General features: G+C 40.2%; 48 protein-coding genes, 3 tRNA genes and 1 pseudogene (2 of these 52 running past the window's edge). 25 read left to right on the top strand and 27 right to left on the bottom strand.

Annotated elements, in window-relative coordinates; all coding sequences use genetic code 11:
* Both dptH and F944_RS14215 read left to right on the top strand, forming a co-directional pair.
* On the top strand, positions 1-718 hold the end of the coding sequence (gene dptH, locus F944_RS14220; RefSeq protein ID WP_004991916.1) for a DNA phosphorothioation-dependent restriction protein DptH. 4,580 nt of this gene lie to the left of the window's left edge; 718 of the gene's 5,298 nt are visible here — the last part of the coding sequence; its start codon lies beyond the left edge, outside the window; the stop codon is at positions 716-718.
* Positions 719-727: 9 nt separating this feature from the next.
* Complete coding sequence (locus tag F944_RS14215) at positions 728-1,054, top strand: hypothetical protein (RefSeq protein WP_004991912.1); 327 nt, start codon at positions 728-730, stop codon at positions 1,052-1,054.
* A gap of 1 nt (position 1,055) precedes the next feature.
* Here the strand turns inward: F944_RS14215 and F944_RS14210 are convergent, their stop codons facing one another.
* From F944_RS14210 to F944_RS14175, 8 genes are all read right to left on the bottom strand, one after another.
* A complete protein-coding gene (locus tag F944_RS14210; protein WP_004991911.1) occupies positions 1,056-2,291 on the bottom strand; it encodes a DGQHR domain-containing protein in 1,236 nt (411 codons plus the stop codon).
* Between the two features lie 17 nt (positions 2,292-2,308).
* The gene (locus F944_RS14205; RefSeq protein WP_004991910.1) at positions 2,309-2,836 is read right to left on the bottom strand and encodes a hypothetical protein; all 528 of its coding nucleotides are present in this window, start codon (positions 2,834-2,836) and stop codon (positions 2,309-2,311) included.
* Between the two features lie 174 nt (positions 2,837-3,010).
* Entirely contained in the window at positions 3,011-3,319 is a 309-nt protein-coding gene (dndE, locus tag F944_RS14200) for a DNA sulfur modification protein DndE (RefSeq protein ID WP_243308676.1), read from the bottom strand.
* A 31-nt stretch (positions 3,320-3,350) separates the two neighbouring features.
* Complete coding sequence (gene dndD, locus F944_RS14195; RefSeq protein WP_004991908.1) at positions 3,351-5,360, bottom strand: DNA sulfur modification protein DndD; 2,010 nt, start codon at positions 5,358-5,360, stop codon at positions 3,351-3,353.
* Positions 5,357-6,850 carry a DNA phosphorothioation system sulfurtransferase DndC gene (dndC, locus tag F944_RS14190; protein WP_004991907.1) on the bottom strand — a complete coding sequence of 498 codons (1,494 nt, stop codon included), beginning with the start codon at positions 6,848-6,850 and terminating at the stop codon, positions 5,357-5,359. Before dndC ends, dndD begins: the two co-directional genes overlap by 4 nt.
* Positions 6,850-7,959 carry a DNA sulfur modification protein DndB gene (gene dndB, locus F944_RS14185; RefSeq protein WP_004991905.1) on the bottom strand — a complete coding sequence of 370 codons (1,110 nt, stop codon included), beginning with the start codon at positions 7,957-7,959 and terminating at the stop codon, positions 6,850-6,852. Before dndB ends, dndC begins: the two co-directional genes overlap by 1 nt.
* A 448-nt stretch (positions 7,960-8,407) precedes the next feature.
* The gene (locus F944_RS14180; RefSeq protein WP_004991904.1) at positions 8,408-9,604 is read right to left on the bottom strand and encodes a tyrosine-type recombinase/integrase; all 1,197 of its coding nucleotides are present in this window, start codon (positions 9,602-9,604) and stop codon (positions 8,408-8,410) included.
* 183 nt (positions 9,605-9,787) lie between these two features.
* Positions 9,788-9,877, bottom strand: a tRNA-Ser gene (locus F944_RS14175).
* 123 nt (positions 9,878-10,000) lie between these two features.
* Here F944_RS14175 and F944_RS14170 point away from each other — a divergent pair.
* Positions 10,001-11,881 (top strand): potassium transporter Kup, encoded by a 1,881-nt coding sequence (locus tag F944_RS14170; protein ID WP_004991903.1) that lies wholly within the window; start codon positions 10,001-10,003, stop codon positions 11,879-11,881.
* 67 nt (positions 11,882-11,948) lie between these two features.
* On the opposite strand, the gene F944_RS14165 is transcribed toward F944_RS14170, so the two are convergent.
* Positions 11,949-12,386: a hypothetical protein gene (locus F944_RS14165; RefSeq protein WP_004991902.1), complete on the bottom strand. Its 438-nt coding sequence runs from the start codon at positions 12,384-12,386 to the stop codon at positions 11,949-11,951.
* Positions 12,387-12,645: 259 nt separating this feature from the next.
* On the opposite strand from F944_RS14165, the gene F944_RS14160 reads away from it, so the two are divergent.
* Positions 12,646-13,719 (top strand): DNA/RNA non-specific endonuclease, encoded by a 1,074-nt coding sequence (locus F944_RS14160; protein ID WP_201640256.1) that lies wholly within the window; start codon positions 12,646-12,648, stop codon positions 13,717-13,719.
* A gap of 69 nt (positions 13,720-13,788) precedes the next feature.
* Positions 13,789-14,031: a hypothetical protein gene (locus F944_RS14155; RefSeq protein ID WP_004991896.1), complete on the top strand. Its 243-nt coding sequence runs from the start codon at positions 13,789-13,791 to the stop codon at positions 14,029-14,031.
* A 49-nt stretch (positions 14,032-14,080) separates the two neighbouring features.
* Here F944_RS14155 and aqpZ read toward each other — a convergent pair whose 3' ends face one another.
* Together aqpZ and F944_RS14145 are read right to left on the bottom strand one after the other, a co-directional pair.
* On the bottom strand, positions 14,081-14,770 hold the full coding sequence (gene aqpZ, locus F944_RS14150; protein ID WP_004991895.1) for an aquaporin Z: 690 nt from the start codon (positions 14,768-14,770) through the stop codon (positions 14,081-14,083).
* Positions 14,771-14,912: 142 nt separating this feature from the next.
* Positions 14,913-15,914 carry an AraC family transcriptional regulator gene (locus F944_RS14145; protein WP_004991892.1) on the bottom strand — a complete coding sequence of 334 codons (1,002 nt, stop codon included), beginning with the start codon at positions 15,912-15,914 and terminating at the stop codon, positions 14,913-14,915.
* A gap of 105 nt (positions 15,915-16,019) precedes the next feature.
* On the opposite strand from F944_RS14145, the gene F944_RS14140 reads away from it, so the two are divergent.
* Positions 16,020-16,667 carry a sterol desaturase family protein gene (locus tag F944_RS14140; RefSeq protein ID WP_004991890.1) on the top strand — a complete coding sequence of 216 codons (648 nt, stop codon included), beginning with the start codon at positions 16,020-16,022 and terminating at the stop codon, positions 16,665-16,667.
* Positions 16,668-16,730: 63 nt separating this feature from the next.
* Here F944_RS14140 and hisF read toward each other — a convergent pair whose 3' ends face one another.
* Positions 16,731-17,489 (bottom strand): imidazole glycerol phosphate synthase subunit HisF, encoded by a 759-nt coding sequence (hisF, locus tag F944_RS14135; protein WP_004991883.1) that lies wholly within the window; start codon positions 17,487-17,489, stop codon positions 16,731-16,733.
* Between the two features lie 113 nt (positions 17,490-17,602).
* On the opposite strand from hisF, the gene F944_RS14130 reads away from it, so the two are divergent.
* From F944_RS14130 to F944_RS14120, 3 genes are read left to right on the top strand one after another with little or no spacing between them, the layout of a single operon-like run.
* Positions 17,603-18,553: a homoserine kinase gene (locus F944_RS14130; RefSeq protein ID WP_004991879.1), complete on the top strand. Its 951-nt coding sequence runs from the start codon at positions 17,603-17,605 to the stop codon at positions 18,551-18,553.
* A 12-nt stretch (positions 18,554-18,565) separates the two neighbouring features.
* On the top strand, positions 18,566-19,195 hold the full coding sequence (locus F944_RS14125) for a DUF1294 domain-containing protein (protein ID WP_010588595.1): 630 nt from the start codon (positions 18,566-18,568) through the stop codon (positions 19,193-19,195).
* A gap of 32 nt (positions 19,196-19,227) precedes the next feature.
* The gene (locus F944_RS14120; protein ID WP_004991871.1) at positions 19,228-19,623 is read left to right on the top strand and encodes a DUF4870 family protein; all 396 of its coding nucleotides are present in this window, start codon (positions 19,228-19,230) and stop codon (positions 19,621-19,623) included.
* A 322-nt stretch (positions 19,624-19,945) separates the two neighbouring features.
* On the opposite strand, the gene F944_RS14115 is transcribed toward F944_RS14120, so the two are convergent.
* Entirely contained in the window at positions 19,946-20,305 is a 360-nt protein-coding gene (locus tag F944_RS14115) for a COG3415 family protein (RefSeq protein ID WP_004991869.1), read from the bottom strand.
* Between the two features lie 99 nt (positions 20,306-20,404).
* Here F944_RS14115 and F944_RS14110 point away from each other — a divergent pair, with 99 nt between their 5' ends.
* The 4 genes and pseudogenes from F944_RS14110 (at position 20,405) to F944_RS14095 (ending at position 29,425) form a co-directional block, all read left to right on the top strand.
* Positions 20,405-21,733, top strand: a complete 1,329-nt coding sequence (locus tag F944_RS14110; RefSeq protein WP_004991866.1) for an APC family permease — start codon at positions 20,405-20,407, stop codon at positions 21,731-21,733.
* A gap of 30 nt (positions 21,734-21,763) precedes the next feature.
* The gene (locus F944_RS14105; RefSeq protein WP_004991864.1) at positions 21,764-23,182 is read left to right on the top strand and encodes an NAD(P)/FAD-dependent oxidoreductase; all 1,419 of its coding nucleotides are present in this window, start codon (positions 21,764-21,766) and stop codon (positions 23,180-23,182) included.
* Between the two features lie 147 nt (positions 23,183-23,329).
* A complete protein-coding gene (locus F944_RS14100; protein WP_004991860.1) occupies positions 23,330-25,027 on the top strand; it encodes an ATP-binding cassette domain-containing protein in 1,698 nt (565 codons plus the stop codon).
* A 409-nt stretch (positions 25,028-25,436) separates the two neighbouring features.
* Positions 25,437-29,425, top strand: a pseudogene (locus F944_RS14095) (Pls/PosA family non-ribosomal peptide synthetase).
* Positions 29,426-29,489: 64 nt separating this feature from the next.
* Here the strand turns inward: F944_RS14095 and hisA are convergent.
* The 4 genes from hisA to hisB all read right to left on the bottom strand — a co-directional run bounded on the left by hisA (position 29,490) and on the right by hisB (position 32,242).
* A complete protein-coding gene (hisA, locus tag F944_RS14090) occupies positions 29,490-30,221 on the bottom strand; it encodes a 1-(5-phosphoribosyl)-5-[(5-phosphoribosylamino)methylideneamino]imidazole-4-carboxamide isomerase (RefSeq protein WP_004991843.1) in 732 nt (243 codons plus the stop codon).
* Between the two features lie 132 nt (positions 30,222-30,353).
* Positions 30,354-30,869 (bottom strand): DUF805 domain-containing protein, encoded by a 516-nt coding sequence (locus F944_RS14085; protein ID WP_004991841.1) that lies wholly within the window; start codon positions 30,867-30,869, stop codon positions 30,354-30,356.
* Between the two features lie 162 nt (positions 30,870-31,031).
* On the bottom strand, positions 31,032-31,649 hold the full coding sequence (gene hisH, locus F944_RS14080; RefSeq protein ID WP_004991840.1) for an imidazole glycerol phosphate synthase subunit HisH: 618 nt from the start codon (positions 31,647-31,649) through the stop codon (positions 31,032-31,034).
* Positions 31,649-32,242, bottom strand: coding sequence for an imidazoleglycerol-phosphate dehydratase HisB (hisB, locus tag F944_RS14075; RefSeq protein ID WP_004991837.1), 594 nt, complete (start codon positions 32,240-32,242; stop codon positions 31,649-31,651). Before hisB ends, hisH begins: the two co-directional genes overlap by 1 nt.
* 97 nt (positions 32,243-32,339) lie before the next feature.
* Here hisB and F944_RS14070 point away from each other — a divergent pair, with 97 nt between their 5' ends.
* From F944_RS14070 to F944_RS14055, 4 genes are all read left to right on the top strand, one after another.
* Positions 32,340-32,729, top strand: coding sequence for a GNAT family N-acetyltransferase (locus F944_RS14070; RefSeq protein WP_004991836.1), 390 nt, complete (start codon positions 32,340-32,342; stop codon positions 32,727-32,729).
* 98 nt (positions 32,730-32,827) lie between these two features.
* Positions 32,828-32,903: transfer RNA gene (locus tag F944_RS14065), tRNA-Phe, on the top strand.
* 136 nt (positions 32,904-33,039) lie between these two features.
* Positions 33,040-33,115: transfer RNA gene (locus tag F944_RS14060), tRNA-Phe, on the top strand.
* Positions 33,116-33,232: 117 nt separating this feature from the next.
* The gene (locus tag F944_RS14055) at positions 33,233-33,961 is read left to right on the top strand and encodes a class I SAM-dependent methyltransferase (protein WP_004991833.1); all 729 of its coding nucleotides are present in this window, start codon (positions 33,233-33,235) and stop codon (positions 33,959-33,961) included.
* 143 nt (positions 33,962-34,104) lie between these two features.
* Here the strand turns inward: F944_RS14055 and F944_RS14050 are convergent, their stop codons facing one another.
* The 5 genes from F944_RS14050 to ompR all read right to left on the bottom strand — a co-directional run bounded on the left by F944_RS14050 (position 34,105) and on the right by ompR (position 39,203).
* On the bottom strand, positions 34,105-34,533 hold the full coding sequence (locus F944_RS14050) for a hypothetical protein (protein WP_004991828.1): 429 nt from the start codon (positions 34,531-34,533) through the stop codon (positions 34,105-34,107).
* Positions 34,534-34,668: 135 nt separating this feature from the next.
* Positions 34,669-35,088, bottom strand: coding sequence for a GNAT family acetyltransferase (locus F944_RS14045; protein ID WP_004991825.1), 420 nt, complete (start codon positions 35,086-35,088; stop codon positions 34,669-34,671).
* Positions 35,089-35,236: 148 nt separating this feature from the next.
* Positions 35,237-36,751, bottom strand: a complete 1,515-nt coding sequence (locus F944_RS14040) for an acetyl-CoA hydrolase/transferase family protein (protein ID WP_004991823.1) — start codon at positions 36,749-36,751, stop codon at positions 35,237-35,239.
* 207 nt (positions 36,752-36,958) lie between these two features.
* Positions 36,959-38,416 carry an ATP-binding protein gene (locus F944_RS14035; protein ID WP_004991819.1) on the bottom strand — a complete coding sequence of 486 codons (1,458 nt, stop codon included), beginning with the start codon at positions 38,414-38,416 and terminating at the stop codon, positions 36,959-36,961.
* A 22-nt stretch (positions 38,417-38,438) separates the two neighbouring features.
* Positions 38,439-39,203, bottom strand: coding sequence for an osmolarity response regulator transcription factor OmpR (gene ompR / locus F944_RS14030; RefSeq protein WP_004991813.1), 765 nt, complete (start codon positions 39,201-39,203; stop codon positions 38,439-38,441).
* A 580-nt stretch (positions 39,204-39,783) separates the two neighbouring features.
* On the opposite strand from ompR, the gene F944_RS14025 reads away from it, so the two are divergent.
* The gene (locus F944_RS14025; RefSeq protein WP_004991812.1) at positions 39,784-42,138 is read left to right on the top strand and encodes a Tex family protein; all 2,355 of its coding nucleotides are present in this window, start codon (positions 39,784-39,786) and stop codon (positions 42,136-42,138) included.
* A gap of 83 nt (positions 42,139-42,221) precedes the next feature.
* Here the strand turns inward: F944_RS14025 and F944_RS14020 are convergent, their stop codons facing one another.
* From F944_RS14020 to F944_RS14005, 4 genes are all read right to left on the bottom strand, one after another.
* Entirely contained in the window at positions 42,222-42,971 is a 750-nt protein-coding gene (locus tag F944_RS14020; RefSeq protein WP_004991811.1) for a hypothetical protein, read from the bottom strand.
* A complete protein-coding gene (locus tag F944_RS14015; protein WP_004991810.1) occupies positions 42,972-43,871 on the bottom strand; it encodes a DUF2167 domain-containing protein in 900 nt (299 codons plus the stop codon). It lies immediately after the preceding gene.
* Positions 43,872-44,035: 164 nt separating this feature from the next.
* Complete coding sequence (locus F944_RS14010) at positions 44,036-44,926, bottom strand: SDR family NAD(P)-dependent oxidoreductase (protein WP_004991809.1); 891 nt, start codon at positions 44,924-44,926, stop codon at positions 44,036-44,038.
* 282 nt (positions 44,927-45,208) lie between these two features.
* Positions 45,209-46,492 (bottom strand): O-acetylhomoserine aminocarboxypropyltransferase/cysteine synthase family protein, encoded by a 1,284-nt coding sequence (locus F944_RS14005; RefSeq protein WP_004991804.1) that lies wholly within the window; start codon positions 46,490-46,492, stop codon positions 45,209-45,211.
* Between the two features lie 305 nt (positions 46,493-46,797).
* Between F944_RS14005 and F944_RS14000 the strand changes: the two genes are divergently transcribed.
* The gene (locus F944_RS14000) at positions 46,798-48,519 is read left to right on the top strand and encodes a thiamine pyrophosphate-dependent enzyme (RefSeq protein WP_004991803.1); all 1,722 of its coding nucleotides are present in this window, start codon (positions 46,798-46,800) and stop codon (positions 48,517-48,519) included.
* Between the two features lie 210 nt (positions 48,520-48,729).
* Positions 48,730-50,391 carry an energy-dependent translational throttle protein EttA gene (ettA, locus tag F944_RS13995; RefSeq protein WP_004991802.1) on the top strand — a complete coding sequence of 554 codons (1,662 nt, stop codon included), beginning with the start codon at positions 48,730-48,732 and terminating at the stop codon, positions 50,389-50,391.
* A 64-nt stretch (positions 50,392-50,455) separates the two neighbouring features.
* Here the strand turns inward: ettA and F944_RS13990 are convergent, their stop codons facing one another.
* Positions 50,456-50,896, bottom strand: coding sequence for an SEL1-like repeat protein (locus tag F944_RS13990; RefSeq protein ID WP_004991800.1), 441 nt, complete (start codon positions 50,894-50,896; stop codon positions 50,456-50,458).
* Between the two features lie 250 nt (positions 50,897-51,146).
* On the opposite strand from F944_RS13990, the gene F944_RS13985 reads away from it, so the two are divergent.
* From F944_RS13985 to F944_RS13965, 5 genes are all read left to right on the top strand, one after another.
* Complete coding sequence (locus F944_RS13985) at positions 51,147-51,560, top strand: cation efflux protein, CzcI-like (protein ID WP_010588593.1); 414 nt, start codon at positions 51,147-51,149, stop codon at positions 51,558-51,560.
* A gap of 68 nt (positions 51,561-51,628) precedes the next feature.
* On the top strand, positions 51,629-53,032 hold the full coding sequence (locus F944_RS13980; protein WP_004991794.1) for a TolC family protein: 1,404 nt from the start codon (positions 51,629-51,631) through the stop codon (positions 53,030-53,032).
* Positions 53,032-54,261 (top strand): efflux RND transporter periplasmic adaptor subunit, encoded by a 1,230-nt coding sequence (locus tag F944_RS13975; protein ID WP_004991790.1) that lies wholly within the window; start codon positions 53,032-53,034, stop codon positions 54,259-54,261. Before F944_RS13980 ends, F944_RS13975 begins: the two co-directional genes overlap by 1 nt.
* A complete protein-coding gene (locus F944_RS13970) occupies positions 54,251-57,424 on the top strand; it encodes an efflux RND transporter permease subunit (RefSeq protein ID WP_004991789.1) in 3,174 nt (1,057 codons plus the stop codon). Before F944_RS13975 ends, F944_RS13970 begins: the two co-directional genes overlap by 11 nt.
* Positions 57,425-57,540: 116 nt before the next feature.
* A protein-coding gene (locus tag F944_RS13965) for a cation diffusion facilitator family transporter (RefSeq protein ID WP_004991787.1) crosses the window boundary here: on the top strand, positions 57,541-57,671 show its start. The gene runs 811 nt beyond the window's last position; the window shows 131 of its 942 coding nt (coding positions 1-131); its start codon is at positions 57,541-57,543; the stop codon falls past the right edge of the window.

The following is a 57,671-nucleotide window of genomic DNA, read 5'->3' as shown; positions in this document are numbered from 1 at the left end:
TTATGAAGATTGTGGGATTGATGCTGAAGAACCATCTACATGGTCACTTCCAGCACCGACAATTGATGATGTCTGGAATAAATTTTTAGCACAAGATAAAGTAGATGAAGATTCTTTATATGCGGCTCTTTCCAAATTAGCTAAATTAAAAATATTTGAAACCGATGCAACAAGAATGAAAAGTCTTTACGATTTGATGACGGGCGTTGTTGTTATTGAATTGGGTGACGGTTATGCTTCGGAATTAAAAAATTTGGTTGTTGCGCTTACATTGGATTTATTTTACGTTCAAATGCAAAAGCAGGGTAAACCGATTGTAGACGGGGATTTTAGGCAAATTACGAAGATGATCTGTGTTGATGAAGCGCAGAATATTCTTTCCCAGAACTTTTCAAGTTTACATAAGATTTTGAAAGAAGGGCGAGAGTATGGTGTTGGCCTAATTTTATCAACACAAAATATCTCACACTTTAAGACATCAGAGCATAATTATGCAGACTATATGATGACATGGGTCGTCCATCGTGTAGCGCATATTGTTAATGGTGACATTAAATCAATTTTTAATATCGATGATAAGTCTGAGCAAGAGCATTTGATGGAAACTATTCGCAAACTAGATAAACATTATAGTTTATATATAGATGGGTATAAGAAAATAGTAAAAATGAAAGATAAAGCTTTTTGGGAGTTATGCCAAGAGTTGGAAGTTTATTAAGGGGAAATAATGAGTAATCATGAATCTAATTTAAGTGAGATCCAATTACGAAAGCAACAAATCTCAATTGCTAAACAAGCAGCTGAGATTGTGACATTACGAGAATGGTATGATTCAACTAAGCATGGATATGAGTTAGAAGAATATTTTAAGTATTTTTCTAATTTAGGCAGATTAGGGAAAGAGCTTCATCAGCGTGGAGTGAAAAGGGTAACTGAACTTTATGATGCTGATAATAGCGTATTTGTAGAAGCAACTTTTATTCGAAGTAATCTTGATTTATTAGCACCATTATGTGCTTTAGCTTGTGTATTCCATAAACTAGCAAAAGCCTGAATTACTCAGGCTTTTTTAGTCCAATTTTAAGTTCAATAGCATCACGAATCTGCTTTCTACCAGATCCTGAAGCATTAATAAATTTAGGGTCATCAAAAGGAATATTTTTGGCAGGTAATAATTTATTTATAAAAAATTCCTGACTAATTTTTTTGACTTCTAGGCTTTCTGGAATAATTTTTCTAAGAATGTCAAATAGAGCTTGAATTCCAACTGTTTTGATAATAAAAGAGTTCTTGGTATGTGCTTTCCAGAATACTTCATCACAAGCATGAAGATAATTTAGTACTAATGTATAAATAAATTTATCATTATTACTTACATAATATTTTCGCAAAGGTGAAGTATCATTTCTTCCAGAATTTATTAATTCATTACGGTCTTTTAATTTGTTTTTAATAATATAATTAGAGTCTTTTGCTGGATTCGTTGAAATTAATCGCATAATGCCTTCTACGATCACAGCTGTAGAAACTTGCCACTCAGCACCTTGGCTTAATCGTGCTAATGCCTCATCAGCCTTAGCTGCAATTTTTATTTTTCCACACAAGGGTGATTCTGGTAAAGATGCTAATTTTCTGGTTAAAAAAATCGATAATCTATCTGGTGTCCAACTCTTCGAATCCTCTTCTGATATATTATAACCATATAATTCATAACTTAAACTTTTGTTTACAGGTTTTTGAGTTGTATTAATAATAGAAAATAAATCAGCTTGATATCCTTTAGGTAAGTCTAAATAAACTGAGCATAGTAAATCCATTTTAAGCTGCTCTGAGTTTTTAGAGTAATCTTTTGTAAATCCAAATAAACGATGTTGCCCATCAATAATAGCTGCAATTTTTGTAGGTGAAGGAATTGTTAGGTTGTAAAGCTTACAATTATCATCAAGCTTATTTGATTTTTCAACATACCAACCAATATTTTCATAATTATTATTTTCATCTTGGTATTCATCAATTGTATAGCCAGATTCGTGATAATTAGCAGCTAATATAATTGAATTTGGAAATGCTGAGTCTTCACGGTCAATATATTCAGCAATTTTTTGTAAACGTTCTTTTTCGATATTTCTTTGCGTTCCACCTTCAAGAATATAACCTGTTTCAGTTTTTTTTGCTTTCATAATATCACTAAAGCAAACATCTAAAAGTATGTGAGCAGGAAGAGAGATTGCATAAAAATCACTCATGGGTTGAGATATTTTTATAGCAGGAACGGTAATTGGAAATTTCATGATTCATTAACCTATAATTATAATTCGAAGTCTTCGGGCATTTCACCTGGAAGTTCTTTATTTAAATTCTTTCCACCTAATGCAGCTTTTTCCACAGGTTTATCATATAAATCTTCACATAAGGACAATTGAACCCATGTAATCCACAAACTTATTAAAGTCATAAGAGTTGTAAGAAAGTAAATATTCCAATTTTTTATTTCAAACGCTGAACCAATTAATTCATAAAAGATATATGCAGCTGTGAATACGAAAAAACCTAATAAGCCTTTGACAAAGGTTGGTGCATTTTTAGTTAGAATAATCTGTAAATAGGCTCCACTAATAAACGGAGGAGTCAGCAAAATAATAGAATTAAATAAAGACTGATATTCAGCATTCTTAAGATGCCTCCACTCATACCAAACTCCCATGCAGCCACAAAATACAATAGCAAGAAAGAAGAATAGTACAAATGTTGGATGCCTTATTGGTTTTTTAGTTTGGCTCCATATGAATTGAAAGCCTTCCAAAAAACCATTAAATGGTTTAGTTGGGATATTCATGTAATGTGTCTGATACTTTTATAAGACTAATTAGATCATATTCTAAACTGACCAATAATAAAATAATAGTGATTAGCTTCTACAGCATGTTCGCGTTTAAGATATTAATAAATTATTAAGGGAGGTTTTACTCGTATTGAAGAAAATAAGTCTATTAGACTTATTTTCTTCAATCTATATATTCGCAATTAAACTCTCCGAAGATTTGTAGCGCACAGACATTGCTCCAACCCCTCTATGAATATGCCCCCGCATCCGATCCAGCAGAACTTTATTCTCTAAAGGTTCATCTGCATTGTCTTCAACATATCTTAAAAGAGATAAGAATAAATCTGTATTTTCACCTGTAAGCGTATAGGCATTAAATTCAGAACCATCTTCATTAGGTAAAGGGATGTTACCTAAGGGCCCCTCTTCTAACGACATCATTAGGGCAATACGGCAGAGTAGGTTTGGTGTTAAAGCGGTACGTTGCTTTAGCATACGGAGGCGAGTTGTTGCCTCAGATGAAATCTTAAGCTTGCTGTAATGCAATTCTCTTCTCCATATTATTGGTGCGGTTTAAGTCAGTAAAGTAGCCTGATAATACCTGAGTTGAAGCTAACTCTTGATTGTATTCTAATAAGTAACTTTCAGAAATGTACTTATCTAACTGATTGACATATTGATCATCAATTTCCGTATCAGTTGATAGAATAATGACTTGATGGCTAACATGAGGAAAATATAGCTTCATTAAATTATCACGATGTTCCCGATCTAAACGACCTAATGGAGTATCTACAATCATTGGTAAATGGCGACCACTGGTTTTAGCTAATGCCCATAGCATTGCAATCGCATAAATCTGTTTTTCACCAGCAGATAACGCTGATTTTTCAATAGACTGCCCATTTTTTTTAATTAAGCGTGTACTGAAATTTTTCACATCAATATGAAGTTCGGTAATAAAGTTTTTTTTGCGTAGAAGAGAGTTAAAGATCTCTACAAAGTTTTTACGAACCTCAATAATCTTTTGTTCAAGTAGTGCAGTTTCAAAATCAATAAGTGCTTTAATACCTTTAGCTGCTAATGAGTTTTTATGATTTTGAAGCTCGAAATCAACAACAGCTTCGTTTGCTGATTTTAGGTTGCGCTCTACCGTTACAATCTCCCAGCTGAGTTTCCGATATTCTTCATCTTTTTGTTCTAGAATTATATCAAGTTCACCTAATTTACGTTCTTTTTGCATTAATTCATCTAAATAGGCGTTTGAATCTTCGGCATTCTCTGCACGTGCAATAGAGAATTCAGTTGCCTCTTTGTCCTGATTTAGCTGTACAAAACGACTATAAAGGGTTTGAACTTTTGTCTTGGTTTCTTGTTCTAAATCAATAAGCTTTGCCAAAGATTGTTTAGGTTTGGTTAGCTCGTTAAATGCAATATGTGAGCTTACTTCAGATTGTGTATTAAAATAATTTTTGAGGAAGTGATTCAAGTTTTCCCAATGATCTTTTGTCCATAATTCTTCCTTTTGAACTGAGCTGCTTTGGAATGATGCCAATGTTTGCTCAATAAGGTGCCTACTTGCAGATTGATCGGCAGAAGAGACTTCTAAATGTGTCATGAATTTAGAAATAAGTTTAGGTGCAAACATGAATGGAAGTAAGTTATTTGCTAAGTTAGTAAGCTCTTGCTTACATAAATTAATTTCTTTATTCAGTTGAGATAGTTTTGTTTTTAATTGATCGTATTTCAATGCGATTGCACCGCCTTCTGATACAAATCGTAGTCTTTTTTGCTCAATATTTTTTAGTAAAGCTTGGTGTTCAAATTTAAGTTGAGCACATTCATTTTTTAAATTTGCTTCTTGAGATTTAAGATGATCTAAACGTTGGGTAATAATCTCAATATCATTTTGATTAGCATCATTCAATTTATTGCGATTTAAATAAGAATGCAAATCTAGACGTAGTTTTTCAATTAGATCAATTCCGAGCAGATTTTTAATTGCATCTGATAACATAGCATTATTATCTTCAGCTATATCTTGAATTTTCTCACCATCAAAAAAGAAAAGTTGTGAAATACCAAATGGGATCAACTCTAATAGAAAGTTTTCCCATTCTTGCTCTGGGACAGAAGTAACAGTTTTCCCGTTCTTTTTTAAATCTAGACTTTCTCGAAATTGGTTATCTGAACCAATGGCCCATGAACGACATACCGTAAATTCAGCAGGAATACTTCCTTCCGTATAAATAAAATTGAGTTCAACTCTAGATGTACGTTCTGGATGGTTATGATTTATCTTACTTATAAGATATTGATAATATTCTTTTTGACTAATACCTAAACCAAGTGCACGTCTACCATAAAGAGCCAAACGGATCGAGTCCAAGAAAGTTGTCTTACCTGCACCATTTCGCCCTCCAATTAAGATAATAGGTTGATTAGTTGAGGTTGATGATTTCTTTGGCTCAAGTAAAAACTCTGTGCGCTGACCATATAAACCAATATTATCAAGTATTAATGATTTAATAATCATGGCTTAGCTCCAACATTATTTAATAAATCTAACTGTCCCGACGAAACTTCTTCAGTAAATGAGGATTCATCATCATCTACTTCAATAATTTCATTAATGTCTTGCTGGGAATTACGAGCAGCTAGAATACTTGCTAAATCACGCCATTCTTCATTGAGTACTTTGCTTAATTGGTTGTGAATATTGTGACGTCTTTTAAGACCATGAGATGCTTTTTCTACGCCTATTAATTTCACCATGAGTTCCGTTGGGATTTCATGTTCCTTACAAATAGTATCAAGTAGTGCAAAGTCTTGGGTATTGTATAAGACACTATCCTCTATCTGCCAAGCTAGTTCAATATCTAAAGTTTCTTTAACGATTTGTGGAACAGAGTCAGCCCAATCACCACTTTCTGAACGCCATATTCTACGAATTTCATGGAGTTCTTCAGGGTGAATGAGTATCGGAGCTTCGCCAATAGGAGCTTCTGCTCGAACTACTTTTTGAACTTCTAAAAGTTTTCTTAGAAGCACTTTTCTGAATTCAAGTTTATAGGGCCCAGGTACAAGTTTGCCATTTGCATGGTTAAAGGCAACTTGGCCATTACGGCGTTTAAACTCTCGATAATTGAACTTTTTCTCAGGATCCTGAGTTGATGACAGCAAATCACGGTATTCAAGTAAAGGTTCTAGCCATTCTTCACCAGATTCAACCATAGCTTCCATAGATTTGTCTTGTTGGACGACGGTACATACCCAACAGCCAAAACGTGAATTTCCACAGCTTGGTGTTGTTTTATCTACAACTAATGGACATTCACCAGCTTGGGCATTTCGATACATTGTCACCAATTCACGGTTATCGTTATTCCATGGTGATTTGTTCTGTAATAGATAGTTCCATACATCATCTGTAGTAAATGCTTCAATTGGGGCAAATACAAAAGCATTTAATAAAGATGAATGTCTAGCGAGTTTAGTGCCTTTAATCTTGTGCATTGCAATAACTTGTGCACGTGTTGCACTTTCTGACGAGCGTACACCTAATACCACAACAACTTCACCAAACTCTGCAACACGTTGTGTAATAAAATCATTAGCAGGTTCGATTTTAAGACGTTCAGTACACCATCTGAATTTATTACTCGGTGCAGGATAACCACGACCAATTAGGTTTACCCAAAATGAACGCTCGACACGAGGGCTGACTTTTTGAACAATAAAGGGCATACCTTGTTCATCAGACTTTTTCTGAATGTTCTCTAAATTTTTATCTATATAGCGAACGATAATTGGCGTTTCAACAAGTGTATCGGAGCTGATAACATACACTGATTTTTGTCTTTTCTCTGGCGGTAGTTTTGCTAAAGCATTCCAAACCAATTGCAAAGCGCAGGTTGAATCCTTACCACCTGAATAACCCACTACCCATGGTCGGTTATCAGAAAGATAAACTTCCTGAATCGACTCATATATGTCGTTGAGTGTGTTATTTTCAAAAAAACTCATTAAATCATTTCCTCAGCTGCTTTCTGACTAGCAAGTATTGACTCAAGAAATTGATTTTCAATTTCTTGTGCTTCAGGTGCTAGGGGAATCGCTAAAATATTTTGAAGGTAGTTGGTCACTAGTATAATCGTATTTTTAGACTTCGTGATTTTTCCTGCATTAAGCATTCGACCAGTCCAAGTTTTTTGGTTATGACGTGACCAATTAATTGATGTGAGTTTAGGTAATACATTTTTCCATTCATGACAGTATTGAGTTAATAAAATGTTTCCTAACCTTGCAAATGCTTGAATCGTAATGCCGTGTGAATGAACATATTCATTTCTAAGATGACATGCAGAAACTCTTTTATCTAAAAGGTCTAACCAACCAGGAATATATTGAATAATTTCGTTCCAATAGGATTGAGCAAGATAGATTTTTTCTTCAGGCGTTTTATGGGATTGATGGCTTAATAAATCTTTAGTGGCTTGATGTAATGAACTAAAGGTAAAGAGTTTAGTTGTACGATTTGAAAGGCTAGTTTTTTCAAAATCAGTAAATTCTTTAAATAAGGGAACTTGTTCAATAACAGCTTTTGTGATGTAAGATTGCTCATCCCTATGATTATATAGAAGTTTAATTGACTGTGCTGGTTTAACAGCATGCATGTTTAAGTCAGCAAACATTTGTTGCGAGCGCTGTAGACCTTGGTCTGCATATATGACCACAGAGATTGTTTCATTTCCCAAATATTTACTTTGTTTGACAGCTTGTTGTATAGCTGCCCTACGATGTTGCCCATCATTAATAAGAACAGTTGCATCCATGGAAATCTTAAGGCGACCGATACTTTGAGAAATTTCACTTGGTTCAAAGTTAACCTCGCCATCTACACATGCACACAAAGATGAAAGGAGATATTCGTTAGGATTATCTAAAATATATTTTGTAAGTTGAGGAATACGATTTTTATTTAAAGTACGTTGGGCTCTTAACTGAGGAGGAAGTGATTCATCATTAAATTTGAAAAATTTTGGTACGACTTGTAATGGAACCATAATGACATAAAAAGCTTGTCGAGCTTGAATGCCCTGCATAGCAACAAATTCGAACCAATTTCCATCCATGATCATATTACTCGTAGCAGTCTATGGAAGTCTATTTTAATACGAACAGTAAGGTAGATCCACTAGATGGAAGTGTATTATATAAATTTATTTTGCATTAACTACTTACTAAAAATGATGACTATTAATCAGTATTTGCTTAGAAATTATGGATTTGTATTGAATCAGGTAGTTTTCTCTTTTGAAACTATAAAAGCGAAATTGCTTACTCTCATGCTAGTTGTCATATCTAATTTTTATGTTTTTGCAGTGTGGTGTATATAATTTGAGCTATGGGTCAAGATGAATATGGCTTGGTGTCAATGGGGGGTAATTTTTAGGTTTATGTATCGAGCAATATTTCAAAAGGATTGCCTAAATCTTGTGATAGTGGCTCCAGATAGACCTATCACTTCGAAGCCAAGATATAAATTAGAATATTCAACTATTAGCCTAATCACTCATTAACTTAAGCTGTTTTATGTTTAGGAAACGGCACAATTTTATTACGTAAACTATCAATAAAATCAGACCACTCCTGCATCATCTTCGTTCGATACTCTAAATGCTGAGCATGGTTATATGCCTGTGATACGGCATTACCAACCCTATGTGCTAACTGAATTTCAATTGCATCATGCATATAGCCTTGCTCATGTAATGTTGTAGAAGCAAGCCCACGGAAACCATGTCCAGTCATTTTGCCGTTATAGCCCATCGTACGGATCGCGCACAAAATTGCATTACTACTCATGGGATTAGCTGTGCTGTGATTATAAAAAACATACTGCTTTCTGCCTGTAAGCGGTAATAAACTCTCTAGTAGTTCAATTGCTTGCCTAGATAGTGGAACGAGATGAGGCAAAGCCATTTTCATTCTTTCGGCTGGTATACGCCATATCCTGTTCTCAAAATCGATTTCACTCCATTCCATCATTCTGAGTTCAGCAGTCCGTACAAAAGTGAGAGTCATCAACTGAAGTGCAGTTTTGATCACTGGATTACCATGGTAACGATCCATGCGTTCAAGAAAAGGAGGAAACTCCGAAATATCCAATCGAGCCATATGCTTCACTTTACGAGGCTTTAAGGCTTCGTGAAGGTGAGGTGTTGGATCATTCTCAATCAATCCTTTACGAATCGCAAAACGGAAAATACGCCCAGCTAAAGGAATGGAGCGTTTAGCCATTTCTTGCGCACCACGTGCTTCAATTTTTTTAGCACATGCCAGTACATCTTTCCCTTTGATCTGATCAATGGGCATGTTACCCAATGCAGGGAATATATCTTTTTCGAAAACAGATAAATCACGTAGATAAGTTGCTTCTTTAATAACGGCTTTACGATCCTTCATCCACTCCATCGCAAGGACTTTGAATAGCTTACTTTCATCAGTTTGCTGAAGGCGGTCATTCTTTATGGCATTAGGGTCAATATTTTTATAAAGCTGAATACGAGCTTCATCACGGGTGCGACGAGCTTGAGCTAATGAGATTTCAGGATAGCTTCCAATAGTTAAAGTACTTTCACGACCATTGAAGCGATACTTTAATCGCCAGAACCTTCCACCTGAAGGCGTGACCTCAAGGTACAGCCCTTTTTCATCGGCATAACGCTTTTTCTTTTCAAGCGGTTTTATTTTTCTAACGTGAGCATCTGTCAGCATTTTTAGCTATTTCTTTGGAATTTGGGGGACGATTTATAGTATAACCAAATCATCCCCCACTTGTCCCCCATGATGTTTCAGGAGTACAAGGATAGCCAAGGATTTAAAAGAACATTAAAAAAGGCTTAAACCATTGTGATTTAAGCCTTTTAGGTATGCTTCGGTATTTTTAAAACAAAATCTTGGCGGTGAGAGAGGGATTCGAACCCTCGATACGCGTAAACGTATACACACTTTCCAGGCGTGCTCCTTCAGCCACTCGGACACCTCACCAAGGCGAGCGATAATAGCTAAAAAAAGACATGCTGCCAAGCTTAAAACAATTGATTTGCAGAAAAAAAAATAACTTAATGTTAATATGGCGCAAAAATACTGTTCAAATATTGAAGATTGAGTATGCAAAGTCCTGCAAAAAAAGCCGCATTGCCCGCGATTACGCTAGCAGCGTTAGGCGTGGTATTTGGTGATATTGGAACCAGTCCACTCTATGCATTTGCACAAACCTTTACCAGTGCGCATGTCACGATTTCCGAAGCGACAGTATTTGGTATTCTCTCCCTGATTTTTTGGTGTATCACCTTATCCATTAGTTTTAAATACGTCACCATTGTGATGCGTGCAGACAATAATGGCGAAGGCGGTATCATGTCGCTTTTGGCATTATTACTGAGAATAAAAGAACTCACTCCAAATCAGAAAATGTGTCTCATTGCTTTGGGTTTTGTCGGGGCTTCGCTATTTTTTGGAGATGGTATCATTACCCCCGCAATTTCAGTACTTTCTGCGATTGAAGGTTTGAGCATTGCCACGCCTGCATTTGATAAATGGCTGATGCCGATTGGTCTAGGAATTTTGACTGCACTCTTTGTGGTACAGCGACATGGTACGGCGACCATGGGGAAATTTTTTGGTCCAATCACACTCGTCTGGTTTATTTCTATTGGCTTATTGGGGCTATGGAGCATTATTCAGACACCGCATATTCTATTGTTCGTAAATCCTTTATGGGCCATTGAGTTTGCGATTCACCAACCTTTTATTGCCTTTATTGCGATGGGTTCTGTGGTTTTAACCATGACTGGTGGCGAAGCACTATATGCCGATATGGGGCATTTTGGTCGTCTGCCTATTCGGTTGGCATGGTTTATTATCGTTTGCCCGTGTTTATTACTTAATTATGCAGGTCAAGGTGCATTGTTACTGCGTGATCCAGCAGCGGTTTCAAATCCATTCTATTTATTGGTACCCGAATGGGCTTTATACCCGATGATTGGTTTGGCTACAGCTGCTGCGGTAATTGCATCGCAAGCGGTGATTACTGGCGTATTTTCAATGGTCAATCAGGCCATTCAATTGCGTTATTTACCGCGTTTAAGTGTGATTCACACCTCTGATGTCGAGCAGGGGCAAATCTATGTGCCTTTTATTAATTGGGTACTTTACATTTCAGTTTTTATTTTAATTATTTTATTTGAAAGCAGCAGTAATCTGGCCAGTGCTTATGGTGTGGCGGTTACTATGACCATGCTGTGTGTTACGATTTTGATTTCTGTATTGGCCTATGGTGCATGGAAATGGCCGTGGTGGAAAGTCGCGATGTTTGCGATTCCATTTCTAGCCTTGGACGGAATATTTGTGGCATCTACTTCGCTCAAGATTTTGGCTGGCGGTTGGGTGCCAATTGTCATTGGTATTGTGGTGTTTACGATTTTAATGACCTGGAAACGTGGTCGTGAAATTGTCTATCATCGTTTAGAAACAGATGCATTGCCAATGAGCTTGTTTATCCAGAGTATTGGTTCGAGTAATGAAACGCATTTTGTGCCAGGCGAAGCGATATTCCTGACAGGTAATCCGAATATTGTGCCACATGCGATGCTACATAATATCAAGCACAATAAAGTGTTACATGAGCGTAATGTCATGGTGACCGTATATACGCGGGATATTCCCTATGTGGCGCAGCAGGATCGAATTAAATTTGAAAAATTGAATGATCATTTTTATCGTATCTTTATGTATTACGGTTTCAAAGATCAGCCCAATATTCCTCAGGCACTCGAACAGGCTTATGATGAATGGGGCTTTGATTTCGATATGATGCAGATCAGCTTCTTCATTTCACGTGATCGATTGATTCATACGGTTGGAGATGGCATGTCGCCGTGGCGTGAAAAACTGTTTATTTCGATGCAACGAAATACCAGTCCTGTCAGCGATTTTTACCAGATTCCACCTAACCGTGTGGTAGAACTGGGTAGTCAGATTGAAATTTAAATCCAAATTGATGAAATAAAAAACCAGAGTCACAATGGCTCTGGTTTTTTTATTGGGTAGCAAGCAGTTATTGAGTCACTGGCGCTGAGATTTGCTCAGGAGCTGCATTGCTATTTTGATCCTGCACATCTGCTGGCGCTGCTTGCATTGCAGGTGCTTCTGGTTGAGCAGATTCAGGCATTGCTTGCGCTGGTGCATTTGGATCGATGGATGGGGCTGGTGTAGCAGCAGGGTCTGCCATTTCACTTTGATGCGGTGTGACAGCCTGAACGTCTTGTGAGTTCAGGGGCTGAGTTTGCACTGGATTAGATTGAGCAGAAATAAGCTGAACTTTGCCGCTATTGACTAACTCTTCAAGCGAACCAGGTTGCCCATTTACCGTTGTCGTGACTTTGGCTTTGGATAAACTTTCTAGAGTTTCGCCCGCCTGAACAGGTTGTTCTGCGAAAGCAGTCATACTCAATGAGGCTGTTACGAAAGCTACAGCAATGAATTGAGTGCGCATAAGAGACTCCTAAATTTAATCATTTTTCATGTTCATCGTGAGCCTACCTTCGCATAGCCATTCTTGTTGTTTCAATTAAATATACGAAACATGACCAATCACATGGTCAAAGATAAAAATAAAACGACAAACTGTTACGCGCATAGATGATTTATTGATCAAATTGTGCTGTTGCTTTAATCAAATGAGATCTGACTGAATATACAGTGAAAACTTGAATTGTTAAGCTTTTACTTAGACTCTTGATTTGATGTAGAAGATTGTGGCACGAAGAAAGACCCGAGCAAGTTCAGATTTCTCTTGGATCAAACGACATATTGGTAAATTTTTTTTGGGCTCCGTTGCGGCAGGTAGTTTTGTAATTGCTTTTGGCGAGGGTAAAGTTTCACAATGGATAAGTCCGATTGCAAATAATAGCGCTTGTCTCAGTCAGTTTTATCGCGATATTCCTCCAGTTTTAGGAAAAGACAGTCTACAAAAAAATAGTTATGCCCTGTGTTTTCATGATTTTAATGTCATGTATTCAGGTGTTTCAAAAACACCGCTTTGGGTAGCAGAAAAATTGACTCCACAACGTTTAAGTAATCGAATTAAGCGCGAAGATAATTTTCATGAAGAAACCCGAATTCCAGAGATGCATCGGGCTTTATTAAGCGACTATCGTGGTTCGGGTTATGACCGTGGACACATGGCACCAAATGGCGATATGGGCAATACCACAGCACAATACGATAGTTTTTCACTGGCCAATATGGTGCCGCAAGCGCCTAAAAATAATCAACAAGTTTGGCGTGAACTTGAAGAAGCCACCCGTGCATTGGTGACGAAGCAGAAACAGGACGTTTATGTGGTGACAGGACCAGTCTTTGAAGGAAAAAAATTAAAAACGATTGGACGGGGAGTGATCGTTCCAAGCGCAGTATATAAGATCATTTATTTACCAAAAACAGGGGCAATTGGTGCATATTATGCGTCGAACGATAATTCATTACAGGTTAGGGTAGTCAGCGTATGCTATCTTGAAGAAAAGCTCGGAATGAACCTGTTTCCACAATTAACCGAAGAACAAAAACGTAATGTCTATCAACTTCCCTTCAGTGCCAATGCTGTCAAAGCACAAAAAGCAGTGAGCTATTTACATTGGGATGGTGAAAGCCAGTGTGCGGAAGATGTCGAGCAGCAAACCCTGACCGCCGTGCAGAAACAATTTACGCAGCAAAAACAGCAAGCGGTACCTATTGAAGCCCAAGGGATTGATGAAGACACCAAACAAGCGATGATCAAACAATTGGTCGATGCACTGTTGCATTATTTTTTACAAATTTTGAGATAAATCAATCGTGCAGAAGTTGCAAAATAGGTTAATTTCAAATGATAGAAAATGAAAAAGAGCCTTAAATAAATGTTTAAACCGTTTGAGAATGGAAATGAATCATCCAGTATTGAGGACTTAACACTCGAAAATCAGATCGATTGTGTGAGTTTATATGGCAATTTGCAGATCACCAAAGATCAACATGGCTTGCAATTGGCAAAACAATTACAGGCATTGGTTAATGCAATGCTGACTGAACTTGAGAAACAGCCGCTTCCCGAGAAAATTCAGACCAAAACTGAACAAGAGATTGATAATCCATTTTTATAACGAAGAAAAAAACAGCCTTTAAAAAGACTGTTTTTTTGACATTTAAATCTTAGTCTTTTTCTTTGATCACCACTTTATAGATGAACGCGCCCACAATCGCACCTAAAATAGGGGCAACCCAGAATAACCATAATTGGCTTAAAGCAGCGGTTTCGGCAAAAAGAGCAACTCCTGTACTACGTGCAGGATTTACAGAGGTATTGGTGACTGGAATACTGATCAAGTGAATGACAGTCAAAGTTAAACCAATGGCGATAGGTGCAAAACCCGCAGGCGCATTTCGATGTGTCGATAGTAAAATAATGATCAGGAAGAAAGCGGTGAGTACGACTTCAATTAAGAAAGCAGACCCTAATGAGAAATGATTCGGTGATAACTCTGCATAACCATTAGTGGCGAAACCACCTGTACCTGAAAAACCAGCCTGACCTTGTACAATGATATACAGCACAAATGCCGAAACAGCTGCACCAATGACCTGTGAAACAATATAAGGAATCACCTCCTTACCATCTAAGCGCCCACCAATCCACATGCCAACACTTACCGCTGGATTAAAATGCGCACCAGAAATATGCCCAAAGGCATAAGCACCTGTTAATACAGTTAATCCGAAAGCAAATGAAACACCTAGAAAGCCAATACCCAGTTCTGGGAATGCCGCAGCCAATACTGCACTGCCACAACCACCGAAAACCAGCCAGAATGTACCTAAGAACTCTGCTAAATATTTATGCATTTTGTTTTCTCTTACTTTTGTTTTTGAACTTATAAATCGCTTACAGTGGTTAATATTTGTGCGATTGTGGTTTTATTTTTATCTCTATCTGAGAATTTAAGCAAGAAGATAAATTTTTTTTTATTTCATGTCTTATTTTAATTTAATGATGAACGTACTGCTGTCGCCATTGTTGTGGTGTCAGTCCACTCCATTGTTTAAACGCACGTTGAAAAGCACTTTGTTCTGAATAACAGAGCAATAATGCGATTTCTTGTAAACTAAGATGTGGATCTTTTAAATATTCAAGCGCCAGCATATAGCGGATTTGTTGGGTTCGTTGCTGAAAAGTCATATTTTGTTGTTGTAAATGCCGTTGTAATTGACGTACCGATAAGCCCAATTGCGCTGCGATTTGATCAATTTGATATTCATTCTTTTGTAAGCCTTTCAAAATAGCTTGTTGTAAACGCTGATCCAGTTGATTGGAATGAGGTAATTCTTGTAATAGTTCTTGTGCTTGACGCATCAATAATTGTTGTAGGGTATGGTCTGCATTACCAATCACTTTATTAGCTTCACTTATCGGAATGAGGATTTGTGTCTTGGCTTGAGAAAAGCGTACTCGGCAATGAAAATAGCGCTCATACATGTGTAAGTCTTTGGGTGCAGAATTGATGAAATGAACTTCATATAGCTCGATTTTTTCTTTACACATAAACTGCTGTAAAAATTCAACCATTAAAGCAATCGCGATTTCATCGGTCAGTTGAGTCGGATGCAGTTCGGGCTCTTCCCAGTGGATTGAAAAATAAGGCGATACGAACTCAACTTTAAGTGGGCTGCCATCATAAACCAATCGATGAAAATCCTGATAACGATGAAGTGCTTCACCCAGACTTTCACAGGATAATGCCAGATAGGCCAAAATACCCAAGTGCTTGGGTTGTACATATTTTGCGATACGTAGCCCCAAACCCGTTTGCGGTTGTAACTGTTGAATTTGTTCCAGCAAATCACGCCAGATCACATAATCGAAACGTTCCAGGTTTTGAATTTCAAGCAGCTTCGACGGAACAACAAGATGTTGTGATTCACAATATAATTTTAATAAATGTCCCAGCCCTCCATAGATTGATCCCGCATAATTTTTTATTAAAGCCATCCTTTAGTGCTCTTTTGTCGTGTTTTGTCAATGAATGATAAAAATAAGTCAATACATAGCATAGAAAAATTCTTATATTCAAGTCAAAAGGGAGGATTATTTAAAATGATAAAAGGTTTTGTAGCCGGTTTAGTCTTAGCCAATGGCTTTGAATGGGTAGCACACAAGTATTTATTACATGGTGTACATCGAAAAGGTCAGCCACGTTTTAGCCCCACACCAAAGCAAATGGAGTCACATTGGGCGCATCATCGCGAAGTGCGCAAAACTGAGTTTCATGACGAATGCTATGTGGAAGGATTGCATCACTGGCGTACTCGTAATGAACTTGGTGCCTTAGCTGTAGTCGCTATTGTTTCAAGTGCGGCTGCCTATCCATTTTCAAAAGGTATGGCGTTGGCATTTTGCTATAGTGCAGGCAATTATTTTTATGTACACCGTCGTTCCCATCTTGAACCTGACTGGGCAAAACGCCGTGTTCCTTGGCATTATGATCATCACATGAACTCAAATCAGGATGCAAATTGGGGCGTGACTCGGCCATGGTTTGATTATATTTTGGGAACACGAGTTGTTTCATCTGCGGATTTAAAAGAGGCCAATCCTTTAGGTTTAGTATTACCTGAAAAATGGTCTGAAAAGTTGACCACCGCCATTGAACGCTTTTTTCCAGCCCAATACATTGAACAAAAGCCAAAATTGCTAGAGGCTTCGACCGCAGAAGAGATGCAAACGCAAACTTCAGTCGCTTAAAAATAAAGGGCAGTTAAGTCAAACTGAACTGCCCTTATATTATTTCAAGAGATGCGTTAGAAGTTAGAGGCGCATTTCAATGCCTTGTTCCGCTAAAAATGTTTTGGCTTCAGGAATGGTATATTGTCCAAAGTGGAAAATACTGGCCGCCAGAACGGCATCTGCGCCACCTTGTAAAATACCATCTGCCATGTGCTGTAAATTTCCAACACCACCAGACGCAATGGTGGGAATCGAAACTCGATCATTAATCGCACGCATCAGGGCAATGTCATAACCTGCTTTAGTCCCATCTGCATCCATACTGGTCACTAATAATTCGCCAGCGCCATATTCTGCCATTTTGACCGACCATTCAAGCGCATCAATACCCGTCGGCTTGCGGCCACCGTGGGTAAAAATTTCCCATTTATTTTCGCCTGTTTTTTTGGCATCAATTGCTACCACAATGCACTGTGCACCAAAACGTTGAGAGGCTTCCTGTACAAACTCAGGATTGAACACCGCCGCAGAGTTGATACTGACTTTATCTGCGCCAGCATTGAGCAATGAACGAATATCTTCGACTTTACGCACGCCGCCACCAACGGTTAATGGCACAAATACGCTTTCTGCCATACGCTCTACAGTACGATAAGTGGTGTCGCGCCCATGATGTGTTGCGGTAATATCCAGAAACGTGATTTCATCGGCGCCTTGCTCATTGTAGCGACGCGCCACTTCAACAGGGTCACCTGCATCACGAATATCTAAAAATTGAACGCCTTTGACGACACGGCCATTATCGACATCAAGGCAGGGAATAATACGTTTTGCAAGCATGGTGACATCCAGCGATATTGGTCAAAATCAATAAAGTTCACGAGACAGAGCAGAATCTTGGTAAACTGTAGCGCTATTCTATCAAACTTATAATTGTTGCACGCAGGTTTTCTATGTCGGTTTATACGCCGTTGAGTTTAGAACAAGTTCAAGCATTTGCTTCGCCTTATGGATTAGAGGTGGTGGACTTGATTCCCATTCAGGGAGGAATTGAAAACACCAATTATTTTTTAGTGACGCAGGATCATCAACAATACGTGTTGACCGTATTTGAAGAACTGGATTTGCAAGGCGCAAATGAATTGCCGCCAGTATTACAATATCTAGGCCAGCAAGATATTCCTGTTGCTGTGCCTTTAAGTTATGCGGAACAATTTATTCATATTATTGCCGATAAACCTGCTCAAATTGCTCCAAGAATTGCGGGAAAGCATCCTATTCCACCAACCCTTAAGCAAATATTTGCGATTGGTCAAGCACAGGCACAGTTACATTTAGCCTTACAGAATGTTCAATTTGAACGTCAAAGTTATCGCAACCACGCTTATTGGACAAGTGTTGCCGATCAGCTTAAAGCCTATATGAGTCAAGATGATCTAGAATTATTAGATCGTGTTTATCGCTTATTTAATCAACAGCGTGAGCGACATTGTGATTTGCCAAAGGGCTGGATTCATTCCGACTTATTTCGAGATAACACTCTGTTTGAGGGAGATCAATTACAGGGGATTTTAGATTTTTCTGAAATGAATCAGGATGATCTATTATTTGATATTGCCATTGCGATCAATGATTTTTGTACCGAACATCCGACAGTACAGCTTAATTCGGATCAATTCAATGCATTTATCGAAGGCTATCAAACGGTTCGTACACTGACTTCAGATGAACAAGCCTGTTTGAGAGTTTATTTGGCGATGGCTGCCTGTCGATTTTGGTTATTACGATTGCAAGTCGCGCAGCGTAATGCGCAGGAAGTGCGAGAGAGTGAAGATATTTTGCAAAAAAATCCTCTAGAAATGCGACAATTATTGCAAAATCGTTTAGCCGCTTTAACAGATTAAGGGAAAACCATGATGCGTGATCAGGGACGATTAATTGAATGGTTCGATGAAAAAGGGTACGGTTTTATTCAACCCAATGATGCGGATAAAGACCGTGTTTTTTTACATATCAAGGATTTTGCTCGTTCTGGACCACGACCAATCGTCGGTTGTGCACTCGAATATTTGGTGATTTTGGATGAGCGAGGACGTTATCGTGCCAAGCAGGTGATTTATTTAAAAGCGGCACAAACTCGCGCTTTAGCTGCAAATAAAAAACGTCCAGTTTCTACCGCTCATACATCTTCACTTAAGCCGATGCAATTTGCAGCAGTGGTTTATATTGTCATTGTTGCCATTCTCAGCTTTATACACCTATTACCTGCTTATAGTTTTATCTTTATTGCACTGATGAATGTCTTGAGTTATTGGTTGTATGCGCAAGATAAAGAAGCCGCGCAACTGGGAAATCGGCGTGTGCCTGAACAAACCCTGCATATTATTTCTTTTTTAGGCGGTTGGCCTGCGGCGGGGTTAGCGCAACAAAAATTGCGACATAAAACACAAAAACAACCCTTTAGGAAAATTTATTTTTGTACCATAGTGCTAAATATACTTTTATTACTCTGGCTGATTTCTCCGTTAAATGTAGTACTACGTTAGAGGATCAATACAATAAATCCAAAGGTGTCTCTATGAACAATTCTTTAGAACAACTGCAATCCAATAAAACCTTAACGCTGGTTCTTTATATTTTATATATTGCCGCTATTTTTAGTGCAGGGCTGTTAGCAATCGCGGCCCTCATCATTAATTACGTAAAACGTCGTGATGTTGAAGGGACATGGCTTGCTAGTCACTTTACTTGGCAAATTCGCACATTTTGGTGGTATTTGTTCTGGAACATCATTGCTTTTGTACCGTTCTTCTTTTTATTTTTTACTGGTGATAACGACAATTTATTTGCAGGTGTCGCCTTATCTGCGAGTACTTTCTGTGTAGTCGTGATTGGCGCTGCTTGGATCTGGATTGTCTATCGTGCAATACGCGGCCTAGTCGCCTTAAATGATAATAAAGCCATGTATCAATAGTTTAGAATTTGTCATGGTCTAGAGAAGCGAATTGCTTCTCTTTTTTTTTGCCTAATAATAGTGCGATTTGAACAATGCTTGCTCACTTTGCTGCGCTATTTTGAAAACAGTGTTAATGATAACTAAACATTTTTGATTTATAAAATTTACCTTTTAATTTTTATATATTTACTTTTTTAATATTTAAATATTACATTTTTATTTATTTAAATTTACTTTTTTAATTTAAATATTTTACTTTTTTAATAAATTAAATTTACTTTTTTAATATTTTAAACCTACAAAAAACTCTGTTTTTTTGTCGCTAAATTTTGTATTTTTTCTAACCATAGAAGCGACCTTTACGACGACGTAGACCCAAAACATGGATTGCGCGAACCAAGACCGCATAGGAAACTGAATAGCCAAACTCCTGTTCAAATAAGGGGATTAAATCACTAATATTTTGAAATTTTGTATTTTTTACAAATGCTTGGAATGCATCCCAATCTTTAATATGCGCGGGTGCACCACGTTTTTTGGTGGGTTTTGGGTTCAAACTTCCTGTCTCTTCTTCAAGTTTAATCCATGCATCCAGTGTGACTCTGGAGATGTTGAATTCTTTACAGACAGCGAGCTTATAGTCGGTTTTTTTGTAGGCTGCAATCGCGGCTTTACGCGTTTCAATCGAGTAGCGTGGCATTTTATTCTCAGATTGGTTCAAAATAATTTTTTTATTATATGGCATAGTTGTTGCAAAAGAATAATCACTGAACATTATTTTATTGCGAGTTACAATAAAATGGAAAATGAGCAATTTCCAACCAAAAAGTTGAGCTTGTGGCAAGTGGTCATTGTCGGCATTGCTTATATGACACCTATGACGGTGTTTGATACTTTTGGCATCGTTTCTGAAACCACAGACGGACGAGTACCCTTGGCGTATTTATTGGCGCTGGTGGCCATGTTATTGACTGCGATTAGCTATGCACGATTTAGTCGTTGTTCAGAACGACCTGGTTCGGCCTATAGCTATACCGCTGAAAGTTGTGGGGCAACCGCAGGTTTCTTTGTGGGATGGTGTGCCTTACTGGATTATCTTCTCTTGCCGTTGATTAATGCTTTATTGGCAGGGATTTATTTACATGCCTTGATTCCTGCAATGCCCTATTGGTTCTGGGTGATGCTGGCAGCAGCTTTGGTCACATTGGTGAATTGTTTTCGCATCCAGATTTTGGCGAACTTGAGCTTATTATTTGTCTTTGCGCCGATTGTGCTAATGCTGGTATTTATTTATCTGGTCATTAAAGGAATAGGGACGACCGATGGCTATGCGCATGTGCTTACGCTTACCCCACTTTGGAATGGAGATCCTCAACTGCTTCCATTGATCGCAGGCGCATCAATTTTATGCTTTTCTTTTCTTGGTTTCGATGCAGTCACGACATTGTCGCAGGAAACAGAACAACCCAAAAAAGTGATTCCTCAAGCGGTGATTTTAACTACGCTGGCAGGTGGTGTTATTTTCATCAGTGCTTCATGGTTTATTCAGTTGTATTTCCCAGATAACACACGTTTTAAGCATCCAAGTGAAGCTTTGCCAGAGATTGTGTTGTATGTGGGCGGGGCATTATTTCAGGCGATCTTTTTATGCGGGCAGATTATGAATACGGTGGCTTCAGGTTTGGCAACCCACGCCAGTGCCGCGCGATTGATTCATATTATGGGTAAAGACGGTATTTTCTACAAAAAGATTTTTGGCAGTTTTAATGCCAGACTCGGTACACCACTGTATTCCGTTTTGGTTATTGGCGCGATTTCCATGACTGCCATGTTGCTGGATTTGGCAACGGTGGTCAGTCTGATTAGCTTCGGTGCACTTATTGCGTTTACTGCGGTTAATTTCTCGATCTTTATGCATTTTTACATCAAGAAAGGTGAGAACAAAGGCTGGAACAATATTTTTAAAAATCTTGTGCTTCCGATCTTCTCTGTCGCGGCCATTGTCTGTCTGTGGTTTAACCTTGATGCTGCCGCACTGCATTTTGGTTGTGTTTGGCTCAGTCTGGGAATTGCCATTTTTATCTATAAAAAATTGAGAAAGCAAAGTGTTGTCATGAGCAATGCTTAATAAATATTGGAATGAAAGTGAGTTGAACAAATGAAAAATCTGTTAATGAAACCTGTGCTGTTGAATGATGTCGAATTTAAAGTTAGCCAAGCTATGACAAGTGAGAAAGAGTGGAACTGGATTGCTCCACAACATGGGCATATCGAGCATGCTGCCAATTATTATGAAAGTTCTCTGGCAGATTGGCATCAATTTGAAAGTTTACAAACTGATCTTGAATGTGATGTCTTGGTCATTGGTGGAGGGTTGCTCGGTGCATCTACGGCACTACATCTGGCTGAACAAGGCGTTGACACCGTTTTGGTTGAGAAAAATCGGATAGGGAGTGGTGCTTCAGGACGTAATGGCGGGCAACTTACGCCCGGTCTTGCGCGTTGGGAGGCAGAAGAAATGATTGAGCAGCTCAGTCATGCTGATGCCAAAAAGTTATGGCAGTTTACTTCAACTGAAGCTATGCAGTTGATTGATTCGATTTTGGCGCGTTATCAAATTGATGCGGCACGTAAACATGGGCATATTACCGCCGCAGTTCATGAAGGACATTTGGTTGCACTGACACAAGGAGCAGATGCCCGAAAATATCTGGGTGAAAACCATACGCAGGTGGTGGGTAAACATGAACTCTATGAATATGTGAAGTCCGATCGTTATTTTGGGGGATTAGTTGATCGCTTAGGCGGACATATTCATCCTTTAGCGCTCAATCGTGGGCTGATTTATGGATTTTGTCAGCAAGGTGGGAAAGTGTATGAACATACCGAAGTGGTCTCGATACAGGAACGGGAGGACGGGATTTATGTTCAGACCACTACAGGCTGCATTAAAGCGCGAAAAAGTGTGGTATTGGCCGTGCATCATGCGTCTTTTAAATTGCTGGAACAAAAAAATCAAACCACCATTCCATTTTATACCTATGTCTGTACCACCGCGCCGCTGAATATTGAATTAAAGCAATTATTGCCACAGGATCATCCGGTATATGACACCCAATTTCAAATTGATTATTACCGTGGAGTTTCCAATAATCGACTCCTTTTTGGTGGACAAGGCACAGGAACTTGCTGGAATGCTGAGAAAACAGCACAATATTTGAAAGGTCGCATATTGCATGTGTTTCCACAATTAGAACAGGTCGAACTCGATTTTGTCTGGAGTGGCACAACTGATTTGACCGTCAACGGTGCAACTGATAGCCGTAAATCAGGGGATAAATTTCCTGTCTATGCTGTACATGGCTGGAGCGGTCATGGTGTAGCACAAACTGTCCGCATTGGCAAAGCCATTGCAGATGATTTTTGTGGGCAGTCAGATGACTTTGAGATGCTGACTCAGATTCAGCATCAAGATATTCTATGGGGCAGAGCTTTGGCACCTTTAGTTATTCCCATGGCAAAAGGATTTTATGGCGTTGGTGCTGCGATGAATCCAGGCAAAATGGTATCATTTTAGTCTCAAAACAGGCTTAACTCAGGCAATATGTACTAAAATGTATTGCCTGATCTATGAATATCATCAGGCTATCAAGTGCTGCCTGATGCAAGCTTGTTGTGTTCATTTATATGCAGAATGAATTGAAAATAATCACTCGCTATCTTTATGAATGTACTGAAACGTTTTGAATGGATAAAGAATTATCGCTTTGCCTGTCAACTTGCGATGCAGCGATATTCACGCCTGAAACTAGATTTTATCCTGATGTTTTTACTGGTGGTCTTCGTTGCGATATTTGGGACGTTGTTTCCCTATCTCATGAAGTTACTTGTCGATCAGGTTGAACAAAACCATCATATTGAAATTGCTCATTTATTTAGTATAGAAAAACTCTATTTATTGGTGCTGGCTTATGCGGCAGCATGGCTCATGTCGCAATTGCTATCATGGTGTCAAAATTTATTTAGCATGATCATGTCGGTAAACTTTGAGACGGCACTGATGTATTCTGGCGTCGAAAACTTTTTAGCCCTGCAAAAACAACATCAAGATCAAACGGAAATAGGCGTCTTCCTGACCGACTTGCAACGTGGCGCATCGGCGATGAGCGAAATGACTTTTGCTTTTTTTATGTTATTAGGGCCGATTGTATTTCAACTTTTATTTATTTTTGCGGTGTTATTTAAAACGATTAATATCGTGTTTAGTGCATGTTTTGTGGGGACGGCCCTCCTGATTTTTATTGTTTCTATATTAATTAGTAAAAAAAGTAGTGGTTATTTTAATGAAATTTATCAGGGACGTAATTTAATCAATACAGCTATTTTAGAGAAAGTATCTCAAAGCTATGAAATTAAAATTAAACACTCACAAGTTTATGAACAGAATCGTTTAAAACAAAGTTTATCGAGCTATGCAGTTATCGTCAAAAATACCAATCTTCGTATTGGTGGGTTAATGATGATGCAGGTTCTTTTAATTTTTCTATTTTTACTCGGATTTATGTTTTACACCGCCTATATTTCCCAGCATCAGCAAATTAGTTCAGGCGATTTTGTCCTGATTAGTACCTATATTATTCAGTTGACTTTGCCTTTTTTAATGGTCTCGCAAAGCCTGATGCGGGTAAATGGCAATATTGTAGCGCTAAAGACTTATCGACAATATTTTGATTTAACGCGTGACCATTATCAGCCTTGGACATCAACAGCGTCTAGCACTTCTGTTTTATATCAATTTGAGGATGCCACACTGAACTTGGGTAAACATGAGATACAGCATTTTAATTTACAGCTAATGGCTGATACTCATTATGCGATTGTAGGCCAGACAGGTCGCGGAAAAACTTCCCTTATCAATTATTTAATTGGGATTTCAAAGATTAAATCTGGGCGACTTTATTATCAGAATTTGGATATTTCGGAGAATTTTTCTGAAGAAATTTTTAATCAAGTCAGTTTTGTCGGACAGCATGCTGTTATTTTTTCTGGCAGTTTAAAAGACAATCTAGTTTATAATAGCCCTTATGATTATACAGATGCTGAGTTGATAAAATGGCTGGAAAAATTTAAATTAAACTCAATTCTTGAAAAGAACAAAATAACATTAAATGATGATATGGGAGATGTATATAAAAATTTTTCAGGAGGTGAAAAACAGCGAATAAGTATTTTACGTGGAGTTTTAAGGCAACCGCAATTATTGATTTTAGATGAGCCAACCTCAGCATTAGATATCACTACCGCACTGGAAATAATAGAGTTACTAAAAAAACAGGTGAAATCCCTGATTATAGTTTCACATTCGCAGCAATGTATTGATTTAATGGATGACGTGATTGATTTAGATCAGCAGTTTAACTAGTCCACTGAAAACAAGGCATGATGATCAAGTGTGATCCATGAGAAATTTGATTAAGATACTAAAAAAATGTCAGATCAAGTAAACCATTCAGATTATTTTGTAATTTAGACTTCATTATTTCTGCTATATTTTTATAAAATCAATATATAACAATTAGTTGAATATTATTTTTAATCATTGACTGCTAAAAAATAAATCCGATAGGAAAGTTTTTTTAATTATTTATTAAGCAATTCTGCCTAGCATCAACAGGAAAACAATAAGCCTGAATAAAAAAATCAGTTTTAGGTCATTGTTTGAATTTTATATGTTTCTGATGAACTGCATATAAATACAAGAGTTTTATCCTGAGTTTTTATTAAGTAAGTATTTGGGATAAATAACGCGATGGCGAACATCTGGACATCCTATGAATGCAATTATTCATACCCTCTCTGTGATTCGTGGTGATCAACGACCAGAGTTTATTCGAACTGAAGTTCTTTCAGACATTTTAGACCATACAGCAGAGCAATATCCGACCCATATTGCCCTGATTGATCATGAGCGAAAGATCAGTTATGCCGAGTTACAACAGCAAGTCGATCAAATTGCACAGCAGTTGATCCAGCGTGGTGTCAAAGCAGGTGATCGCGTGGGACTATGGTTACCACGTGGAGCAGATTTACTGATTGCTCAAGCGGGGATCTGTAAAGCAGGTGCTGCATGGCTTCCCTTTGATATGGATGTTCCTGTCGATCGTATTCAGATTTGTCTGGATGATGCCCAAGCCGTGGGGATTGTCACCAGTCAGGAATGGGCGGGTTTACTGACACAACTGCAACAAAATGTATGGACTGCGGATGAACTGAATCAGCCAACACAACACCCGATAATTCAGCAACGTGCTGCACTGGATGATGCGGCTTATATCATTTATACCTCTGGTTCAACGGGCAAGCCGAAAGGGATTGTAATCGAGCAGCGTAATATTTGTCACTTTCTGCGTTCAGAAAATTCAGTCTTGGGCGTATGTCACCAAGATAAAGTCTATCAGGGCTTTTCTGTCGCTTTTGATATGTCCTTTGAAGAAGTCTGGATTTCTTATTTGGTCGGTGCCACGATCTGGATTGCACCCAAAGATCTGGTGACTGATCCTGAGCGTCTTTGTAAAACCCTTCAACAAGAAAATATTACAGTTTTACATGCCGTGCCAACCTTATTGGCGCTATTTCCAGAAGATGTACCAAATTTAAGAATCATCAATCTGGGCGGTGAAATGTGTCCCGAAGCTTTGGTGGCGCGTTGGGATTTACCACATCATCAGATTTTTAATACCTATGGACCGACTGAAACAACTGTCACCTCAAGTCTGGCGCGTGTTTATGCCAATGAACCTGTGACGATTGGCGTTCCCTTGCCGAATTACGGCATGCTGGTTTTAAACGATCAGCTTGAGCTATTAGCGCAGGGCGAAGTGGGTGAGCTTTGTGTGTTTGGCCCAAGCGTGGGACGTGAATATTTAGGGCGTCCAGAACTTACCGCTGAAAAATTCATTGATAATCAATGGGCGCAAAACGAGCACGAACTTAAACTGTATCGTACAGGTGATTTGGCACGACTTGATGAAAATGGTCAAATCCAGTGTTTGGGACGTGCTGATGATCAGGTCAAGATTCGTGTTTCCGTGTTGAACTAGGTGAAATTGAAGCCGCTTTGTGTGATTTAAATGGAATCGGTACAGCGGCTGTGGTGTTGCGCCGTGATGACGAAATGGATCAACTGGTTGCTTTTATCGTGCTTGATCAAGAGGCTAAAAGCCAGATTCAGGTGAAAGATATTCGGACATATTTAAAGTCCAGATTGCCAGCGTACATGGTTCCCAACCGCTTTGAAATTGTTGAGCAAGTTCCACGTTTATTGTCTGGAAAAATTGACCGAAATGCACTGCGTAAAATTGAGTTGACGACTTCTATAGATAAAGAAGTTTCAGACGAACCGCAAAATGAAGCAGAAAGTATTTTATTTGCTATTTTACAGAAATTATTTCCAAATCAGGCGATTCGCCTCAGTGCCGATTTCTTTGATGATTTGGGTGGCCATTCACTTTTGGCTGCTGTATTGACGTCTGAGCTACGTGAATATCCTGAATATGCGCAAATCACGATCCAGAATATTTACCAAAATCGTAAAGTTGGTGCGATTAGCCAGTTTATGTTGGCCCAGACCAAGCAACAGCAAATGCGTGAAGTGCATAGCTATGAGGTAAATAGTCTGCATCGTGTGCTGTGTGGTGTGGCGCAGCTTGTGGTCATCCCTGTATTGATTGCGCTGACCATTTTACAATGGCTTGCTCCATTTTTTAGTTATCACTATTTTACGGGTAGCCCGAGCGATAGTATTCCGCATGCAATTGCGATTTCACTGGGCGTGTATGTACTGAGTATGATTGCCAGTTTTGCGCTTTCAATTGTAGGTAATCGCTTATTGTTAAGGGGGGTTACAGCGGGTGAATATCCACTCTGGAGTAGAACTTATTTTAGATGGTGGCTGGCAGATCGTTTGACCAATATTGCGCCTGTTTATTTATTGGCGGGTTCAAGTCTAAATCGTCTTTATTTGCGTGCTTTGGGCGCTAAAATTGGTCAGAACGTGCATATCGGTTCGGTCTTTATTCGTATGCCAGCCTTGCTGCAAATCGACGATGGTGTCAGTGTTGGTTCACATGTCAATCTGGAAAATGTCAAAGTCGAGCAGGGTCATCTGGTTTTAGGTCGCATACATTTAAAACAGGAAAGTTATGTCGGTTCTTATAGTGTTTTGGAAGAAAATACCTGTCTTGAAGATTATGCCCATTTAAAAGCTTTATCGGCATTGCCAAATGGCCAAACCATTCCTGCACATGAAATCTGGGACGGCGCACCAGCAAAATATCATAGCCGTGTTGATGTAGCGCAATTATTGCCGCGTGAAAAAGTAAGCACTCTGCGTAAAATGTGGGAAGCTGCTTACTATGCAGTGAGTGCGATACTGATTTCCTGTTTGTTTTTTATCCCGATCTTTCCTAATTTTATTTTGGTCGATTGGCTCGATGTCAAATATTTTAGTGACTGGGCAAGCAGCAATAGTGCGATTACTGCCTTGCATTATTTCTTGCTTGCCATTCCTGCCAGTGTATTGATGATTATCGCCACAGCGTTATTCGCGGCATTGGTGCGTAAAATCCTGTTACCAAGTCTCAAAGCTGGAACCTATTCATTGCATAGCTCGACTTATTATCGTAAATGGTTTGCTACTCAAATTTTGGAAACCAGTTTGCAAACTTTACATGGATTGTTTGCGACGGTTTATGCACCTGCATGGTTTCGTTTGCTAGGTGCCAAAGTGGGGAAAGACAGTGAAGTTTCAACCGCCACAGGGGTCATCCCTGAGTTACTCACATTGGGCGATGAAAGCTTTATTGCCGATGCGGTGATGTTAGGTGATGAAGAAATTACCCGTGGCTGGATGATTTTACAGCCGACAACAATCGGTCGCCGTAGCTTTGTCGGAAATAGTGCTTATATTGCTGATGGTACAGATCTGCCTGATGGGGTATTGATTGGTGTTCAATCAAAAATTCCTGAAAAAGATCAATTACAAAGTGGCGAAACATGGTTTGGTTCACCTGCGTTGCGCTTGCCTGCACGTGAAACGGTTGCGGATTTTCCTGAACATTTGACCTTTAAACCTAGTATTGCACGGCGGATGATGCGTGGTTTTATTGAAGGTTTGCGTATTGTGCTGCCTTCTGCGTTTGCAATTGGTGTTGGTTATATGATCGTTTTATCTGTAATTAATACGGTGGTCACAAAAGGCTGGCTCTATGGCTTACTGGCTTTAACCTTATCAGGTATTGCTTATGGTATTGTCAGTTTTCTTCTCATCGTGGTCTTGAAATGGGCGTTGATTGGTCGTTATAAAACCCGTTCAGCACCCATGTGGACGATGTTTGTCTGGGTCAGTGAAGGTATTACCAGTTTATATGAGTCGATTGCCATTCAGAACTGTCTCAACTATGTACGTGGTACACCGTTTTTGCCAATGTTATTGCGCTTACTGGGGGTCAAAGTCGGTAAAAATGTATATCTGGATACTGCCGATATCACCGAGTTCGATTGCGTGAGTATTGGAGATAACAGTGAACTGAATAGTTTTAGTGGCCCTCAAACACATTTATTTGAAGATCGAATCATGAAAATTGGTGAGGTGAAAATTGGCAGCCATGTCACCGTCCATTGTCGGAGTATCGTGCTCTATAATGCTGAAGTTGCCGATCAAACGCTACTTGGACCGCTGACGCTGGTCATGAAAGGTGAAAAAATTCCAACTCAATCCGCTTGGATCGGTTCCCCTGCACAACCATGTGTGGCTGGCTAATACGGGTCTGAATTGCAGCATAAAAATGGGCGAATGAATCGCCCATTTTTATGTCTACTCTTTTTTACAGCGCTTGTTCATCCAATAAAAGCTGCGCTTCACGTAGGCTTAATGTCCCTTCATAAATGGCACGGCCGGTGATCGCCCCCAAAATACCTGGCTGGCCTTTGAGTAAACGGACATCTTCAAGATTGGTCACACCACCAGAAGCGATCACAGGAAGCCCTGAATATTGAGCCAAATTGACAGTTTGCTCGACATTGACCCCTTGCATCATGCCGTCACGGGCAATATCGGTATACACGATGCTAGAGACACCCGCATCGGCAAAACGTTTAGCCAAATCTGTGGCTTTGACATCGGTCACATTGGCCCAGCCGTCTGTTGCTACAAAACCATCTTTAGCATCAATCCCGACGATAATATGACCACCAAATTGTTTGCATGCTTCTTCTACAAACGCAGGATCTTGAACAGCTTTGGTTCCAATAATGACAAAAGATACGCCAGCATCCAGATAATGCTCGATGGTTTCAAGCGAGCGAATACCACCACCAATCTGAATTGGTAATTCAGGTTGTGCTCTAGCAATCGCTTCGACCACAGGTTTATGAATCGGTGTACCCGCAAAAGCACCGTTTAAATCAACCAAATGCAAACGACGCGCGCCTTCATTGACCCAATGTTGAGCAGTTGCGACAGGATCATCTGAAAAAACCGTATCATCTTCCATACGGCCTTGTTTTAAACGGACACACTTACCATCTTTCAGGTCAATTGCAGGGATGATCAGCATGCTTTCGCTCCTTGCTTCATCTGGGAAAATAAAAATTGCCTCATCTTAGCAAACTCTACCGCAATTGCTAAGTCAACAGAATGAAGATTTCGTTTTAATCTGGATGATTTTGTTTGGAGAGTCGCTGTTGTGCTATTGCAGATAAGTTTGATAGGTCGGAATGATCAGAACGCTTAAAAGCCCAATCATCAGACTCACTGGAACAAGAATAATATAAATCCAGCCAAAGAATCGTTCCCACTTACAGGTATAGCGTGTTGGGCCAAAATCGTTGAGACGCGTATTGCCTTTGGCACAGAGTAAATAGACCATAAACACAATATTGATGAGCGGGACCATATACAGTAAAGATAACCAGCCACTTTGATTACAATCATGTAAGCGGCGAATCATAAAAATAAAATGATAATAAACAAAAATCGCAGTCAGCGTGCCTATAGAACAAATCATAAACAGGATGGTTTGATTTGAATAGCTACTTTGTTTTTCGCTCATTTGAATCAGACCAAAACCAATGGTACTACATGCGATTAGAAAAAAAAGACTTCCCAGTAAACTCCAAGCTGCAAATGATAAGCGACCAAAACGACCTTCGGGGCGTAATGGCGAATCATTGGCGAGACAAGTACCCTGAACTGAAGAGCGCATCTTATTTTCCCTGAAACGTTCAACTATTTTGAATAAGGCAGTTTTGAGATCAAGTCTAAAGTATAAAAGAAAAATGAAAGATAAATTGTAATATTTATATTTTTTGTGATGGATTTAAAAGATCAAGTCAATTTTGACTTGATCTAATATCAGAACGTGGTTTTAAATCTTCCATTCCACAAAGTTTTTTAACAGCTGTAAGCCCGCTGTATGACTTTTTTCAGGATGGAATTGGGTCGCAAACAAGTTGTCTTGATGAATGGCGGTACAAAATGGCAGCCCATAATCGCAGGTTGCGGCAACTAATTCACTTTGCTGTGGTTCAACATAATAACTATGCACAAAATAAAAACGTGCATCCTGTTCGATCTTATTCCACATAGGATGAGATGGATCGGCTTGATGAACCTGATTCCAACCCATATGCGGCACTTTTAAACCTTCGATTTCAGGAAAATGTTTGACCTGACCTGCAAAGATTCCAAGCGCGTCAGTTCCGCCATTTTCTTCAGAACGTTGCATAAGCGCTTGCATACCGACACAAATGGCTAAAACAGGCTTATTAAAAGCTGCTTGGCGCACGACCTCATCAATTCCAGCCTCATGCATGCCTTGCATACAATCCCGCATGGCGCCAACCCCAGGAAAAACAATTTTATCTGCTTGCGCAATCAGTTTTGGGTCATTGGTCACATCGACCGTTGCTCCCACATGTTCGAGTGCTTTGGCTGCCGAATGAAGATTTCCCATGCCATAATCAAGTAAAGCAACACGAGTCATTACAGACTCCCTTTGGTCGAAGCAATCGTTCCTGATGCACGTGGATCAACTTCACAGGCCATACGAAGTGCGCGGGCAAAGGCTTTAAACACACTTTCGATCTGGTGGTGGCTGTTTTTGCCTTTGAGATTATCAATATGTAAAGTCATCAGCGCATGGTTAACGAAGCCCTGAAAAAATTCAGAAAATAAGTCGACATCAAAACTTCCAATGCGCGCGCGGGTAAATGGAATATCCATAAATAAACCTGGACGGCCAGATAAATCCACCACGACACGAGAAAGTGATTCATCTAATGGCGCATAGAAATGACCATAACGGCGCAAACCTTTTTTATCAGCTAATGCCTGTGCAAATGCTTGACCCAGCGTAATTCCGCAATCTTCAACGGTATGGTGATCATCAATTTCAAGATCGCCATCACAGTGAATATCAATATCAAATAAACCATGACGCTTGATTTGATCAATCATATGGTCTAAAAATGGAACTCCAGTGTTCAGTGTACCCTGACCAGAACCATCAAGATTCAAACGAACCCGGATTTTGGTCTCATTGGTATTTCTTACCACTTCACTGATACGCTCTGTCATGGACACGTTCCTCAAAAAACGTTAAAAATGATGAATATAAAGCTCAATTCGCTGTGACAAAAGTGACAGCACACAGATTGCTCAGGAGGGTTAATCCATGCCTATAACCGTACATGCTTATACTTCACTTGAAAACGAAGAAATGCGCAGCCAGCTTGAGCGACTGTATGACACAAGTCCTGAATTTGGCGATGGGCAAGATGCGGTCGAGCAGCTAGAACAAAATCTGGCGCAGTATACCACAGTCTATACCGCTGAATTTAACACCAAGATTATAGGTGCAATCTGGTGTACAGGACAAGGTGAAAGCAAGATTCTGGAATATATTGTTGTACATCCTGCCAATCGGGGGCGAGGGGTCGCGGAACGTCTGGTGAGTGAAGTTTGCCGTATGGAAGAAGAAAAAGGAGTTAAATTTTTTGAACCAGGTTGTGGGGCGATTCATCGTTGTCTGGCGCATATTGGTAAATTATCGGTTCAGGGATAATTTTTGCGAAAATACTGCTTTAAATTTAAACGTTCAGGCAAAAAATGCAGGCTGTATCTTGACTGAGGCGGTCGAACATTGTTTAATACGCCCACATCGGCGCGATAGCTCAGTCGGTAGAGCAACGGATTGAAAATCCGTGTGTCGGCAGTTCGATCCTGCCTCACGCCACCATATTTAAAAACCAAATTTGTGTTTTCGATCCCTGATCCCATCAGGGATTTTTTTTGGGTAAAAAAAAGACATTTGATGAAAAAGATGCTGATTTTGATTGACTAATTGCCTGAGATACGGCTTAATACACGCCATCGGCGCGATAGCTCAGTCGGTAGAGCAACGGATTGAAAATCCGTGTGTCGGCAGTTCGATCCTGCCTCACGCCACCATATTCAAAAAAGCCTTAGACATTGTTTAGGGCTTTTTTATTGTCTGACAATTTTAGTGATGTGCTTTTATTTTTATTTTATAGTCAAGTATAAGCATCTCAAATCAAGGAGCGGAGGATGAAAGATTTATTCTCAGCCCAAAGTCAGCTTTATCAACAGGCACGGCCAACTTATCCACAGGCAGTAGTTCAAGAGCTGCTTAAACATGTGCCTGCATGCGACTTTGCATGGGATTGCGGTGCGGGATCAGGTCAGTTTACCCAACTTTTAGCGCCTTATTTTGAGCAAATTGTGGCAACAGATTTAAGCGCCAATCAATTGCAACACGCCCCTTATTTTGAAAATGTCAGTTATCAGGTACAGACGGCAGAACAGGCTCGTTTTCCAGCGCAATGTTTTGATTTCATCAGCGTCGCCCAAGCGATTCACTGGTTTGATTTTGATGCTTTTTATGCGCAAGTTAAACGAACTTTAAAACCCAATGGTGTATTTGCTGTATTGGGTTATGGTTTGATTCAGATCGATCATACGCAACTCAATGACGCGATTCAGTATTTATATCGGGTCATCCTCAAAGATTACTGGGATGCTGAACGTCATTATGTGGACGAGCAGTATCAGACCATTCCGTTTCCATTTAAGGAAATTGCCATGCCTGATTTTAAAATTCAGTTAGCGTGGTCTTCTGAACAATTGATTGATTATTTGTACACGTGGTCGGCAATCAAACATTATATCCAGCAAAATGACACAGATCCTTTAAATCGAATACGAGCCTTGTGTTCATCCGATCAAAGCTTTCAAATTGAGTTTCCTATTTTGTTAAGAGTAGGAACGCTTGGGTAATCAATAGCAAAACAATGATGCATAGCCGCTTTAGACATGACGATACTGTGATAACAGCCAAATCTAAGACATAAAAAAAGCCAGATCATTGAGATCTGGCGCTGAAAACTCATCATTCTTATGATTTTCGAGATTTTTAAAATTTAAATTTTACATTTTTTACTTTTTTGATAAGTCTCGATATTTTCAATATTAGTTTGAGCCTTATTTTTCAGGGCTTGCTGTAGTTTTAGATTGTTTTCATCTGAAGTGTCTTCTGAACCAGCCAAATTGTTTGCCATATCTTTGGCTTTAGCTGCATGTTCAGATTTTCCACCAAAAGCACTGAGCGCTCCACCTGCAACACCCGCCCATTTACTGATGGTTTTGTTTGGCGTATCCGTTTGAATGTTGGTGATGTTTCTTTCAGCGGCTGCAAGCTCTCGTTTGGCATTGGCTTTTTCAACACTTAGATCAGTACAGCTTAATGCTTTCAGTTCTGTCGTGGTAAATGGTTTGGTATTGACTTCAGCCTGAACAAAATTGGATGCAGTAAGAGCAAGCATCGCACAACCTAATAGTTTTATCTTCATTGTTTGAATCCCCCTGATGAATCATCATTCAGATTCAATTTTAATCAGACTATTGCTAGATTAATTGTCATATCATCGATATTTATTTGGCATTTAAACCTTGAGCACTTTCATTGCACTAAAGCAAGATCTCATTTAGTCCTGAATCAGACGTTTGCCCATACACACCACATCCACTTCTTCATAACCGAGTTCTTCGTAGAAAGTTTGGACATCAAGATTATCCTGACGAACCAATAATTGAAGTTTAGGGCAACCGCGTGCAATGAGACGTTTTTCCAACTGTTGAACCAATGCAGTCGCAATACCTAAACGCTGATGTTGCGGATGTACTGCCAAATAATTCATCCAGCCACGATGTCCGTCATAACCCCCCATTAATACAGCAATTAGTTGTTCATCTTTTATGGCCACTAAAAATAGATCATCCTGCTGAACCAGTTTACGAAAAATATCCAGCTCGGGATTGTTCCATGGGCGAGTCAGCCCACAAATTTCCCAAAGATGAATCACGTCATCTAGATCGGACTGAATAAACTGGCGAATCATAAACATGGAATTTTCTACTTGTTATTGTCTTGCTTAAAGATAATCGAAAATTGTCCATTTGATAAGTCTGCTTCTCATACAGCCATAAAAAAGCACCCAAGGGCAGTCGGGTGCTTTTTTAAAAGGTGAAAGCTGTAAGTGTGGATGCTAAAAGTTAAGCAGATTTGGCTTGAGCTTCTGTCACCAGCATATGACCAGTTTCTTCAAAATTTGCATGCCATGACAACGCTTCGCGTAGTAGATGCGGTGTATGACCACCTTTGGCACAGGCACGATCGAAGTAATCGTTTAAAGCGCCCTGATAAAGTGGATGGACACAATTGTCAATAATCACACGCGCACGCTCACGAGGTGCAAGTCCACGTAAGTCTGCTAGCCCTTGCTCAGTGACTAAAATATCGACATCGTGCTCACTATGATCCACATGCGATACCATCGGTACGATTGAAGAAATGTCACCACCTTTGGCAATCGACTTGGTTACAAAAATAGCCAAATGCGCATTACGGGCAAAGTCACCTGAACCGCCAATACCGTTCATCATTTTGGTACCGCAAACATGAGTTGAGTTCACGTTGCCGTAAATGTCAAATTCAAGTGCAGTATTGATCCCGATAATCCCCAAACGGCGTACCAATTCTGGGTGATTCGAGATTTCCTGAGGACGTAATACCAGTTTATCTTTATAGGCTTCAATATTACCAAAGACTTTTTCACCACATTTTGCAGAAAGGGTGATTGAACTACCTGATGCAAATTTCATTTTTCCTGCATCAATTAGTTCAAAGGTACAGTCTTGTAATACTTCTGAATACATGACCAAATCTTCAAAGTTTGAATCTTTTAGACCTGTCAGTACCGCATTGGCAATTGAGCCAATCCCTGCTTGTAATGGACCCAGATTTGTAGGTAAACGACCTTCTGCAACTTCTTTTTCAAAGAAGGCAATCAGGTGATTGGCAATCCCTTGCGTTTCATCATCAGGTAAAGTGACGGTTGATGGTGAATCTGCGGTGTCATTAAATACGATCCCGACAATTTTCGCTGGATCAATTTGAATGGCAGTAGTACCAATACGTTCATCGACTTTGGTCAACGGAATAGGCTGACGCGTAGGACGATAAGTTGGAATATAAATATCGTGTAGACCTTCAAAAGCTTCGCTTAAAGAGGTATTGATTTCAACAATGACTTTTTCCGCAAAAATCGCAAAGCTGGCAGAGTTACCGACTGATGTTGTTGGAATAATGCCACCATCTTCAGTAATTGCAATCGCTTCAATCACCGCTACATCAGGACGTTTTAATTGTAAGTTACGCATTTGTTCAACAGTTTCAGACAAATGCTGATCGATAAACATCACTTCGCCATTATTGATGGCACGACGTAATGTGTTATCCACTTGGAAAGGCAAACGACGCGCTAAAACACCAGCTTCGGTCAACTGTTTGTCTAGATCGTTACCTAAACTTGCACCCGTGATTAAGGTAATTTTTAAAGGATTGGCTTTAGCACGATGAACCAGTGCTTGCGGAACCGCTTTGGCTTCACCAGCGCGAGTAAAACCACTCATACCGACTGTCATACCGTCTTGGATAAACTCAGCGGCTTGATCTGCGCTGATGACTTTGTCATGAAGGGAGGCTAATCGGATACGATCTAAAGACATGGCTTACTCTCAATCTTGTGGATTACATAGGAGGGGATTGTACCTACTCTACAAGCGATATGGAGGCATGTTAGGCTAAGGTCTAATTTTTATAATAAATGTGGGTATAAATATTAATGATGTTTTTAACTGTTTGATTATACTAAGATAAAAATTGATCGATTAATGATCTGCATCATTTGTTTGTTGTTTTTTTAGACAAAAGTATTAGAAGCGTTCGGTGAGGCTTTGCTTAATTTTATTAAGTGGATTGACCGATGCTGTGTCATCTTGCAAATGTTTAGGTAGAGGCAGTGAAATGATGGCTTCAAGTCCTCCTTCTGGGCGATTATGAATCAGTAATTCACCCTGATGAATATCCACAATTCGTTTCACGATCGACAGTCCCAACCCGCTTCCTTGTACGGTACGTGCTGCATTTCCCCGAACAAAAGGCTGCATCAAGTCATCAATCTGATCTTCTGGAATGCCTTCTCCATGATCTGCAACGCTGATTAAAATATGTTCATTTTCAACATGGGCACTCAGTTCAATCGGTTCCGCACCATAACGTTTGGCATTATTAATCAAATTGGCAATCAGTCTTTTTAAAGAAAGGCTACGTGCAGGAATAATCGGAACATCCTGTGCCTCAAAACGAATATCCAGTGGTTTAAATTGCACCACCAATTCTTGTAATAAGATATTAATATTGGTTTCGCGCAGTTCTTCATCTGATCCATCACGCATATAAGAAATGAACTGATTTAAAATCGCATCCATATCATCGACATCATAGATTAAACCTTCCCGGAAAAATTCATCGGGCAGCATTTCTGCGGTTAAACGGATACGGGTCAGGGGAGTACGCAAATCATGAGAAATACCCGCCAACATAATGCGGCGATCGCGTTCAGTTTGTTCAAGCGTATAAATCATATGATTAAACGCCTGATTCACTTCACGGATTTCCTGCGGGCCATGATTGGTTTCCAGATAGGGCGCTTTACCTGTTTTACTATATTCATTGGCGGCATTTTGTAAACGACGTAATGGGCGGTTTAACTGACGCACAAGGGTTAAAATAATGATGCAGGCAATAATAGGAACCCCCAATAACCAACCAAAAATAAGCTCAGGGCTATAATTGGCATAGGTTTTAAGCGGTTCACGCACCCAGTTGCCTTTCATTTCTGGTGTTTGAATCCAGATACGCGGGCTGGGTTTGAACTGAAAATAGACGGTTACATCTTTAACATTTAGCTCTTTGGCCAGTTTATCTTCGACATTATTGGTGAAGAAATCTGCAATGACTTTATCGCGGACATTGGGATATTCTTTGGGATTGGTGATGTATTCAATCCCGATCCGATTTTTGAGCCAAGTATCGATATCGACTTCATTATTACGATGAAATATTCGAATATCAGGATTATTGACCAGTTCCAGTTCAACCGCGAGATAACGGGCATGTTGCTGAATTTCAGGTAAATAAAGCGTTCGCCAGAAAAACCACAGTGACATGACCAGACTAAAAATCACCACAAAAACCACCAGCACTGCCGTACGCATTGCAGCAGAGCGTGGTTTTATTTTGTCGAGAAAGCGTTCCCAGCGCGTGCGTTTACGCTCTGAGTAGGCAACAAAATCGGTATAGTCCTGTGGATTAACGGGATCGAGCTTCAATGCATTACCCTACAGTGCCAACTTATTCAGCACCATCTGGTACAAAGACATAACCAATGCCCCAAACAGTTTGAATATAACGTGCACGAGCTGGATTTTCTTCAATTAAACGACGTAAACGCGAAACCTGTACATCGATTGAACGTTCCATTGCTCCCCATTCACGACCACGCGCCAGATTCATGAGTTTATCGCGCGTTAAAGGTTCACGTGGATGCTGTACCAAAGCTTTGAGGACGGCAAATTCACCTGTCGTTAAAGTGACGACTTGACCTTCACGGGTCAGGGTGCGCGTTGATAAATCCAGAGACCACGGGCCAAAACTGACCACTTCCATTTGCTGGCTGGGCGCACCTGGAACTTCACGCACTTGACGGCGCAATACCGCACGAATACGAGCTAGTAATTCGTTTGGATTAAAGGGTTTCGGTAGATAATCATCGGCACCTGCTTCCAGACCTGCGATACGGTCTGAGTCGCTGCCCCGTGCAGTCAGCATAATAATGGGTGTATCAATATTGGACTGGCGTAAACGGCGACAGATACTTAAGCCATCTTCGACAGGTAACATGAAATCTAACACAATCAATGAAAATAATTCTCGTTGTAACAAGCGATCCATTTGAGTGGCATCGTGTGCGGTTTTGACCACAAAACCTTTATCTTCCAAGAACCGTTGTAAAAGGGTGCGTAAACGCACATCATCATCGACCACCAAAATGCGTTCGACACGGTCGGTTTCGTTTTGTACAGCTTCATTATTTTCAGCAGGTACAACTAAACTCATGATGTACTCCCTTAATTTAAGTCAATATTTATAGCTTATTGGATCATTGCAGTATAATGCGGATAGTCTGTTTAAGACTATGTATCAATTTGCTCAAAATTACAATTTTCCGCGTGATTTGAAACCAAAAAACAACATGTTAAAGCGATTTTGCGGTACTTGAAGTTTGCAGCTTTAGGTTAAGGTGATTTTAGCATGCGAGATGTGTCATTTTTTTGATTAAATCCTTGTTTGTTCAATTAAATTTAATCATTTTTAGTTTATTTGTTGTGGGGAAAAGCATTGATGCTGTGCATGATGCAAATATATAAATGCGCGTTTGCAAAAAACATAACTCTTCATTTTCACTGCAATGGGATTGGCAGAAGCGTTGAGCATTTGATTTGAGTAAATAAGTTTAGGAAAAATGTGACTGTCTAGGCTAAAGCTTGAACCAGATCAAATAAAAATGTCTAAAAATTGAAAAAAACACAGGTTTGATTCAAAATTTCGTTTTTAATACGCAAAACAATTGTGGATTTTATAGTCTCGGTCTTTATAATCATTGCTTTTAAACTTTAGCCTTGTGGAATCAAATACGATGACTGACTTAGTTCAGCAGTTGGCAAGCGAACTTGCCGTACGTCCAAACCAAGTAGAAGCTGCCATTCGTTTAATTGATGAAGGTGCGAGCGTTCCATTTATTGCACGTTACCGTAAAGAAGTAACGCAGGGTTTAGATGATACACAACTGCGCCAGTTAGATACCCGCTTGGCTTATTTGCGTGATTTATATGAGCGCCGTGAAAAAGTCATCGAATCATTAAAAGAACAAGACAAACTTTCAGAAGATTTGTTGGCACGGGTCAATGCGGCTGAAACCAAAAATGCGCTAGAAGAAATCTACGCGCCGTATCGACCAAAACGTACCAGTAAGTCGTTTAAAGCAAAAGAAGCGGGTCTGGGTCCTGCCGCAGAAAAAATCCGAAATGAAAATGTTGAACCTGTAGAGGCTTTAGCAGGATTTAGTCATGAAGACTATCCAGATGTTGAAAGTCAACTAGATGCGGTACAGCATATTATCATTGATGAATGGGCACAAAACATTGCTTTAACCACAGCGCTCAAAGCACTCTTTGCAAAAACTGCGATTTTGAAAAGTTCGGTGGCGTCTGATGAGAAAAAAGAAGTCGGTAAAAAATTCCGTGACTATTTTGAGTTTTCTGAAAACCTAAATAAAGTCCCATCGCATCGTTTATTGGCGATGCTCCGTGGTCGTCAGGAAAATGTACTGGGCTTAAAAGTCGATGGTGAAGATGAAGCACCATTGGCGCAAATTGAAACTGAATATAGTCTTGAACAAATTCAGCCCCAAGCACGTCAGGATTTTTTAAAGCAAACGGCTAAATTATTCTGGTTGGGTAAAATCCGTCCACAAATTGAACATTCGTTGCTGACTGAAAAGCGTCTTGCTGCTGAAGCAGAAGCAATGGAGGTTTTTGCTGAAAACTTGCGTCATTTACTCTTGTCTGCGCCAGCAGGTGGTCGTACCACTTTAGGTGTTGATCCTGGGATTCGTACTGGCGTGAAACTGGCGGTAGTGAGTGATGCGGGCGATGTCTTGGCACATAGCACCATTTATACATTTGCACCTAAAGAAGACAAAGAAGGTTCGATCGCTGAATTGGCGCGTTTGTGCCGTGAATACAATGTCGATTTGATTGCAATTGGCAATGGCACGGCGAGCCGTGAAACAGAAGCGGTGGTTGCAGAAATGATGACCGCAAACCCTGACCTCAAACTGACTCGGGTTAGCGTCAGCGAAGCGGGTGCTTCGGTGTATTCAGCCAGTGAATTGGCGGCGGCTGAACTTCCAGAGTTAGATGTCTCCATTCGTGGTGCGGTCTCGATTGCCCGTCGTTTGCAGGATCCTTTGGCTGAACTGGTCAAGATCGATCCAAAATCGATTGGTGTGGGGCAATATCAACATGACGTGAACCAGACAGGTTTGGCTAAAACCTTGGACGCAGTGGTTGAGGATTGTGTAAACGCCGTTGGTGTTGATGTCAATACTGCATCATCTGCAATTTTGGGTTATATCGCAGGTTTAAATAAAGCTATTGCCCAGCAGATTGTTGAATATCGTAAAGAAAATGGTCAGTTTGAAAATCGTCAAGCTTTGAAAAAAGTGCCACGTTTAGGCGAACGTACTTTTGAACAGGCAGCAGGATTCTTGCGCATTCAGAATGGTTCAGAGCCATTAGATGCCTCTGCGGTACATCCAGAAAGTTATGGTTTGGTGGAAAGAATAGTCGAAGCCAAAGCAACCACGGTGAAAGATATTATTGGTAATAGTGAAATTATTCGCCAAGTTAAAGCGGATGAATTTGTCGATGACCAGTTTGGTTTACCTACCGTTCAGGATGTATTGGCAGAGCTTGAAAAACCAGGTCGTGATCCGCGTCCAGAATTCCGCACGGCTAAATTCCGTGAAGATATTACTGAAGTGGCACAATTAACTGAAGGTATGCAGCTTGAAGGTGTGGTGACGAATGTCACTAACTTTGGCGCATTTGTCGATGTCGGTGTACATCAGGATGGTTTGGTTCATATTTCTGAATTGGCCAACGAATTTGTTTCTGATCCACATAAAGTGGTCAAACCGGGTCAAATTGTACAAGTACGTGTACTCACCGTCGATGCTGAACGCAATCGTGTCAATTTAAGTATGCGTCCTGAAGGTTCACAGCCTCCTGTAAAAGCACAGCGCCCACCACGTCGTGATCAACAAGAGCAACGCGAAGAACGTAAACCACAAGCTAAACGTCCGCAAGCGGCGCGTCAAAATGATCAGGCGAAAAAACCACAACGTCCTAAACAGGATAAACCACAAGACAATAAAATTGGTGGATTCGGTGCATTGTTATTGCAGGCAGGGATTAAAGGATCGAAGTAATTTCTGAGTTTGTATATTGCTTTGCTTGATGTGATATACATCCAAATTGAATCATAAAAAACCTCTCTCAAATGAGAGGTTTTTTATTCTTGTTCAGAAGATATTAATAGTTGATTCAGTTCATATTCTTTCTCATGGAGTCGCGTTAGTTGTTCATTGGAAAGGTTATGATTTGTTTTTAATAAAGCGATATCTTTGATAATTTGGGTGATTAAAACTTCAAGTTGGGGTGACTGTAAAAGTTTTTGCGCTAGCTTTAATCCTTCTGTTTGAATGGCATAATTTAAACTTATTTTTTTGACAAGGTTTAGAGCAAAAGGCGGGCAAAAAAGACTATCTAAAAACAGTAGCAATAGGGTTTTAGGACGAAGAGATAATGTTTTGCGCTGCAAAAAAATCATTAAAATATTGATGAGATTAATGGCATAAATAACAATAATAATGAGCGCAATAAGAGTATGTGATGCTTTGCCAATAATTGATAAAGGCAGTGCGATAAGCGTCAAAATAGCGCCAATTGTATTTAAAAATTGAATCAATTTAAGCTGTTGAGCTAGGTTGTAAATTATCTCAATATCGGCTGGAACAATAGGTGCTGTCTTGTTCTGCGTTTGCCATTTGACTTTGAACAGTAAGGTTGATGGAAAGAATAGTGATGGAATAAATAAAAACTTTTTTCCAAATGAATAATTGAGAGAAACAGTTTGAACATAAAAAGAGGATCGTGATCCTTTACTTAAAAAGAATTCATTAAAATAACAAAGGTGAGCCGAGTCATATACATATAACCCGACTAAAGTGAATACAAACAGATAGTCAGTATCTAAAAACATTTAGGATTTATTGCGTTTAAACAAAGATGCAATCCAGCTGCCTACTGCAACCACACCAACCGCTACAAATTTCCACGCGGCTGCAAAAAAAGCTGCAATTGCTGCCCACAGGCCTTTTTTGGTTGCAACGACAGCTGCTCCACCTGCAATCAGTGCTGCTAGACCATATTCTGCAACTTTATCTCCTGCTTTATATTCTGAATATTTTTCTCCAGCATTAAAGTCAAAACCAGTCAGAGTTTGCTTAAATTCTTGAATATTTTTGGTTAAATGTTCTTCATCGGAAATTAATGTCGCACTCATGACTCCAGTGCGTCCGAGTAGACGAATGGTATAGTTAATCGTGTCGTTGTTATTTTCATCGCGTACTTTAAGTGCCCATTCCAGTTGTTTGGTTTGTTCATCATAATGAGGAGGGACAGACCAGCCCACTGTATAAAGTTTGGTCAGGCCTAAGCGTTGACGTTCTTCATTGGCAGGGGCATCGGATTCTTTGAGTTGCTTAAGTAATGCATCGGCATCGATTTTCTCATCATCTTTAACATAGCCTGATGGATCAAAATCAAAGGTTGCCCACCATGAATTATCTGCCGCGACTAAGATATTGGTGCTTCCTGTTGCTAAATTGTCTGTCAGCTCCAGAAATTTGTCTGAATTTGTCGTGTCCAAGAAACCTTCATCTTTTAAGGTCTTAATTGAGGCTACTTGCGCAATATTTTCTTTTTCAGGACCAATATGCCAATCAAGTTTTGACATCGGATTTTCTTGTTGAGCCGATGAGGAGGTATTTTGTGTGTCTGCTGGTTCTGCTGCAAAATTAGGGGTTACAATAAAATTCATACTCAAAAGAATGGCATAGCAAAGCGGTTTTAATGCCGAATTTTTTTTGGCTGTAGACATAATGTACTCACATTTTTTTTAAATTTTTGATGAATTAATAATCTATTTAAATAAATTATGTGTGAATTTTAAACTAATTTTATCATTTGTTAAAATATATTTTATTTTGTTTTTATTTTGTATGGTTGCCGCCATGACATGATCACAGCGGCATGATTTGAAATTTACCAATGCTCTCCAGGGAAAATTCGAGCATAGGTCTTTTGCATCCAGTTCAGTTTTTCCTGTTTTTTGCCCACTGCTGCATCTGAACTTGGGAACAGGTTAAATCCAATCGACATCAATAGGTTATTGACTTCAGGCACCAAAGAGTAAGTGACTGAGGCCAAACGACCTAAATTCGTCGCAATACGTTTAGGACGTTTTACAACGGCATAAGCGATGAGATCTGCGGCCTGATCTGGTGAAAGAGTAGGAACATAATTATAAATTTTGGTCGGTGCAATCATCGGCGTACGAACCAAAGGCATGTAAATCGAGGTAATCGAAATTTTATGCGAATGCACTTCGGCCGATAGACAACGACTAAATGCATCCAGCGCAGCTTTAGATGCCACATAAGCCGAAAAACGAGTTGCGTTGGCCAATACACCAATCGAACTAATATTAATAATCTGACCACCTTTACGGTTAATCATATGAGGTAAAACATTTAAAACCAAACGTACTGCACCGAAATAATTGAGTTGCATAGTACGTTCAAAATCATGGAAGCGGTCGATAGATTCATGCACAGCACGACGTATAGAGCGCCCAGCATTGTTGATCAGAATATCGATATGCTCGACTTTCTGTATGATTTCTTTGGCAACACGATCAATGGCTTCCATGTCACTCAAATCGCATGGAAAGATTGATGCTTTACCACCTGCTTGAACAATCTCGGTCTGTACTTGTTGTAGTGTATCCTGAGTACGTGCGACTAATAGCACATGAGCACCTGCGGATGCCATTTTCTTTGCGACTGTTAAACCGATACCACTAGATGCACCAGTGATCAGAATAACTTTATTTTTGACATTCTCTTGGAAAAGAGTTTCAAGTTTTTTATTCACGCGTTTTTCCCTGAGCTTTGAGCTTAAATCCAAAAGCTTTACTTGTTTTTTTACCGCCTTAGACGTTTTGGTGAATGAATCTATTCAACCAAAGTCTAGGTGATTATTATTGGATTTAATTTTAAAAAAGTCTATAGTTAAGCCTATGAATTTACAAATGTTTTTAGAGTAATTGCTCTAATATTAAACTATACTTGGTTCACTTTTAACATAAAAAAATGCCCTTATATAATAAAAAAAGTCCGCATTAAAGCGGACTTAGTGAGTACTTTTTACTTTTATTTAGACGCTTGCCAAAGCTTGATCCAGATCTGCAATTAAATCTTCAATATGTTCAATCCCAACAGATAAGCGAACCATGTCTTCACTTACCCCTGCGGCTTTAAGCTCTTCAGCATTTAACTGGCGGTGAGTGGTGGTCGCAGGGTGGCAAGCCAGACTTTTTGCATCGCCAATATTGACCAGACGGGTAAACAGTTGCAATGCATCAATAAAACGTGTGCCGCCTTCACGACCATCTTGAACCCCAAAGGAAAGTATCGCGGAGGGTTTACCTTTCACGTATTTTTGTGCCAGTGCATGCTGAGGATGATTTTTTAAACCCGCATAATTGACCCATTTGACTTTGGGATGTTGTTGTAAATATTCGGCAACTTTAAGCGCATTTTCAGTATGACGTTCCATGCGTAAAGATAAGGTTTCAAGTCCTTGTAAAATCAAAAACACGCTCAGTGGACTAATCGCAGCACCTGTATTACGCAGTGGGACCACGCGGGCACGAGCAATATAGGCGGCTGGGCCTAAGGCTTCGACATAATTCACGCCATGATAGCTTGGATCGGGAGTATTCAACACTTTAAAACGTTCAGGATATTGTCCCCATGGAAACTTACCGCTGTCTACAATCACACCACCAATGCTATTGCCATGACCACCAATATATTTGGTGAGTGAATGCACAATAATATCTGCGCCAAAATCAAACGATTTCTGAAGTACAGGCGTGGCGACGGTATTATCCACGACCACAGGTACACCATATTCATGTGCAATCTTGGCAATCGCTTCCAGATCAATAATATTACCCAGTGGATTGCCAATCGATTCGACAAAGACCAGTTTGGTTTTATCATCAATTAATGCACGTAAACTTTCAGGTTGTTGGTAATCAAAAAAACGAACTTCAATGCCTTGTTTGGGTAGAGTGTGCGCAAATAAATTATAGGTTCCACCATACAAGGTCGATACGGACGCAATATTATCGCCAGCTTCCGTAATGGTTTGAATAGCATAAGTAATCGCGGCCATACCCGAAGCCAAAGCCAATGCGCCAATCCCCCCTTCAAGCGCAGCAATCCGCTGTTCCAGTACCGCGGTGGTCGGGTTCATAATCCGCGTGTAAATATTCCCCTGAACTTTTAGATCAAATAAATCTGCCCCATGTTGCGTGTTATCAAATGCATAAGAGGTAGTTTGGTAAATTGGAACAGCCACTGCTTTGGTGGTCGGTTCTGGGGAATAGCCTGCATGAATAGCAAGCGTTTCATCTTTATAGGTCTGTGTCATTTTATTTTCCAGTGATGCATAAAAATCAAGCAAGGTTGTGTTTTAACATATTCTTTATGATTAATTTATCTATTTTTTAGGAACAGTCATCTTTTTATTTCATAACAACTGGCTGTGTATGCGCTTCATTCATCCATACACATGTCCTCAATAAAACCTGTAAATGTCGGGGTTTTTTATTTTAAGTTTCCGATTACATTGTACCTAAATAAAAGTACAAAAACCTACTGGCGAGGACAAAACGGCAGGAACACTATAAAAAAATTGGTTTAATTCATGATAAAAAAAGCTGGAGAAGTCAACTAATGAGTAAGCAAAAAGTATCTGATATTATTATCGAAGTGCTTGAGCAAGCGGGTGTACAGCGTTGTTATGGCATTGTGGGCGATACCTTGAATCATGTGACCGATTCGATGTCAAAAAGCAGTATTGAATGGATTCATGTTCGTCATGAAGAAGTGGGTGGGTTTGCTGCGGGTACGGATGCTTTATTGAGTGGACATTTGACGGCTTGTGCGGGGTCTTGCGGGCCGGGTAGTTTGCATTTTATTAATGGTTTGTATGAGTCGCATCGCAATCGCGCCCCGGTCATTTTGATTGCCAGTCAAATTTCGACTGAAATGGCGGGGTTTATTGATTTCCCTCAATATGTTGATTTTAAATCGGTATACGAAAAAAACTCGGTATTTTGTGAAGAGATTACCCAAGCTTCACAAGCTCGGCATATTATGAGTATGGCTTGTCAGGCTGCGATCAATAAACGTGGTGTTGCAGTAGTAATTGTCCCCGCCAATATCAGTGAAGCTTCGGCTGAAGCAGGTTTGCCTTTTGTGCCGCGCCATGCTGAACCTGATATTTTGCCAAATAAAGCTGAACTGCATCAAATGGTTGAGCTTATTTCACAGCATCAAAAAATCGGGATTTATGCAGGTGCAGGCTGTGAAGGCGCTCATGATCAGTTAGTCGAGTTTGCTGAAAAATTAAAAGCGCCGATTGCACACACTTCACGTGCCAAAGACTTTGTAGAATATGATAATCCTTACAATATGGGCATGACCGGGATTTTTGGTAATAAAGCGGGTTATCACACCTTAATGGATTGTGATTTATTGATTCTGCTGGGTGCCGATTTTGCTTGGGCACAATATTATCCAAGCCATGCCAAGATTTTACAAATCGATATTGATCCAACGCATTTAGGACGACGCCACCCGATAACGCTAGGTGCGGTCGGTAAAATTTCATCTACTTTGAATGCTTTGTTACCGTTGTTGCAAACGCGACAGGATCGAGCTTTTCTGGATCATTGTCTGGAACTTAAACACCAAAGCGATGAAATTCGACAGAAAGAAGAGCGGGTGGGTAAAGAGGGTTTGATCCATCCACAATATTTGGTGTCTTTGCTCAATCGTTATGCCGATGATGATGCGATTTTCTTTGGTGATGGGGGTTCCCCAATGGTATGGGTATTACGTCATGTGGATGTCAATGGCAAACGCCGTACCTTTACCAGTTTGTTACACGGTACCATGGCTAATGCCATGCCTCAGGCGCTGGGCGCACAAAAAGCGTTTCCACAACGTCAGATCATCGCACTGTGTGGCGATGGTGGTTTAGCCATGTTATTGGGTGATTTACTCACCACTATTCAGGAAAAATTGCCAATCAAAATCGTCGTGTTTAACAATAGCTCACTAAATTTTGTCGAGCTCGAACAAAAAGTGGAAGGTTTGCTCGATCATTATACCGATCTGCTCAATCCAGACTTTGGCAAGCTGGCGAGTGTCATCGGACTGCATGGACAAACCGTGACCCACGGGGATGGCTTAGAGCAGGCAGTGGAAAATTTCTTAAAACATGATGGCCCTGCCTTACTGGATGTACATACCAATCCAATGGAATTGGTCATGCCACCCGATCCAAATTTGAATCAGGTCTCCTCAACCTCTCTCTATGCCATTAAGGCGTTGATGTCTGGTCGTGTCGATGATGTCAAAAATTTATTGGTCAATAATTTTGTCAAATAAAGGCTGAGTAGAAACAGTCTCGCGATTCATTAAAAATGCATGATTTTTGAGTCATGCATTTTTATATCAGGAAACAACTTCGTCGACATTTCTCAGTCATAAAGTCGGATTAAACTCAATCACGCCTTATTTTTTTGCCGTATTCAGCATATAATAACTGCTATTTTTCGCTCACTGCGATGTATTGGTTTTTCTATTGAGGAGTCCTAAGTGGCCCAATATATTTATACGATGAACCGAGTATCCAAGATGGTGCCGCCGAAACGCGAAATCCTCAAGGATATCTCATTATCATTTTTTCCGGGTGCTAAAATTGGTGTGCTCGGCTTAAACGGTGCAGGTAAATCGACTTTGCTCCGTATTATGGCGGGCGTGGACAAAGATTTCTCAGGTGAAGCTCGTGCACAGCCGGGTATTAAAATTGGCTATCTTGAGCAAGAACCCCCACTCGATCCTAATAAGGATGTGCGTGGCAACGTGGAAGATGGCGTACGTGAAGCGCTAGACGCTTTAGAGCGTTTAGATCAGGTCTTTGCAGAATATGCAGATCCCGATGCAGACTTTGACAAACTGGCCAAAGAACAAGAAAAACTGGAAGCGATTATCCAGACTTGGGATGCACACAATCTCAATAACCAATTGGAAATTGCAGCGAATGCCTTGAATCTACCAGCATGGGATGCCGACGTTTCTTTGCTTTCTGGTGGTGAGCGCCGTCGTGTGGCATTGTGTCGTTTGCTTTTGTCTAAACCAGATATGTTGCTTCTCGACGAACCAACCAACCATTTGGATGCCGAATCTGTATCTTGGTTAGAACGTTTCTTGAAAGATTTCCCTGGCACCATCGTGGCGATTACGCATGACCGTTATTTCCTAGATAACGTGGCCGAGTGGATTCTGGAGCTTGACCGTGGACATGGTATTCCTTATCAAGGCAACTATTCTTCTTGGCTGGAACAAAAGAATGCCCGTTTAGAGCAGGAACAGAAACAAGAAGAATCGTTTGCTAAAGCATTGAAGAAAGAACTGGAATGGGTTCGTTCAAATGCCAAAGGTCAGCAAAAGAAAAACAAAGCACGTATGGAACGCTTTGAAGAGTTGAACTCGAAAGAATTCCAGCAACGTAATGAAACCTCTGAAATCTACATTCCACCTGGCCCACGTTTGGGTAACAAAGTGGTTGAAGTGGAAGGGATCAGTAAGTCATTTGATGGTCGTTTACTGTACGAAAATCTGACCTTTACTGTGCCACCGACTGCGATTGTGGGGATTGTGGGGCCAAACGGTGCGGGTAAAACCACGCTATTCCGTATGATGACAGGTGAACAGCAACCTGATACAGGTACGGTAACACTGGGTGACTCGGTGAAAGTGGCCTATGTGGGTCAGATTCGTGACACTTTGGATAATGACAAAACTGTTTGGGAAGAAGTTTCTGGCGGTTTGGATATCTTAAAAATCGGTGATTACGAAATTGCCTCACGTGCTTATATCGGTCGCTTTAACTTTAAAGGGCAGGATCAGCAAAAACGTGTAGGTGAATTGTCGGGTGGTGAACGTAACCGTTTACAACTTGCTAAGATCCTACAGATGGGTGCCAACGTGATCTTACTGGATGAACCATCGAACGATCTGGATATCGAAACTTTACGTGCGCTTGAGGATGCTATTTTGGTATTCCCGGGTACGGTGATGGTGGTCTCGCATGACCGTTGGTTCCTAGATCGTATTGCGACCCATATTTTGTCATTTGAAAACGAACAGCCAGAATTCTACACGGGTAACTATGCAGAATACGAGGCTTACCGTCAGTCGCGTTTAGGCGACGATGCGGTACAAAAGCGTAGTAAATATCGAAAAATTACAGGTTAATTGCCTATCAATAAAAAACCAGCTTTCGGGCTGGTTTTTTTTGCTTAAAGTTTTTTTGAAAAAACTAAGAAAAGGCAAGTTGGCTATAAGCATCATATAGGCAGCGTTTGGCATCAGGATGACCATCTTTGGCGGCACGTTTCAGCCATGTTTCAGCTTTACGATAATCGCGATCCAGACCCAGTTGACCATTTAAATAACCAAGCCCCATTTTATACTCAGCTTCTGGATGGCCACGTAAAGCAGATCGTAAAAAACACCAGATGGCATTGCGTTCATTGAGATAAGCAAAGCTGGTTGCATGTGAAACATGATCGTGGACACGACGATAAATCTGATGACGCATGTACTGCTGATATTGGTCGTTTAGTGCCAATTGTTCAAAATAGAGACCCTGTTGATATTCTTGCTCTGCATCAGTATCTAAAAGTAAAAATACATCATTTTTAGAGTCTTGCGCTTGAAACAACAGTGTCCATACTGTTTTTAGATAATCAAACTTCATAATACGCTCCTTGTTGCTCATCAATTAAGCTAACACTTTCAATATAATCCAGTTTTTTAATGAATGCATAAATTTCGTGTAACAAGCAATGAGTTTGTTGGTCAACTTTTAAAAAGTATTACACTTCACATAAATAAGCGTTCAAAGTGACGTGGTTTGGTTATAAAACATTAAGTATTTTGGTGAAATGTAATTCTATTACACCGACTGCTATTGTTATATTAGGGCGCATTTTGAGTTTATGGTGCTTATGAAGCGTTCGTTATTGATGGCAATTTTGCTGAGTTTGTTCATGTTTCAGAGTTTATGGAACGTGGCAGCGGCTTTTTGCGCGCATGAAACGGCTTCAGGTTCTGAATATAATGCGATTCCATATCATTTTGGGCATCATCTTGATGCCAGTGTCGGGCAGGTATCTGACCATCATCAGCTAAAAACAGATACTGCGAATTTCAAAACCACCACACACCCTGCTGCGATCTGGATGGATCATCATGATCATTTACCTAGCTGTCTGCATATCGTAGTGGCTGAAACTGAACAAAATGCACTAGAACCCTTCAGAACGGGTCACTTAACTCGCTCAGTTTACGATTGGGCGAATTTCTATCAGTCGCCGCATCTTATTGGATTAAATCCTCCTCCTGTTGTAACCCCGCTATAGGTGGGGTAGCCGAAAAATAACCCACCTTTTCAATGATCAAAACATGATTAAAGCGAAAGGGTTATTTTATGTATGTACATATCATTCAACAGGCAAGACGCGCGATATCACCCAAAAAAGTAATGTCGATTGTCGTATTCACAGCATTATTGCCATATTCAGCCATCACTATGGCTGACACAGAGATAGCTCAGCACAAAAACATTTCTGCACTCGAACAATCTTCCATGAGTTTTGCTCAGGTACTCGAAAAAGTACGGCAATATCAATCGAAACTAGGTGTCTGGAAAGTGCAACAGAGCATCGCCGATGCACATATTCAACAAAGTCATCTTTGGGAGAATCCCACTTTTTCTATTCAGCAAACGGGTTTTAAGTCGAATCAGGATCGTGAACTTGAATTTGGCATTTCACAAAAACTGGATGTGTTTGGTGAGCGTAAAGCGGCGACTCAACTGGCGCAGGTTCAGCGTCAGCAAGTTGATTTAAATCAAAGTTTGTATGAAGCACAACTTGAACTGGCGGTGAAGTATCTATGGTCACAAGTTGCTGTGTTTGAAATGGAAAATCAAATTGCACAACAGCAACTGGCCAATAGTCAGGATATTTTAGACGCTACACGACTACGTTATCGGGCGGGGAGTATTGCCCAACTTGATCAGGATCGTACCCTGATGGCGCATATTGAAAATCAGCGTGCTGCTCAAGAAGTCGAACTCAATCTGAACATTGCCAGAAAACGTTTGGCTAATTTATGGGGAGAATCGACCTATTCTGATCATTTAGGTTTCAACCGTGCAAACGCATGGCCTAGTGAAAGCAAGGCTGATGTCGCAGCGCATTTACAGCAGAATTTACTGCAACGCTCGATTCAGCTCCAGTTACAGCAGCAACGTTCCAATGTGAATTATCTCAAGGCAAAACGCCGTCCAAATCCAACGCTTAATGTCGGCATGGTGACGAATAAAAGTGCGGAGACGAATAATAGTGAACAACAGTTTCGAGTTGGACTGGACATTCCGCTGAATATTTTTGATCGACAGCAATATTCATTACAAATTGCACAGACACAGCAAGATTTTCTAGCGCAGCAACAAGGTTTTTATACCCAGCAAAACCTGAATAGCATTGAAACTTTACAGAGTGAACTGGCTGGATTAAAGCAGCAATATGACTTGATGAATGATCAGCAAATTCCTCTGTCCGAAGATGTGCAACGCAAAATGTTGATCGGTTTTAAAGTGGGGAAATATGCAATTACCGATGTACAACAAGCCACTGCACAGTTGCAGGAACAGCGCTTAAAAAAGGTTCAACTTCTTAAAAGTGCATGGCAAAAAGCCATAGAAACCGAAAGCTTGGCACTGGGTGTTGCGCCTGAGCAGGTCATGTCCAGTGATGCACTGAATCAAATCAATCAAACACTTTGGCAAAACACGCGTAATTTTAATGCCATTTCAGGAGCTGAATAATGTCAACTAAAAATATTCAAAAACAATGGCTCTGGGCAGGGTTGGTCATCGGCATTTGCGTTTTATTGAGTGCATGGATTGTGTTTAAGGATTCATCGAGCAAAACAGATTCACACGATGAAGGCGAACACAGCAAAGCAGAATCCACACATGCTGATGAGGCAGGCGAAGCGGAGCATTCTGAAGAGAGTCAAAAACTCACGTTAACCTCGCAGCAGATGCTAGAGTTTGGTGTGAAGCTGGCACAGGTTGAGCAGGGGCAGGTTTCTCAATCGCTGGAATATCCTGCCAAACTGGTTGCCAATACCGATCAGCAAGCGCATGTTGCTTCAACTTTTACGGGACGCGTAGAAAGTGTCAATGCCATGTTGGGGCAGCAGGTGAAAAAAGGGCAAGTTTTGGCGACTGTATTTATTCCAGAACTGGTCGATCAACAAGCAAATTTGAGTATTGCTCAGGAAGCATTGACCTTGGCACAGCAGGATTACCAACGTGAAAAGCAGTTGTTTGATCAAGGGATTTCGGCACGTCAGGATTATCAAAAAGCCTATAACACCTATCGTCAGGCACAAATTCAGGTACAGGCCGCGCGCAGTCGACTCTCTGCTTTGGGTGCAAATGCAGGAAGTCAGGGACGTTATGCTTTAAAAGCGCCTTTAAGTGGTGTGATCAGTCAAAAAGATATCGTGGTAGGGGAATACATTACTTCAGATAAACAATTGTTTGTGATCGATCAACTTGATCAACTGTGGCTGGAATTTATCATGCCAAGTGAAAAGAGTATCAGCATACAACCTCATCAACAGATTCATTTTAAGTCATTACAAACTCAGAATCGCTTTAAGGCGCAGGTTCAGACTTTAAGTGCTGAAGCAGATAGCCAGACGGGACGTTTGCAAGTCCGTGCCAAAGTACTCACACCTGCACAGGAATTACGTCCAAATTTGATGGTGAATGTTTTATTAGAGGCGAAGGACAGTCAGCCTGTACTTCGAGTGACTCGCAACGCTCTTCAGCAAATCGATGGTAAGTCGGTGGTGTTTGTTGCAAAAAATGAAAAAAATAGTGTTCATTTTCAGCCCGTAGCGGTTGAGGTCGGTAATTATTCAAGTGATGGTCAATGGATCGAGATCAAATCTGGTCTAAGCAATCAACAGCAATATGTCAGTCAAGGCAGTTTCCTTTTGAAATCAGAAATGGAAAAAGGAGAGGCTGAACATGGACACTAAACCAGAAATTGCTTTGCCATCTGCACAAAGTTTATTTGACCGTATCATTCAGTTTTCTATTCGCAATGCCATTTGGGTGATGTTATTTACCCTGACATGGATCGCGGTAGGACTCTATAGCTATCAAAAATTATCTATTGATGCTGTTCCTGATATTACCAATGTACAGGTACAAATTAACTCTCAAGCCAATGGTTTTACTGCGGCTGAAGTCGAGCAACGCATTACCTACCCGATTGAAAATGCGATGTCAGGCATGCCAAATCTGGAGCAAACCCGTTCTATTTCACGTTATGGTTTATCTCAGGTGACCATTATTTTTAAAGATGGTACAGACATTTATTGGGCGAGACAGCTGATTAATCAGCGCTTACAAGAAGCTCAAAGTGCTTTACCTGACAATATTGATCCGCAAATGTCACCTATTTCAACTGGATTAGGCGAGATCTATCAATGGGTCATTAAAGCTGAGCCGAATGCTAAAAAGGCAGATGGCAGTGCTTACACAGCAATGGATTTACGTGAAATCCAAGATTGGATTGTACGTCCACAATTACAGCGGGTAGCGGGTGTTGCAGAGGTCAATAGTATCGGTGGCTACAATAAAACTTATATTGTTTCACCAGATTTAAAACGGTTGCAGCAATTACAGATTCCTGTCACAGATCTACAAACGGCTTTAACTGAAAATAATGAAAATCGTGGTGCAGGATTTTTGGAACAAAATGGTCAGCAGTTGACTGTTCGTGTCCCAGGAACGCTTAATTCGATTCAGGACATCGAAAATGTAATGCTGAGTCAAAAAAATGGTCTGCCGATTCGGGTTGCAGATGTTGCAACTGTCTCGATTGGACATGATCTCAGAACTGGAGGTGCGACCTATAACGGTGAAGAGACCGTACTCGGTATTGCCATGATGATGATGGGCGAGAACAGTAAAACCGTTGCTCAGGCGCTTGATCACAAGATGCAGGAAGTAAAGCGTTCTTTACCCGAAGGCGTTGTGGTCGAAACAGTGTATAACCGCAGTTCACTGGTCGATAAAGCCATCAAAACGGTGGCCAAGAACCTGATTGAAGGTGCAATTCTGGTCATCGTCATCCTGTTTATCTTTCTGGGTAATTTTAGAGCAGCTCTAATTACGGCTTGTATTATTCCTCTATCGATGTTGTTTACCATTACAGGCATGGCGGAGCAGAAGATCAGTGCCAATTTGATGAGTTTAGGCGCGCTGGATTTTGGCATTATTGTCGATGGTGCAGTGGTGATTGTAGAGAACTGCATTCGACGCTTGGCGGAAGCTCAACATGCCAAAGGTCGTCTACTCACTCGCCAAGAACGTTTTACGGAAGTTTTTCTAGCGGCTAAACAAGCACGACGACCACTGATTTTTGGTCAATTGATCATCATGGTGGTGTATTTACCTATTTTTGCACTTTCGGGTGTGGAAGCCAAAATGTTTCACCCAATGGCGATGGCAGTGGTCTTAGCATTGGTGGGTGCGATGATTTTATCCGTCACTTTTGTTCCTGCCGCTGTGGCGTTATGGGTTACAGGTGAAGTCAAAGAAAAAGAAAGCCGCTGGATGTTGGCGCTAAAAAACAAGTATGCCGATGTGTTGAATTGGGCGTATCAGTTTAAATATGTTGTTGCGACTTTGGCAGTGGGTATTTTAATCATAAGCGCTGCTATTTTTACTCGGGTAGGGAGTGAGTTTGCCCCTCAACTGAGTGAGGGAGATTTTGCCTTACAACTCATGCGGGCGCCGAGTACGGGGATTGAAGAATCTTTAAAAATACAGGAACAGGTTGAGAAACAATTACTTCAGGATTTTCCTGAGGTGAAAGCGATATTTGCCAGAACAGGAACGGCTGAAGTTGCAACCGATGTCATGCCACCTAATATTTCTGACGCGATTGTATTACTAAAACCTCGTGAACAATGGCCTAATCCGAAAGAAAGCATTGATGGGTTGCGTGGTCGGATGCAGGCATATGTTGAACATATTCCAGGTAATAACAGTGAGTTCTCACAGCCGATTGAACTGCGTTTTAATGAATTGATTTCAGGTATACGTAGCGATATTGGAGTAAAAATTTTTGGCGATGATTTGCAAGTCTTAAATCAGGAGGCTGAAAAAATTGCGCAAAAACTGAGAAGAATTGAGGGTGCAACTGAGGTTAAGGTCGAGCAAACCGATGGCTTACCGTTGTTGAATGTCGACATTGATCATGCTTTAGCTGCGCAATATGGTCTGTCTGTCAGGTCTATTCAGGATCTTGTCGCGGCAAGTATTGGTGGACAGGCAGTTGGGCAGATATTACAGGGTGACCGACGTTTTGATTTTGTCATTCGTTTAAATGATGAAATGCGTACCCCTCAGCAATTGGCGCAATTACCGATTCAACTTCCCAATGGTGGCTTGATCCAATTACAAGATATTGCAAAAGTCGAAAATATTTTGGGGTTGGCACAGGTGAGCCGTGAAAATGGGAAACGTCGAGTCGTGGTGACGGCCAATGTACGTGATCGTGATTTAGGCTCTTTTGTCAAAGAAATGCAGACAGAACTGGCGCAGCAAAAACTGCCAAGTGGTTACTGGTTAGGCTTTGGTGGACAGTTTGAAAATCTAGCTTCTGCTAAAGCACGAATGCAAATCGTGGTGCCTTTGGCTTTAATCATGATCTTCGTGCTGTTAATGGCTGTGTTTCATAATTTTAAAGACAGTCTACTTGTATTTAGTGGAGTACCATTTGCCTTATCAGGTGGTTTAGTTGCGCTCTGGTTACGTGATATTCCTTTGTCGATGTCTGCGGGTGTAGGCTATATTGCACTCTCAGGTGTTGCGGTTCTAAATGGTCTGGTGATGCTAACGTTTATCAAGGAACTACGCCTGAAATATGATGTCGCAACGGCGACATGGCAGGGGGCAGTATTGCGGCTAAGACCTGTCTTGATGACCGCTTGTGTCGCCTCGCTAGGTTTTATCCCAATGGCTTTAGCCACAGGAACTGGCGCAGAAGTCCAGCGACCTTTGGCAAGTGTTGTGATTGGTGGCATCATTTCTTCGACTTTATTGACGCTGATTTTATTGCCTGTGATTTATCGTTGGATGAATGAATCTTCAAGAACCGAGCCATCACCATCTCCGCTGTCTCATTAAGTCGGTTTTCAGCTAAATTATGCTATCTTCATGGAGCGTTAATCCCTGAAGATAGTCCTATAAAAAATAACAAGCCTCACTTAGCGTGTGGTATTTTGAAAAATAAGGAATGAAGCATGAGTGAACATCATGGGCATGAGCATAGTCATGCTGTTGTGACCGAAGAAAATGCAAAGAAACTTACCATTGCCCTATCACTCACCATTACATTTTTAATCGTAGAGGTGATCGCAGGTTTTATCACTCA

Source organism: Acinetobacter ursingii DSM 16037 = CIP 107286 (assembly GCF_000368825.1).
Taxonomy (GTDB): Bacteria; Pseudomonadota; Gammaproteobacteria; order Pseudomonadales; family Moraxellaceae; genus Acinetobacter; species Acinetobacter ursingii.
Note: the sequence above shows the minus strand (reverse complement) of the source record. Positions and strands in the feature narration are given on the sequence as shown.

Bases quoted from the DNA above. Each gene is read 5' to 3' on its own strand.
- F944_RS14215 (WP_004991912.1), top strand. From the start codon at position 728: ATGAGTAATCATGAATCTAATTTAAGTGAGATCCAATTACGAAAGCAA.
- F944_RS14210 (WP_004991911.1), bottom strand. From the start codon at position 2,291: ATGAAATTTCCAATTACCGTTCCTGCTATAAAAATATCTCAACCCATG.
- F944_RS14205 (WP_004991910.1), bottom strand. From the start codon at position 2,836: ATGAATATCCCAACTAAACCATTTAATGGTTTTTTGGAAGGCTTTCAA.
- dndE (WP_243308676.1), bottom strand. From the start codon at position 3,319: ATGCTAAAGCAACGTACCGCTTTAACACCAAACCTACTCTGCCGTATT.
- dndD (WP_004991908.1), bottom strand. From the start codon at position 5,360: ATGATTATTAAATCATTAATACTTGATAATATTGGTTTATATGGTCAG.
- dndC (WP_004991907.1), bottom strand. From the start codon at position 6,850: ATGAGTTTTTTTGAAAATAACACACTCAACGACATATATGAGTCGATT.
- dndB (WP_004991905.1), bottom strand. From the start codon at position 7,959: ATGGATGGAAATTGGTTCGAATTTGTTGCTATGCAGGGCATTCAAGCT.
- F944_RS14180 (WP_004991904.1), bottom strand. From the start codon at position 9,604: ATGCTGACAGATGCTCACGTTAGAAAAATAAAACCGCTTGAAAAGAAA.
- F944_RS14170 (WP_004991903.1), top strand. From the start codon at position 10,001: ATGCAAAGTCCTGCAAAAAAAGCCGCATTGCCCGCGATTACGCTAGCA.
- F944_RS14165 (WP_004991902.1), bottom strand. From the start codon at position 12,386: ATGCGCACTCAATTCATTGCTGTAGCTTTCGTAACAGCCTCATTGAGT.
- F944_RS14155 (WP_004991896.1), top strand. From the start codon at position 13,789: ATGTTTAAACCGTTTGAGAATGGAAATGAATCATCCAGTATTGAGGAC.
- aqpZ (WP_004991895.1), bottom strand. From the start codon at position 14,770: ATGCATAAATATTTAGCAGAGTTCTTAGGTACATTCTGGCTGGTTTTC.
- F944_RS14145 (WP_004991892.1), bottom strand. From the start codon at position 15,914: ATGGCTTTAATAAAAAATTATGCGGGATCAATCTATGGAGGGCTGGGA.
- F944_RS14140 (WP_004991890.1), top strand. From the start codon at position 16,020: ATGATAAAAGGTTTTGTAGCCGGTTTAGTCTTAGCCAATGGCTTTGAA.
- hisF (WP_004991883.1), bottom strand. From the start codon at position 17,489: ATGCTTGCAAAACGTATTATTCCCTGCCTTGATGTCGATAATGGCCGT.
- F944_RS14130 (WP_004991879.1), top strand. From the start codon at position 17,603: ATGTCGGTTTATACGCCGTTGAGTTTAGAACAAGTTCAAGCATTTGCT.
- F944_RS14125 (WP_010588595.1), top strand. From the start codon at position 18,566: ATGCGTGATCAGGGACGATTAATTGAATGGTTCGATGAAAAAGGGTAC.
- F944_RS14120 (WP_004991871.1), top strand. From the start codon at position 19,228: ATGAACAATTCTTTAGAACAACTGCAATCCAATAAAACCTTAACGCTG.
- F944_RS14115 (WP_004991869.1), bottom strand. From the start codon at position 20,305: ATGCCACGCTACTCGATTGAAACGCGTAAAGCCGCGATTGCAGCCTAC.
- F944_RS14110 (WP_004991866.1), top strand. From the start codon at position 20,405: ATGGAAAATGAGCAATTTCCAACCAAAAAGTTGAGCTTGTGGCAAGTG.
- F944_RS14105 (WP_004991864.1), top strand. From the start codon at position 21,764: ATGAAAAATCTGTTAATGAAACCTGTGCTGTTGAATGATGTCGAATTT.
- F944_RS14100 (WP_004991860.1), top strand. From the start codon at position 23,330: ATGAATGTACTGAAACGTTTTGAATGGATAAAGAATTATCGCTTTGCC.
- hisA (WP_004991843.1), bottom strand. From the start codon at position 30,221: ATGCTGATCATCCCTGCAATTGACCTGAAAGATGGTAAGTGTGTCCGT.
- F944_RS14085 (WP_004991841.1), bottom strand. From the start codon at position 30,869: ATGCGCTCTTCAGTTCAGGGTACTTGTCTCGCCAATGATTCGCCATTA.
- hisH (WP_004991840.1), bottom strand. From the start codon at position 31,649: ATGACTCGTGTTGCTTTACTTGATTATGGCATGGGAAATCTTCATTCG.
- hisB (WP_004991837.1), bottom strand. From the start codon at position 32,242: ATGACAGAGCGTATCAGTGAAGTGGTAAGAAATACCAATGAGACCAAA.
- F944_RS14070 (WP_004991836.1), top strand. From the start codon at position 32,340: ATGCCTATAACCGTACATGCTTATACTTCACTTGAAAACGAAGAAATG.
- F944_RS14055 (WP_004991833.1), top strand. From the start codon at position 33,233: ATGAAAGATTTATTCTCAGCCCAAAGTCAGCTTTATCAACAGGCACGG.
- F944_RS14050 (WP_004991828.1), bottom strand. From the start codon at position 34,533: ATGAAGATAAAACTATTAGGTTGTGCGATGCTTGCTCTTACTGCATCC.
- F944_RS14045 (WP_004991825.1), bottom strand. From the start codon at position 35,088: ATGTTTATGATTCGCCAGTTTATTCAGTCCGATCTAGATGACGTGATT.
- F944_RS14040 (WP_004991823.1), bottom strand. From the start codon at position 36,751: ATGTCTTTAGATCGTATCCGATTAGCCTCCCTTCATGACAAAGTCATC.
- ompR (WP_004991813.1), bottom strand. From the start codon at position 39,203: ATGAGTTTAGTTGTACCTGCTGAAAATAATGAAGCTGTACAAAACGAA.
- F944_RS14025 (WP_004991812.1), top strand. From the start codon at position 39,784: ATGACTGACTTAGTTCAGCAGTTGGCAAGCGAACTTGCCGTACGTCCA.
- F944_RS14020 (WP_004991811.1), bottom strand. From the start codon at position 42,971: ATGTTTTTAGATACTGACTATCTGTTTGTATTCACTTTAGTCGGGTTA.
- F944_RS14015 (WP_004991810.1), bottom strand. From the start codon at position 43,871: ATGTCTACAGCCAAAAAAAATTCGGCATTAAAACCGCTTTGCTATGCC.
- F944_RS14005 (WP_004991804.1), bottom strand. From the start codon at position 46,492: ATGACACAGACCTATAAAGATGAAACGCTTGCTATTCATGCAGGCTAT.
- F944_RS14000 (WP_004991803.1), top strand. From the start codon at position 46,798: ATGAGTAAGCAAAAAGTATCTGATATTATTATCGAAGTGCTTGAGCAA.
- F944_RS13990 (WP_004991800.1), bottom strand. From the start codon at position 50,896: ATGAAGTTTGATTATCTAAAAACAGTATGGACACTGTTGTTTCAAGCG.
- F944_RS13985 (WP_010588593.1), top strand. From the start codon at position 51,147: ATGAAGCGTTCGTTATTGATGGCAATTTTGCTGAGTTTGTTCATGTTT.
- F944_RS13980 (WP_004991794.1), top strand. From the start codon at position 51,629: ATGTATGTACATATCATTCAACAGGCAAGACGCGCGATATCACCCAAA.
- F944_RS13975 (WP_004991790.1), top strand. From the start codon at position 53,032: ATGTCAACTAAAAATATTCAAAAACAATGGCTCTGGGCAGGGTTGGTC.
- F944_RS13970 (WP_004991789.1), top strand. From the start codon at position 54,251: ATGGACACTAAACCAGAAATTGCTTTGCCATCTGCACAAAGTTTATTT.